Source organism: Mesorhizobium sp. M1312 (assembly GCF_040318115.1).
In the GTDB taxonomy this organism is placed as follows: Bacteria; Pseudomonadota; Alphaproteobacteria; order Rhizobiales; family Rhizobiaceae; genus Mesorhizobium.
This window is the reverse complement of the sequence record NZ_JAMYLQ010000031.1, coordinates 1-57,671: the sequence shown is the minus strand read 5'-3', so window position 1 is coordinate 57,671 and position 57,671 is coordinate 1. Positions and strand designations below refer to the sequence as shown.

Genomic DNA, 57,671 nt, shown 5'->3' with positions numbered 1-57,671 from the left:
GCCGATCCCGCACTGACCGCCTGTGCCGCATGTACGATGGCGTTGGTGTCTAGGCCGTGGTGACGGTAGAGGTCCGCAATCGTGCCGGTCTGACCAAAGTGCTCGACCCCAAGCGCCTTGACGCGATGCCCGTTCACGCCGCCGATCCACGCAAGCGTCGCCGGGTGACCATCAATTGCGGTAACGATCCCGCAATCTCGCGACAGCGGCGCCAGCATCCGCTCGACGTGGCTAAGGGCGCCGGTCGTTCCGCGCTGGCGGGCACGCTCCGCTGCCTGCCAGCCCGCGTTCAGCCGGTCCGCTGACGTGATTGCCATCAGCCCGACGTCGCGCCGGTCCTCTGCCAGAAGCCCCGTCGCTGCAATCGCCTCCGGCGCGACAACGCCTTGATAAGCGATCACCACGCTGGCGTTCGGCCCAGGCGGTCGCAGCCAATAGGCGCCATTGACGATATCCCGTGCCAGGTCCGGCCTCATGTCGCGCAGCGGCTGCTCGAGCGGCCGGGTGGACAAGCGCAGATAGACCGACCCTCCGGTCTGATCACGCAGCCATGTCGTCTCGTCCGGATCTCCTTCGCCGTTGCGCTGCATGTAATCGAACGCGAAGCGCATGATCACGGACAGCTCGTCGACGAAGGCCGGTTCGAAGGCGCAAAGCCCATCCTGCGCCATGCCGATCAGCGGGGTGCCTATCGATTGGTGCGCCCCGCCCTCCGGCGCCAGCGTCACGCCGGAGGGCGTGGCGACCAGCATGAAACGCGCGTCCTGGTAGCAGGCATAATTCAGTTGATCGGCGGAACGATAGATGAACGGGTGGTAGACCGTCCCGATCGGCAGCAGACGGACGCCGTTGATCGAATGCGATAGTCCGAGCGCCCCGAGCATGATCATCAGGTTTGACTCTGCGATCCCGAGTTCCAGGTGCTGCCCCTTCGGTCCGAACTCCCAACTGTAGGTGGAGGGGATGCGTTCGGCCTTGAAGGTGTCGGCCATGGTCTCGCGGCCAAAAAGGCCGCGCCGGTTGACCCAGCCACCGAGATTGGTCGAGACCGTCACATCGGGCGAGGTGGTGACGATGCGTTCGGCAAGCAGACTGCGCTCGCGTGCGATGTCGTTCAGGATCTGGCCGAAGCCCATCTGGGTCGACAGCGGCTTGCCGGGCTGTCCCGGCAACGGAAGGGTTGCGGGCACCGGCACCGACGGCGCCGACAACCGCCGACGCCCCTCACTGAAGAACGGCGCCTTGGCGAGGAGGTCGTCAAGCTCCGCTTCCGGCAGGGTGGCGGCGGCCCATTTGTCCCACTCCTCACCCGGCTTGACGCCCATTTGCCGGCGGAAACCTTCCATCTGCGCAGGCGTCATCTGTCCCGCATGGTTGTCCTTGTGTCCGGCAAGCGGCAGACCGTAGCCCTTGATGGTGTAGCAGATAAAGCAGACGGGTCGGTCATGCCTGGAAGCCGCTTCGAAGGCTTCGAGGAGGCTCGGCATGTCATGCCCGCCAAGGTTCGTCATGAGTGCCTGCAACGCGTCGTCGGAGCGGCGTTCAATCAGGGCGGCGACCGGCCCCTGATCTCCGATCTCGTCGAGGAGCCGCTTGCGCCAGGCCGCGCCTCCCTGGAAGGTCAGCACCGCATAGAGCTGGTTGGGACACCGCTCGATCCACTCGCGCAGCTTCTCGCCCCCCGGCTCAGTGAAGGCTGCCTCTTGCAGAGCACCATGGCGCAGGATCATCACATCCCAGCCGAAATTACGGAAAATCTGCTCGAACCGCTGCCAGAGGCCCTCCGGATCACGGCGTCGAGCGACTGGCGGTTGTAGTCCACGATCCACCAGCAGTTCCGTAGCCCGTGCTTCCAGCCCTCGATCAGGGCTTCGTAGATGTTGCCCTCGTCCATTTCGGCATCGCCGATCAGGCTGATCATCCGACCCTCGGGGCGGTCCTTCATCCAGCCATGGGCCAAGACGTAGTCCTGCACCAGCGAGGAAAACAGCGTCTGCGCGCGCCGAGACCCACCGACCCGGTCGAGAAATCGACATCGTCGATGTCTTTGGTCCGCGAAGGGTAGCTTTGGGCGCCCTTGTAGCCGCGAAAGTTCATGAGCTTTTCACGGGTCTGGTTGCCGGCGAGATACTGGAGTGCGTGGAAGATCGGCGCCGCGTGAGGTTTGACCGCCACCCGGTCCTGCGGGCGCAGCACCGATCCGTAGAGTGCAGTCATGATCGTGCTCAGGGAGGCGGAAGAAGCCTGATGGCCGCCGACCCTGATCTCATCTCCCCCGCGGACGTGGTTGGCGTGGTGGATCGTCCAGGCTGCGAGCCAAGAAGCGCAGCGCTCGATCTCGTTCAAACATGCAAGTTTCGTCATCATTCACTTCCCCGAAAATCAGCGGTCGGACCGATGCCTCCCAGAGTAGATCGTCAAAGATCGAGCTTCAGCACGCCCGTCGCGCGTGACACGCAGGGGATGAAGCGGTGGCCGCGTGCGTCTTTGGACAGGACGGAATCCCGATGGATCGGCTGTCCACTAAGGATAACGCATTCGCAGGTCCCGCAAACCCCGTTCTCGCATGAGGCCAGTAACGGCACCCCGGCGGCGCGCAGAGCCGCGAGCGCCGTGGTCTGCGCCGAAACCTCAACCATCCTGCCCTCACGGAGTTCTATGACGAATGGTTCCGGTGGTGCGCCATCAAAGTCGGGAGGCTGGAAAGTTTCGAAATGAACCGTGCCCTCGGGCCAGTGTTCAGCCGCCCGCCCCACGGCGGCCATGAATCCTGGCGGTCCGCAATAGTAAACCTGTGCCTCGGCCGAACGGTTCGCCAGCAGCGCGGCGATGTCCTGCCGGGTCGCCGTCTCGTCATCGAAATGGAGCCGAACATTGCCGCCAGGAAGATCGCCCTCGATCACCGGCAAGAGTGGCGTGAGCGCCCGGCTGCGGGTGAAATAGTGCAACTCGAAGGGCTTGGCCTGCCGGGTGAGCGCGCGCGCCATGGCCAGAACCGGGGTGACCCCGATCCCCCCTGCCAGCAGCAAAGTCGGCCCCTCGCCTGGCTTGAGCGCAAAATGGTTGCGTGGCGCGGAGACAGGCAGTGTGGAGCCGACGGCAATGGTTTCGTGGATCCACGCCGAGCCGCCACGGCCGTCATTCTCGCGCTTCACCGCGATGGTGTAGCGGCTGAGCTCGGTCGGGTCGCCGCAAAGAGAATACTGACGCACCTTCCCTTCAGGTAGATGAACATCGACGTGAGAACCCGCCTCGAACGGCGGCAGCACAGGTTTGCGCGGGTGTTTGAGGCCGATGACCAGTACTTCCCCCGGCTCCTTGCGGACAGCGGTCACGGTCAGCTTCATGATGATGCGCGGCGAGGCCATGGCGTTTCACTCGTCGATGGGCAAGATCAGATCACCGGGGCGGATCACGCCCCCGACCTCGATTGCGCAGTTGAGGCCTGAGCGGTTCAGAAGCCCCTCATAAAGACCCGGAAGCCCCAGCAACTCCTCGATATACTTGCACGGGACATTCATCCGGGCCGCTCTAAGGATCGTTTCCCCGACCCGGAAGCGTTTGCCGACAAGATGGCCTAGCGGAGCGCCTCGTGTCGTCAGATTGCGCCGGTGATCTTCGGGCGCAAGCTTGGCCTTGAAGCCCGGTATCCTGGGTTCGCCCTGCGCGATGGCTTCCAGAACTTCAGCTTCGATCAGCGTCACCTCGCGAACGTCGGGACGCGCCGAATAGGTCCCCGTCCCCAGGTAGTAGCGATCTCCGACAATGCCTTGGCCGGCAATAAGCTGCGCCTCCGCTAGCTCCTCCATTTCATAGGAGGCAGCAGGCGCGATATGGATATGAAGCAGCTTTCCTAGCCAGGTCATCATCGCTGTCGGAGCTTCGTCTCGTGGAAACCTGCTGCAAAACTGGCCTGATCAACAGCGCCAGTTGCATGGCGTTTTCCCAGTCCAGTTGGCTTTGCACGAAATGCGGTTCAGCCTAAGGGGTCGGTATCCTCGCCAGCACGCCACGTCCCCGCCGTTTTAGCCACCGTGTCCCGGCAACGCGTCTTGCACCTGCTTGACAACCGCTCGCAGGACCTCAACGCCCTTCTCGATCTGCCGAATGCTCAAAGCGGCATAGCCCATGACAAGCCCCACGCGATCGATGTGGCCTTCGTCCGACTGCCGCTCGTAAAGGGGCGAGATCAGGTGTAGCCCCAGGCCCGCGCCTCGGGCGGCTTCGACCAGGGTCGTTTCCCGCGATCGCGGCAGTTCGTCGAACCAAACGACGACGTGCAGACCGGCCTCTGCTCCCTGGACAGCGATGCGATCGCCGAAGCTGTGCCGCAAGGCGCCCAACAACGTCTCCCGACGCTCGCCGTTCAGCCTGCGCACACGCCGCACATGGCTTTCGTAGCCGCCACTTTCGATCAAACAGGCCAGAGCCTCCTGTTCAGCCACCGGCGAATGCCGGTCCGAGAATTGTTTGGCGGTTGCGAAGACCTCCTGCAATTCCGGCGGGACGACGAGGTAGCCTATGCGCAGCATCGGCGAGAGCGTTTTGGAGATCGTGCCGAGGTAGATGACAGCCCCGTCGTCCTGGAGGCTGTGCAGCGGAGGGACCGGATTGATGTCGTAGCGATATTCGCTGTCGTAGTCGTCCTCAATCACATAGGCGCTGTTGTGCCGCGCCCATTCCAGAAGCTGGTGGCGGCGTGTGATCGGCATGACGCCGCCCAGCGGAAACTGATGCGATGGCGTGACATAGGCCAGTCGTGCACCAATCCCCGCCAGCAACTCCGTCTTCATCCCGTCCTCGTCGACGGTGACCGGGATGGGCGAGGCGCCTGTGCTGGCAAAGACCTGACGCGCCATCCTGTAGCACGGGTCCTCGATGACAAAGCGGTCGGCGGGATCGACAAGCAGGCGCGCGCACAGGTCGAGGCCCTGCTGCGAACCGTTGACGATGATGATCTGCTCGAGGTCGCAGCTCAGGGTTCGGGCGCGCCAGAGATAGCCCTGGAGCGCCTGACGCAGCCGGCGCGAGCCGCGAGGGTCGTCATAGGCAAGACGCAACGGGCGCTGCGCCATTGCCTCGTTCATCGCGCGTTTCCAGATCAATGCAGGGAAATCTGACGGCGCCAAGTCGCCATAGCGGAAATCGACCTTTAGCGCATTCGGCAGATAATCTGGCCAGGGCGTTGTAGCGCGCAGTCGTCGCCCATAGGCGGACAGAAGAACCGGGCCGACCCGTTTCGCGGACATGCGGCGTGTCTCAGGGCCGATCAACGAAGATGCAACGCGAGGTCGCGCGCCTTGACGGGCTTCGATGAAACCTTCCGCAGCCAGTTGCTCATAGGCGACCGTCACCGTGGTTCGCGAAACGCCGAGGTCATTTGCCAGGGCCCGGGAGGATGGCAGCTGACTGCCGGTTTCGTAGACGCCGCCGAGGATTTGCTCGCGAAGGGCTTCGTATATCTGGCGTGCACCCATCGCGTGCGAGCGCGCTGCAAAACCGGCACTTGAAGACTGGACCATCTCTTTCATCGCCAACTGGATATCTCACATTGGCCAGTTTGCCGTCAATCTTTCGGAATCCAAGAAAGATCTCAGAGGCCGAATGACCCGCTCCCATCAATCCGAAACCGATGCTCCAACTGGGTCGCTCAACCATACCGGTCCCGGATTTGCCACCCGGGCGATCCATCATGGCTACGATCCGGCCCACTTTTCCAATGCCGTCCAGCCGCCAGTGTTCCTGACGTCAACCTATGGATTCGAAAGCGTGGCAGCAAACGAGGCGGCCGCCACCCTTGGTGGACGGCTCTATGCGCGCGAATACAATCCGACGACTGAGATCCTCGAGCAGCGGCTCGCCAATCTGGAAGGAGCCGAGGCGGGGCTGGTTGTTGCCTCGGGGATGGCGGCCTTCGGCACACTGATCCTGTCGCTCCTGTCCCAAGGCGATGAACTCATCGTCCACAAGACGCTTTATGCGAACACGCTTGCCATGGTCGAACAGGCGGTCCCCCGCTTCGGCATCAAGGTCGTCGCGGTCGATCTGTCCGATCCCCAAAATCTCGATGCCGCGATCACCCAGCGGACGCGGCTGGTTTTCTTCGAGACCCCGGTCAATCCGCTGAGCCGCATCCTCGACATCTCTGCCATTGCCGAGCGCGCCCACGCGCGCGGTGTAAAGGTTGCAGTCGACAGCACCTTCGCCTCCCCCGCGCTCCAGCGCCCACTCGAACATGGGGCCGACATCGTGCTCCACTCGCTGACCAAGTACATCAACGGTCATGGCGATGCCCTTGGGGGCGCGCTTCTGGGCGACGCGCCAACGCTCCGCACGCTGCACGAAACGGGCTTGCGCTACATCACCGGCGCAGCGCTCTCGCCCATGTCAGCCTTCCTGATCCTGCGCGGCCTGAAGACGCTCACGCTACGCATGGAACGGCACAGCGCCACAGCCCTTGCGGTGGCTCAGGCACTCGAGGCGCACCCGGCGGTGGCATTTGTGAGTTATCCCTTCCTCGACTCGCACCCTGATCAGGTGACGGCGCGAAAGCAGATGTCCAACGGGTCGGGCATGTTGGCCTTTGGCCTGCGCGCTGGATACGAAGGCGCGCGCCGGATGATGGACCGGCTCAAACTGATCACTCGCGCCGTCAGCCTCGGCGATGCCGACAGCCTCATCTATCATCCAGCAAGCCTCACACGTGCTCGGCAGCCGATCCGCAAGGATGCCCATTTGGCCGACGGAGTCGGCGAGGACCTCATGCGTCTCTCGGTGGGGCTTGAAGACGCCGATGACCTGATCGCTGATCTGCGGCGGGCTTTGGACGTCTTGTGATGACTTGGCGTGCGGCCACCTCTGCGCTCACACATAGATCTGGAGCCTTGCCATGGCATTCCTGAGCGGTCTTTCCGCGTTCCCCATCACCCCGAGCAATCGTGACGGCCGCGTCGATACCGTTGCCCTGCGCAGGTGATTGCTCGGCTTGGCACCGCTCAGGTCGATTCCATCGGTCTTCTCGGCAGCACCGGCACCTACATGTATCTGTCGCGCGAGGAACGGCGGCGGGCGCTCTCCGAGACCTTGGACGAAACCGCGGGGCGAATGCCGGTCGTGGTGGGTGTAGGCGGGCTGCGCACCGATGAAGCCGTGGGGCTCGCGCAAGACGCCAAGGCCCTTGGAACTGCCGCGGGGCTGCTTGCCGCCGCCTCCTACACCCCGCTTACTGATGACGAGGTGTTCGAACATTTCTCCACTGTGGCGGGCGAAAGTGGCCTGCCGATCGTCGTCTACGACAATCCAGGAACGACGCATTTCCATTTCAGTCCACCCCTTGTCAGCCGCCTGGCAAAGGTGGCTGGGATTGTCGCCATCAAGAATCCGACAGACAAAAGCGATGCGATCAAGAACCACCTGACCGCCCAGAGGCGCACTGTGCCGGAAGGGTTCTCGATCGGCTACAGCGGCGACTGGAACGCCGCAGAAGCCATGATCGCCGGCGCCGACACATGGTACAGCGTCCTCGCCGGCATCCTGCCCGAGGTCTGCGTGAAGATCGTCACGGCGGCGCAACACGGCGATGCGGCCGAAGCGCGACGGATCGATGCCACGCTTGCGCCGCTCTGGAGCCTTTTCAAGGAGTTCTCGAGCCTTCGCGTCGTCTATGCACTTGCCGAATTGCTCGACATTTGCCGTGCCGACCCCCCGCGTCCCATCCTGCCTCTACCCTCGGCAGCGAAGCGCCAGATCGCCGCCGCGTTGGAACGCTTGCCATCGGATGCCAGCCGGTGAACAGTGAACCCGGCGGCCAGTGAAAGGAACTGTCATGTAGAGCTCGCGCACGGACACGTTCGGCCGCCGCTCTTCGATCGCGATGCGTAGCTTCTTGGCCACGACCTTTTCGAGCGAGACCCGCCGACGCAACCCCTCGACGCTATCAATGCTCGCTACATGCAAAAAGGGACACGTCGTTCAATGCTTCGCTGGAAGATTAACTTGCTCGGTGATGGTTCTGTCGTCACTCGGGATGGTGAGTATTTGGGCACCTGGCAATCTGACGAGAATGACCCCCGAGCTCAAGCCGCATTACAGACGATGCGGAGGAATGTTGCGATTATGCAGGGCAGGCGAGACGCTATTCACCGAGTGCGACGATGCGATCCGCGTCAGCTCATACGTGATGCTGCAGGCCACGCTCCTAGGTCTCGATGACCGGAGCTGGCGGTGATCGATGCGCTACGGCACCGTCGTGGTTAGCTGGATCCGGTTTGCGCCCGCCACAAGCGTGCGTAAGCACCTTCAGTTGCCAGCAGATCAGCATGCCTCCCCTCCTCAATAAGCTGTCCCTTGTCGAAGACCACGATCTTGTCGGCCCTACGAATGGTGCTGAGTCGATGAGCGATGACGATTATGGTCTTACCGGCCCGGCGAAGATCTTCAATGATTCGCAGGACAAACCCCTCGGCTATCGAGTCGAGAGAGGAAGTCGCTTCGTCGAGGATCAGGATCTCCGGATCCCGGTACAGAGCCCGAGCCAACGCAAGCTGCTGCTTCTCGCCGCCGGAGAGGCGTACACCATTCTCGCCCAAATAGGTCTGGAGACCGCCGGGCCAGCGCTCGATCAGCTCTCGTAGCCCTATTTGATCGCAGATGTGCAGGATCTTCTCGATGTCCGGCTCGAACTCGCCAAGGGCGATGTTCCCGACCACCGAGCCCGAGAACACATCGACCGATTGCGGCACAGCAGCGATAGCCTTGCGCACGGACACTGTTGAGAGATCCTGGAGGGCAAAGGGACCGATCCGGATGCGTCCTCCCTCAAGCGGGTAGACATTCTGCAGCAGCGCCGCAAGGGTGCTCTTGCCCGAGCCGCTTTCCCCTACCACGGCCGTCATCTCGCCCCGGCGGAAGGTGACGCTGAGATCGTGGAAAAGCTCCGGCTGCGAACCATGGCGGAACGTGACGTTCTCCAGGCGAATATCACCAAGGTCGGACTTTGTGGCATCGATGCCGCCGCCGCTTGTCTCCTGCTCCAGGTCGAAGATCTCAAACAGGCGATCCGCTGCGATGAAGCCATCCTGAACGATCCGATTAGTCTGGATCAGATTGGCGACCGGCCGGATGACATAGCCGAGTAACGTATAACAGGACAGTAACTCGCCGGGCGTGACGGTTAGATCGAGGGCAAGCATCGTTCCGAACCACATCAGCACGATGGTGAATAGGGTCGAGAGGAAAGTCGAGGCATTATCCCCGAAGATCGAGATGAGACCGGAACTGTAGACGGAGTGCAGCATCTTGATGAAACGGATCTCCATCTTGAAGTTGGCGAAACTCTCCATGCCGGAGGTCTTGATTGTGGAGACAGCTCCGAGGGATTCCACCAGCTCCGCCTCCAGGTTGGCGGCATCCTCCATAATGGCGCGCTGGTGCTTCCTATTCAGCCGGTTGATGGTCCAATAGACCAAGAGGTACAGCGGAATGGAGACCGCCACGACCAAGGCGATCTTCCACGAGTAGATGCACATCAGACCGAACGAAAATAGAATCATTAGCACGTCAACGAATATGTTGATCGAGACGTCGTTCAGGAAGCTCCTGATCTTCACCGCGTCGTTCATGCGGGCGATGATTTCGCCCATGCGCATGCTGTCGAAGAACTTCTGGGGCAGGCTTAGGATGTGATTGTAGTAGCCGAGGATCAAGTGGACATCGATCTTCTGCCCCGTTTGCAGGATAAGCCGGTTCCCGAGGAGATTGATCAGGATCTGCGCCACCAGGATCACCAGCATGACGAGGCTCATCAGGTTGAGCAGGTTGCGGTTGCCCGCTGTGATCACATGATCGACGATCTTCTGGACGTAGATTGCCGTCGAGAGCCCGAGGACCGTCGTCACGAGCGCCCCGGCGAGAGCCTGGGCCATCACCGCCCTTTGTGGCGCAAGCAGACGCGCGAAGCGGGCAAGCGGCGTAATGGTCTCGTCGCGGCGCTTGAAGGTGGCTGCCGGAACCAGGAGCACCAGGACGCCAGTCCATTGCGTCTTGAATTCCTCGTGCGGCAACTTGCGGATTTCGCCATAGGCTGGGTCCATGACGGTGACCCACCTCGCGTCGATCGCCTGGATGACGACGAAGTGGTGAAGGACGCCGTTGACGACGACGTGCGCGATAGCGGGCTTGGGGATCTTGTATAGGCTGTCGAAGCCACCCTTCACCGCCTTGGCAACAAAGCCCAGCTTCCGGGCCGCTTCCGTGAGGCCCAGTACGGTAGTGCCGGAGCGGTCGGTCGAGGCATACTGGCGGATGCGCGACAATGGCAGCTTGTGACCATAGAAGGCTGCGACAGAAGCAAGACTGGCAGCTCCACAATCGGTGACGTCGTGCTGCTTGAACTTGATGACCTTGCTCGACATGGGGCTCGCTGGCAGTTTGGACAAGGAAGGATTAGTGGCCCGCCAGGAGGGGATTGAGCCAATCGTCGACCTCATTGTAGAGGAGTTGCAGAAGAGTGCGTTCTGCCACGAGGAAGTGGGCCCGCACGGTCATGCCCTTCTTCAGATGACCGATGACCCCGTTCTTGAGTGCGAGATGGGTGCGAGAGAGTGCGCAGCGGACCTTGAAGACCGGGCTCATGTCGTGGAGGGTGAAGTCCTGCGCTACGCCGAGCACTGTCGCATCGATGAGACCCCATTGATTGTAGTTGAAGGCATCCACTTGGAGCCGCACCGACTGGCCCTCCCGCACGAAGCCGATGTCTTTGGGGGAGACGTAGATTTCCGCCACCAGTTCGTCGTCCGGCGAAACCCAAGCAACGGTTTGCCCGGCTTGGATGTAGCTGCCGGGGGTCAGGCCGGTGAATTGCTCAAGTGCGCCTGACACCGGGGCCCGAATGTGGGTGAGATCCCGTTCCTTCTCGAGCTGATGCTCGGTGGCCGTGAGTTCCTTGAGGCGCAGGTTAAGGTCGAAGAGCTGCTGGTTCCATTCGGCGGATTTGCGCCGGGCAAGGATCTCCCCCTGAACCTCAATGGTCTGGAGGGCGAAAGCCTTCTCGTCAACGGCTTTTGCGGGCGTTGCAGCAGCGGAGAGCAGTCGCTTAGCGCGGTCGAGTTCCGCCGCGGCCTTACTGCTGGCATATTGGTTCTCCCGCAGCAGGTTGAGAAAATGTGCCCACTCCGCCTTGGCGGACTCGGTCAGGAGGAGGATCGGGTCCTTGGGCTTCGTGCCGGAGGAGATCAGGGTTTCGAGGTCACGGGCAAGATCACTCTTAGCGCGAATATCGCCTTTATGCGCCCTGAGCTTTTCCTCAACCACCTCATCATCGAGGGCGAGAATCTCCTGCCCCTGGGCAACCAGATCATTCTCAACGGCAAGGATACGGGAGATGCGTCCGGAGACGGGTGCGACCAGGGGCGTCTTCTCGACGGTGGGGCGAATGATACCGGCACTTTGGACCGAGATCGCTATGGTGACGAGTGGCAGCGACACCAACGTCGCAACCACAGAGAGCAAAATCAGCCGATAGATGATCAAAGATCGTCCTGATCGTCGGGAGAGAATGCTCTCTGCAGTGTAGCTGGCAATTTCAGGAGAAAGGGTATTTAGCTTGCACACTAATGTTCTAACCGTGCCCCTTCCAGCGCACCGCCCCTCCCACTATAGTCGCAGCCGCAAGGCCTACTAGCCCCACCACCGCGAAAACTATTGCCCCAAATAAACCCCACCCGCCCGAAATTGTGGATGCTTCTTCTGGAGCCAATTCGGTCACACCATAGTCTGACATATCGACCTTCATTGCTGTCTCCTTTCCTAGAGATCAAATAAGATGAACCAGTCTGCCATTTAGCGGCTTTTGCCGCCGTACAACCAACATCAAGAGTCGTGCCAACTGCACAGGAAGCGGCCCAGAAAAACTGTTCTGCGTATTATTCAATGGCTTCACTGAGAGCGCGGCGGCACGCCAGCCAGACATCACCGTGTCGCGGACTCGACAAACCCGACAGTGGTAGGGGTCAGTGCGGGTAAGTCGGATACTTAGGGACAGAGTCGAATATAGGTCTCCTGAGGGAGCTCTGCCTGCATGGAGGATATATTTCGGCCAAGCATTCTGCCGAGAGAACCGGCCTGGTCAGGAACAGTAGCATCTGGAACGCGCTGAGCAGCTTGCGGCAGTGTGGTCTTGTGTAAGCGCCCGATTGTTACCGCAGAGATTTCGCTTTGATGCGTGCGATGATGTCTGGGTCTGAGACGAAGTCTTCGAGGAAATCGTTTCCAGTCATTGGTCGAGCGGCGGGCATGGGCGTCCGTGCCGTCGTAAACGCTGATGAGACTGCCGTAGGACAGATTGTCGTCGTTACAGACGATCGGCTCCAGGAGTCCGGGCTCCTCTCCGAGCATTTTCGCGAAGTGATTGATGGTGAAGACGTAGGTTATCATCGCCATCAGGCGGCCTCGGCCCACGACGGATGCGAGAAACAGCAACGCCGTTGCGGATTCTGGCGACATCGCAATCCGTCTATGTCGACGATCATCAATTGCGCCATCGCATTCACCGACGTCATCACCGCCAAGTAGATGGGGAGACCAATAAGCACGATTCACAGGCCGTTGCAGCCAATGCCGCTGATCAGCGGCTCGTCCCCTCCTCGAAATAGACAGGCCGGCGTGGCTTGCCATTGGCCTGAAGCGCAACACATCGCAAGTGCTCTCGTAGGAGCTGGCCAATGTTTCGGCCTTTCAATCGCACCTATGAGAGCGCCGACCGTGCGCACCATGGCGAGAATACTAGCGACGTCACGCTGGTTAAAGCATGGATGGCGACGCCGTGGCGGATCAGTTCCGCGGCGATCTCGGCCTGCAGATCGGAAAACGTCAGGACAAGTCGGGGTCGAGCCCCAAGATCTGCGGGATGTCGGCGGAGGTTAAAAGCCGACACACGCGGCTTCTCGCGCCTGACCTGCCGCGGACGTACAGCATAGCCGGAGACGCCGACAATCCGGTCCTGCTCGCCGAGAAAGATACAGGGTCTCGATGTCTCTTCCGTCAGGCAAACGATGCGTTCGGGAGGAAACCGCCCCGCCATCAGGCGAAGGTGCCGCCGCGAACAGCCTCCCGCGGTGGAAGGAGGCCGACCGAGAGCGCAACCCGGTGCAACAGAGCCAGGCCAATGAGCGCCAGCACATTCAGCCAAAGGATTTGCATGATGACCTTCAGCGAGAACGCGTCGTCCCCTGACGGAGGGCCAGCAGTCGCCGCGAACAAGACTAGCTCGTAGACCAAAAAAGCGACTGCGAAGCCGGCGATGATTGCGACAAGGCGGGACCCGACCCGGTCGCACAGCACCAGCACCGCAAAAGGCGCAAGCAGGGCGGCGAGACCGATTGCCCCGCCCACGCGAAACTATCCCATGTCGTCGGATAGCCGAGTAGGCGGTAACCGACCGCCTGATTGGCGAGCCACGACACACCTGTTGCAGCAGGGCACCACGACGGGAGAGGTTTGCCCGGCCACCGTAGCGATGGCCGGGAATGGCGTGGCGCAAGCGAGCACAAGGCTGAACGCGACACTGAGGGCAGCGACAAGGGCCCCCTAAACAAACTGCCTTGCCGTTGCCGACGTGTCATATGCCTTGCTCGTGTTCATAAGCCGGGGTCATAGTGCTGTCGCCCCCGCGCTTCAATGACATGCGAGGCGAAAACGAGCGCGCACCAAGGGAGCGCTAGTGCGACAGGTCCATCGGGCGGGACTCATTCATTCGATCATTTCCAATTCGTGAATCTCGTCGGCACGTCCTACCAAGCGGCGCGGAGTGCGCCTGTTTTGAAGTCGCGCGATGCCGTCTGATAGTAGGCAATCGCCTCGTCACGCAGCTGTGCGTTCACTGGGGCGGGGCGTGAAGCGAGGGTGGTCGGATCCACGGCATAGCTCTCGACCACGCCCTTCGGACGCAGGACGGTCAATGTCCCGTTCTTCATGTACCCGAGCGACTGATAGTTGCTGATGAAGGCGCGCTCGTTGTCGGGCTTGGACCCGTCGATTGCCCTGCCGAAGAAGTGGCTTTCGCCACTCGCACCCAGTGCACGGAGGATCGTCGGCGGGAGATCGATCTGGCTGACAAGCGTACTGATATGCCCGGGCTTAACCAGGCCCGGTCCATAGAAGAACATCGGGATATGATAGCCGCCCACGGGAAGTTCAGTCTTGCCGGCTGCAGAAGCGCAATGATCAGCGGTGATGATGAACAGCGTGTCCGCGAACCAGGGCTTGGTCGCCGCCTGCTGCAAGAAACGCCCAATCGCATAGTCCGTGTACTTGACCGCGCCATCGCGTCCGCCAGGTGAGGCGATATCGATGCGGCCATCAGGATAGGTGTATGGGCGATGGTTTGACGTCGTCATCACATGCATGAAGAAGGGCTTCTTCCCGGCTGTCTGCTTGTCTAGTTGGCTCGTGACATTATCCAACAGGCTTTCGTCAGCGACGCCCCAGGCGTTCTCGAACGCGATCGCGTCAGGCGGAAAATCGCCCTGGTCGAGGACGGCATAGTCGTTGCCGCTGAAATAGGCTTCCATATTGTCGAAGAACGCATTGCCACCGTATGCGAATCCTGTGTCGAAACCATCGCGATGGAGGATTTCGCCCAGCGTTGTCAGATGGTCGCTTTGAGGCCGCCTGACGATGGCCTGCCCGGGGACAGGCGGCGTGCCTAGCGAGGTTGCCTCCAACCCGCGCACCGTGCGCGTTCCGGTGGCGAATAGCCTGTCGAACATCAGCCCCTGTGAGGCGATGCGGTCGAGATTTGGCGTAAGACCCTTTGTGCTACCATAGCTTCCGAGGAACTCGGCCGACAGGCTTTCAACCGTCATGAGAACGACATTCTTCGGTCGGCGGACGAGATAGGAAGGCATGGAAGCCGTCGGGCCGCCAGGCTCATCCTGTTTGGCCCGAGAAACTTTGAGATCGACTAGAATCCTGTTCGCCTTGTCTGCCGGAATGGTCACGTAGAACCGATCATAGTCGAGCTCATTCAAGAAGAAGGCCGAAACGAGACTGAACAGGCCGTTTCCAGAAAGCTCATCAGCATAGGCGTTACCCGAGCCGCGCATCTGATCGATGTTAGTGAGAAGTGAAAGACAAGGGCCAATGACGGCCAAGGCCAGCATGATCAGCCGCGTTCTGCCGCTGTACGGCGTAGTCTCAACGGCCGTGAACCAACGTCGCAAAGCCCAGATGAATCCTGCCGCAACAAGGCCGATGCCGATGAGGAGAGGCGTAACCGGATAGGACTGGGTGATGTTTGCGATAACTTCCTGCGTGTAGACGAGGTAGTCGACGGCAATGAAGTTGTAGCGCGTTGCGAACTCTTCCCAGAAGAAGAATTCGCCGATGGCGGAGAACAACAGCAAGCACACGACGAACCAGACCACTGCCTTGCTCAGCCAGGCAAAACCACGGCTTTGGCGCAATCGATTCGGGAGAACGGCGTTGACGAGGAGGAACGGCGATAGAAGGGCGCCGATGGTGACAAGATCGAACCAGACGCCTCGGCCAAACACGTGTGGCAGGACCGGCATCCCGATGTCGCGGGCGCTGTAGATTGTCAGGCCGAGCCTTGTCGCCATGAAAATGGCCAGCGCACAAGCGGCAAGGATTGCCGGATAAGTCAACAGAACCGCGGGCAACCTGAGCGAACGAAATCCCAGGTCATGCCTGGCGGTCGAGCGAAGCACTGTCAAAACGGACGCCTTTTCAAAATTTCTGGGAGCTACTGCTTGACCGAAGTGCTTACCGACAGGAATCGGACACGAAATCGATCACGGATTGCGCCACGCATGCTGGGGTTCTGTCATGCGCTCTGACCTGGCCGAACGACGCCAGCAGGACGACGGCGATTACCAATGGGCCAAGAAGGCAACCAACATGAACCCAACTGATACTCGATTTCATGCAACATACCTTGGTCTAGGACTTGGGGATTTCATGCGGCTGTCCGACAGGCGCGAGCGTTTGGGGATTGAACGTGGCGACGACGACGTGGCCGGCATTGTCCGTGCCGGTTGCTTCGTAGCAGCCGCTCTTTCCGGAGATGGACATTATGCTCCAGCCTGCGGACTCCAGTTGTGATTTCAGGGTCTCGCGCGGTTGCCAGTCGACCACCGGCACATCGCAGGCGTCTGCGGCCAGGGCCGAGAATGTCGATGCGATTACCAGCGCGGCTACGTGCAGGACTGTCACGTCAACTCCGGACACGAACTTCAAGTCACCGCTTCATGACACGCGAACCTGACACCAGCCTGAAAGCCACCGGTTCTGGAAGCCATCAGGTGCTATAGTGTGTCGGGCAATTCATGATTGGGATTGGCTTTGCGCATATTGCTCGTTGAAGACGACAAAAGGATTGGAAGTGCTGTGCGGGACCACATCGCCGCAGACGGCCATGCCGCCGATTGGGCGCAGTCACTCCTGCAAGCGCGCGAATTCGCCGACGTCGCCCGGTACGGACTGACGTTGCTCGATCTCCAGCTACCTGATGGATCTGGCGTGGAATATCTCCGTGCGATGCGGGCGCGTGAAGATCGTACGCCGGTGATTGTCTTGACTGCTCGCGACCAGATCTCTGACAGGATTGAGGGGCTCAATGCGGGCGCGGACGACTACCTTGTGAAACCTTTCGACCTCGGAGAGTTGTCAGCGCGAATCCACGCTGTGGCGCGCCGTGCTGGCGCCGCTCCGTCAGGTCCTTCCATCAAGTTTGGAGGGGTCGAGATAGTCTCCGCGGACAGGATTGCGAAAGTAGACGGCGTGATCGTAGAACTGACCGGCCGCGAGTGGGCAGTTCTGGACGCTCTCTCCAGTCGACCCGGAGCCACCGTCCCGAAGAATGCGATCGAAGACGCGCTCTACGAATTCGGGGCGGAAGTGGAGAGCAACACTGTCGAGGTCTATGTAAGCCGCCTTCGGAAGAAGCTGGGAGCCAAAAAAATATCGACTTTGCGCGGGGTCGGTTACAGGCTTGCGGTATGACTCGATCAATCAGCATCACGCGTCGGCTCATAATCTGGATGACGGTCGCCACCGTTCTTTTCTGGATCGCCGCCGTAGCTGTCAGCGCCTTTGTTATCCGTGAAGAGCTGGACGAAATCTTCGACAGCGCGTTGCAAGAAACCGCCGACCGGCTGTTGCCATTGGTCGTGGAGGGCCAGCTTTCTCAGGATTCAGGATCGTCACCACGGCGCATGCGCGCGAGTACGGTCGCAGGTGAAAGCTACCTGACCTACCAGCTGCGCGATCGAGATGGTCGCGTGCTGATATATTCACACGACGTCCAGCCTCAGCCATTCGACGCGCCTCTGCAGAAGGGCTTCTTCGATTCGCCGACACATCGCATCTACAGCACGGACGCTGTGAGCGGATCGCTGTTTCTTCAGGTCGCCGATCCGCTTGACCATCGTCAGGAGGCAATGGCCGAAAGCGCCACAGCCTTGTTCCTGCCGCTGCTGCTTCTTGTTCCACTCAGCATAGGTGGCATCTGGTGGATTGTGCGGCGGATGCTTGCGCCGCTGGATGATCTGCGGGCCGAGATCGGCGCCCGGGACGGCGGCAACCTGGCTCCAATCTCTACAGTTGGAATGCCGATTGAACTGCAATCCATCCGGACGTCCGTAGATCGATTGCTCGACCGCCTGCGCACGGCACTGGAGAGCGAGCGCGAGTTTGCCGCCAACAGCGCGCACGAACTGCGTACGCCCATTGCCGGCGCGCTGGCGCAGACCCAACGGCTGGTGCGCGAACTGCCGAATGGGGCCAGCAGGAAACGTGCGAGGGAGATTGAAGGCTCACTTACCAATCTCAGCCGTTTGACAGAAAAGCTGCTTCAAATGGCCCGCGCAGACGCTGGCATCGGGCTGTCGGACACAGAGACCGACCTTGTTCCGGTCGTTCGGCTGGTCGCGGACGAGTTTCAGCGAACCCGGGAGTATTCAGGCCGTCTGACGGTTGATGCACCGCCCACGTTCTCGATGGTAAGACGGATAGATGTCGACGCGTTCGGCATCGTGTTGCGCAATCTGATCGAGAACGCCCTTATCCATGGCAGCGACGACAGACCCGTCACGATTGCCCTGTCAGACCCTGGCATCGTGACGGTTACCAATGCCGGACCCGTTGTGGCGGCGGCCAACCTCGACGACCTCACCACGCGTTGCAAGCGAGGACGTACAGAGGCGAGCGGATCTGGCCTTGGCCTGTCTATCGCGACCTCACTGGTGGAAAGAATGGGGGGTACTATCCAGTTCAAGTCTCCGGCAACCAGACAGTCAGACGGCTTTGAGGCCGTGATGAACCTTCCCTAGTAGTTGTCCCCCGGCCAAGGGACAATCGCTTCAACGGTAAGCGATCAGGATTGCACCGGTGGCGACCAGCAGGATCCCGAGCCAGTTGTAGGGCGTGTCCTCAGTTGAGGAGGAAAGTTATAGCGACGAGTTGAACGGCGGCGAGGAAATTACGCGCGGTCTTGTCATAGCGGGTGGCGATGGCGCGGAAGTGCTTGAGCCTGTTGAAGAACCGCTCGACGAGATTGCGCTCGCGGTAGAGCGCGAAATCGGTCTGGCGCGGCGTGACGCGGTTGGCCTTGGGTGGGATGACCGGCGTGATTCGTCGGTCCTCAAGGGTTCGGATGAGGGCCTCGGCGTCGTAGGCCTTGTCCGCAAGAAGGGCTTGCGGGTCGACTTGGTCGAGCAACGGCTCAGCCTGGCCAAGATCGGAGGCTTGGCCAGGGGTCAGAGAGAAGCCGACGGGGTTGCCCAAGGCGTCGACCATGGCGTGGATCTTGGTGGTCAGTCCGCCTCGGGAGCGTCCGATGGCTTGGTCTTCGCCCGCTTTTTTTGGGCGCCGGCGCTGTGTTGGTGAGCCCGCACGATGGTCGCGTCCAGCGACATGTACTCGTTGTCGTGGTCACTGGCCAAAGTCTTGAAGATACGGTCAAAAACGCCGCTCTTGGCCCACCGGTCAAAGCGTTGCCAGACAATCTTCCAGTCCCCGAAACGCGGCGGCAGGTCGCGCCAGGGAATGCCTGCCCGGTAGCGGTAGAGCACCGCTTCGACAAACAGCCGGTTGTCCTGCGCCGTCCCACCTACATGGCCTTCCCGGCCGGGCAGGAAATCCTTGATCCGATCCCATTGGTCGTCGCGAAGTCCATATCGCCGCATCGGTCGGTTCCCCAAATCAAACCGACCGCCTATGAATCACTCAAAGACTGATTTGGGAATCCCCTAACTGAGGACACGCCCTAGCCGGACAGGCGCTCGCCCAACAAAATTACCGCAAAAATGGCGACCATGACAACGCTGAGCTTGTCGACAGGCGCAAGCCGCGCTGCGTCACCAAGCTTCAGCGCGCGGAAATAGCAGAGCCATGACGCACCCGTGGCAAGGCCCGATAAAATGAGGAATGTCCAGCTGCGAGGCGTGACACTAGAGGGCGCTGCCACTGTCCCGAAAGGTGACCAGTACGCCAGCGGCGCCCAAGATGACGATCGTCCGGATAAATCAACTTTGTTGAGGCTCAGCGGTTTTACCATGCCCTGAAGATCGGTCAGGCGAAGATCGATCGAGAGATCGATCCGGGTTCGGCCAAGTCTCTTTTCTTACACCTCAAGGTCATTGAAGGCTTCCCAAGCAATCCAGACTTCTGGGAATAAGGGAACATTCAAACTTCATTTGGAGAGTGCATCCTCTGGCGAGGGTCAGGTGCGTTAAAACGGCTGACAGGTTCCACGCTGCCAATTATGCGACTTTCGAATGTAGCAGCTAAGTTAAAATGTCCGGATCTGGCAAAGTAGGAATGTCGCCCCTGCATTTGCCTTGCCAATCTCCCCGCCTTCGAGCGCACAGGAGATTGCAGGTTGGGGACTGGTTCTGATGAGCGAACGCGAGCTGCAGCGGATTGAGGTTCTGTCGAGGGTTAGTGAGCGAAGAATGACCAGCGCCACGGCTGCGGGTTTGCTCGGCGTCTCGGCCAGGCAAGTCCAGCGGCTAATGAAGACGTTTCAGTCTGAAGGCGCGCCGGCTCTTCGCCACAAGGCGGGTGGCCGTCCCTCCAACAACCGCATTCTTGATGGCGTTCGCGACTTTGCGCTGGAGCTGATTCGGGAGCATTACGGCGATTTCGGTCCAACGCTGGCGCGCGAGAAGCTGTTTGAGCGGCACCAGCTTGCGGTAAGCAAGGAGACGTTGCGCAAATGGATGACGGAGGCGGGCATCTGGACATTGCGCCGTGAGCGCAAGCGCCGGCTGCACCAGCCGCGCGGCCGGCGCGACTGTCTCGGCGAGATGGTGCAAATCGACGGCTCGCATCACTGGTGGTTCGAGGAGCGCGGGCCCAAATGCGCCCTGCTCGTCTTCATCGACGACGCGACCGGCCGGCTCCTACATCTGCGCTTTGCCGGGTCGGAGAACACGTTTGACTACTTTCACGCGGCGAAGTCCTATCTGCAGGCATGGGGCAAGCCGTTGGCCTTCTACAGCGACAAGCACGGTATCTTCCGGACGACGCATGGTTCCAAGTTGGACCGCGGCAGCGGCCTGACGCAGTTCGGCCGGGCGCTCTACGAGCTCAACATAGACATCATCTGCGCCAACTCCCCACAGGCGAAGGGCCGCGTCGAGCGCGCCAACCAGACGCTGCAGGACCGGCTTGTGAAGGAGCTGCGCCTGCGCGGCATCAGCACGATCGAGGCGGCCAACGCTATGCGGCTGAGTTCATGGCGGACTTCAATGCGCGCTTTGCCAAGGAGCCACGCAACCCGAAGGACATGCACCGTCCCTTCGCCGATCACGAGAACCTGGACGGGGCCTTGTGCCGCAAGGAGGTCCGCACGCTGACGCAGGCTCTGACGCTGCGTTACGACAAGGTGATGTTCATTCTGCACCCGACCGAATTGGCGAAGAAGCTTGCCTGCAAGAAGGTGGTCGTCTGCGACTATCCTGATGGCCGTCTCGATATCATGCATGAGGGTGTCGCCCTGCCCTACAGAGCCTTCGATGAGCTGCGCTCGGTTCACCGTTCGGCGATCGTCGAGAACAAGCGGCTGGACGCCGCCCTGGAGATGGTTGCCGAGATGCAGGTCGGCCGCGATCTGCAGCGCAGCCAACGCGGGCCGCGCCGCACCGGCCAGACCGACCACATGTTCGGAATCCCTGATGGCGTTGAGAGCAACGGTTATGTGAAACGCGGTCGCAAGCCCGGCAGGCCGCCTGGTTACCGGCGTGAGCAAGCGCCCACTGAGGCGCCCGTACCGGAAGTCGGGCGCGCATCCGTCGAGGTCGATCTGCGGCTGACGGAGAGTGACAAGAATCGTATCGCCGATGTCGTCACGATGCTGAGCGAGTATCGGATCCCGAGCGGTCGACGCCGGCCAACGAAGCTAGTCCGTAGCGGCGGCTCTCTAATCTAGCCGAGGGGTGCCTGACTGAACCGCACCCGATCGGGCTGCGCAATCCCGACCAGCTGACGCCCGATCCGGCGCTCTCGTTGTGGCCGCCCCACCGCCATGCGACATTTCTACTTTGCTGGCGCCGCGACATTCGAACTTGGTTGCAACATCGAAGCACGTAGCGTGAACATCGAGGCTGAAAAAACCGTCTTTGCTCTCCGGGCCATAAGTCATTTCTGCCGAAGGACCGCGATCAGATTGCGGCACTGAAGGTCTGGGGTTGGGCCGGTGTGGAAGGTCGGCTTTCGGTTCACCACTGCAAGAAACCGCTATTCGGCTCACGACCCTATTGGACGCATCACCCTTTTGCGATTCCCAAAACCAGACTTTCGACGCCAGAACGTGAGCGACCACATCGCGGAGGAAGTCGACTAATGGGTTAGAGGCTGCGGATACCGTTGACGCTACGATTATTCCGGTTTAGAACATATAGAGAACATCGCTATTGGGACTTGATGCGCCAATTGGTTGGAGAGCCGGTGATCGTTTGTTAGCGTGCTTTCTCCTTAGCAACAGGTTCTGCCAATTGACGAATCGTAGCACCGAGCCGATACCGGAGCGAAGATAAGGGCGACGGACATTGGCTGACCTAAATTGGGAAAAGTTGCTCAATGCGCAGCGGCGCAAGGATAAGGCCAAGGGCAAGGCCGCCGAGCGCTCCGCCAAAACCACCGAACACCGGACCGAGCTTGAGCGCGATCATGACCGCATTCTATTCTCGACGCCTGTTAGACGCATGCAAGACAAAACGCAGGTTTTTCCACTGGACCCCCACGACAGCGTGCGGACGCGCCTGACCCATAGCCATGAAGTAGCGAATATGGCACGCAGCTTCGGTACCGCGCTGGTCCACGTCTATCCCGACAAGTTCAATTTGCCCGAAGCCGTAAACGCTGGGCGTAACGTCCCTGCCCTACTCGAAGCGATCGGGCTGGCCCACGACCTCGGCAATCCGCCCTTCGGTCACCAAGGTGAGGATGCGATCCAATCCTGGGTGAAGTCCAAAGGGCCAGAGATCTTTGAGGGTCTGGATGGCGCCGCATTGCGCGAAGACTTCCTTCGGTTCGAAGGAAACGCTCAAGCATTCAGGCTGCTGACCCGTTTGCAGATCGTCAACGATGACTTCGGACTGAACATGAGCTACGCGTTCCTCGCAGCTCTAATGAAATACCCCAGTCCTTCAGACAAGGTGAACAAGTCGGTCCTGGCTCGCAAGAAGTTCAACTTCTTCCAGTCTGAAGCCAACATCGCAAGGGAAGTCTGGGCTGAAACCGGGCTTGCCGAAGGCATTCGCCACCCGCTCACCTTCGTCATGGAAGCCTGTGACGACATCGCCTACTCCGTCGTAGATGTCGAAGATGCCGCGAAGAAAGGGCTCGTCAATTTCGACCGTCTCGTCGGCTACCTGTTGCACAAGGCAGAGGAGGACGAGGCCGTTCTCAAGGTAGTCGAGAAGGCCAAGGAGCAGCACCAAGAATTTCGCGAGAAATCCCTGTCGGCGGCAGAGCTTGACGACATCACAATGCAGATGTTTCGGGTCAACGCGATTGGTGTGATGATCGTCGCGGCGACAGATGCTTTCGTGGCAAACCTGGACACCATTATGGCCGGCACGTTCGACAAGGAGCTGATGGCGGCGTCCAAAGCGGCGCGCCTATGGCGTTTGCTTAAGGAATTCGCCGGCAAGCACATCTACCCTCACCGCCAGGTGCTCGAGGTGGAACTGACCGGCCATCAGACGATTCACGGACTCATGGACATCTTCTGGGCAGCCATCACCAACCGGAAAGATCCGCTTGATATCGCCTCGAAGCGAACGTCCCCCCTTCACAGCTATGTCTATTCCCGAATTTCGGAGAATTACCGCCGCGTCGCTGAAGCTCCGGACAACCGCATGCCTATCCGCTACCGTGAACTGCAGCTGATGACGGACATGGTGTCGGGCATGACAGACGGTTTCGCGATTTCGCTGCTGAAAGACCTGCGGGCACGGGGTGCGGCGTGACTACTTCCCAGCATGTGCTGGACCACGGTCTCAGCTCGGACATCGCCGACTTCATCCGAGGCCCACAAGGGCACGATATCGGCGATCTTATCGACCGTCTGAGCCCGGTCGGGGATTGTGCGATCTTCGGCGGACTGCCCCGCGATTTCGCCCGCGAAGGCCGCAATTCCTTCCGGTCGGATGTTGATGTCGTGGTCGCCGCCGCCCCCGGAGCATTGGACGCGCTACTCGCGCAATTGGGCGGTGAGCGTAACCGGTTCGGTGGGTATCGCTTGAAGTACGGCCGCTTCGACTTCGACGTCTGGGCCTTGCAGACGACATGGGCGGCCAGCAATGACTACGTAGCGGTCCACTCACTGAATGACCTAGTCAAAACCACGTTCTTCGATTGCGATGCAGTCCTGTTCCATTGCCGCACGCTGGAGATCACCCGGTCCGAGCGGTTCTGGGCGAGCATCGAGCATGGCATCGTCGATATCAATCTCGAGGCCAACCCCCACTACATCGGCACGCTCGCGCGCACCTTGCGTATCCTGTTCGATTGGCAACAGCGGCTAACGCCGCGGCTTGCGAACTATCTGGCAGAGGGCATCGCGCGTAGCCGCAACGAGATCCTGGATTACGCCACGCGTAGTGGCGCCGGTCTTGGCCTAGCGTCTGGAACGGACCTCGATGCCGCGATTTCGGCGCTCTGCGAGCACCGTGTCGGAAAGATCCTCCTCGAGCGCAAGTCGGTATCGGCCCCGCTTCTACCGATCCCAGGCGAGCCGCCCCGCGGGTCCGCTTTGCAGACGAGTGCCGAGGTCGCCGGGCGGTCGGATGGGCCAATTGCTGCACGGCAGTATTGGGCCGACTGTGAACGGTCGGCTTTCGAGATTCCAGATACTAACTCATGACCTCGTCGGTGCTAGAGATTTGGATCGACTAGGCGGCAACCCTCCTTATCGGGATGATGTCGCCGCGATCAATGTCACGGTTTTCCCCAAAACTGTAGATGCGGTGGATCTGAGTGCCGTCCCACCGAAACCGATAGTGGGCGCCCTGGACACCCTTATCGGGGAGCGCATCCGACGTGAAGATGCTTAAGAAATCGTGGCCGGGCAGTTCTGTCATGCCAAAGACCACACCCTGCGCGCCCTCCTCATAGAGATGCCGGCCGAGCTTCTGACGCGCTGACCCAGGCGTGTCCGGCGGCAATCCGCGCAGGTCAACGAATGTTCCCAGGACACGGTTCGTGATCATTCTCATGTCAACACCGCAGGCTGGTTCTTCCGTACGGGCGAGGAATTCCTCGCGACGAACGATAGCGCGCGCAAGCGCGCCCCGTTCGTCGCCGGCAAGTTCCATCACTGAGTATGGTGCCGGAAGCATGTATGTGCCTTCCGGCATAGGATAGGCGAACGGGGCGTGATTCCAGTTCTGAAGCCGCGACGATCCGGAATCAGCTGAGGTATCACCCCCCGTCAGACGCGACTTGGCTGCGAGCCGGGGGTTGGTCACCTTCTCGAGTTCGGCCGCGAATGCCCGCATTTCAGGGGATCCGAACCGCTCATAGATGTCGATGGTCGGGTATTTCGACGGTATTAACCGCCGATATTGCCCATGAACTGCGATCTGCGGGTACACCTTTACTTAGCCTCCGCGTTGGGCATCGACGTAATGCCTGACCCTGATGATGTCCGTCAAAGTTCCATTTAGCAGGATGTCCAGTGCGGACGCTCCCTCGAAGTATCTATTTGGCTTTTTCAGCCATTTTACGGCCGAGTCCGGCGTATCGAGCAGAATCATGAGCGCCTTATAGATTGAACCAAGGTGGGATATTCTCTCCAGTACGTCTGTCGAAACCTCTCCTCCGTCCTTGCGCCACCGGAAGTATGTTGAGCGAGCCGGTGATCCCAGCAGTTTTATTTGTTGGTCGGTGTTCAGGTCCCAGATTTCAGCGAGGTCGAAGAAGAAGGTCAGCGGGTTCGGCGGGTTTGAGTGCGTCGTTCGGGGATGGTCGGGGGAGGTTGTGTGTTCATGGGTTTTCATCTGTCTCCTCAAAATCCCAAATCGGACTTGAAATTCGAAAACAGTCCGATTAGATACAGTCTCACAACGGACTGAATCGGGACTATCTGTTCCTTTTGGGATTTCGTCAAGGCTTGGGGCGTGGATCCGCGCGTCCCGCATGGAGAGTTGTTATGGAAACTCTGGTGGACAATGACAGCGGGTGCCATTCCGGCCCTACCGCGTTCGAGGTCGAAATCGGTGACCGCAATTTTGAGTTTGAAAGGGTTGAGGTTGATGATGCCGTCGTGACCGGTGCCCAGGTTGCAATGGCAGCGGGGAAGCTCCCGGTGGAAGACTTCGTGGTGCTTAAGCACCTGAAGTCGGGGGAACTCGAGTCGCTGCGGCCAACTGAAAGCGCCGAACTAAGCCGGAAGGACACGAACCGCTTCTTCGTCATAAAGGGCGGCGACGTGAACCGGTTCTTCGTCGAAGGCTTGTCGATGGAATGGCCGCGCGCCAAGCTCCTTGCGTGGCAGATCAAGTTCCTCGCCGGCGCCGGCGAGGACAAGTCGCTGGTCTTGGAACGCGATGGCGTTGATCAGGTCTTCGATGATGCCGATGAAGTTGATCTCGGCGGCAACGGGACCGAGCGCTTCAAGCTCCGGAAGCGCAGGAAAACCGTCACCGTAATCTACGGCGGCGACATCGAGTTTGAACTCGAGCGTCGTGCCTACACCACCGCCGAATTGATTGCGGTGTTCGGCGTTCCTGAGGGCTATCGCCTCGATCTTATCGGCGCCGATGGCGTCTTTCGCGAGATGGCCCCGGACGAAAGCCTGAAGATCCGGGACGGCATGGAGTTCGGCTCTCATCCGCCAATCGGGCAGTCTTCATGACACCCGAGCTGGGGTTGGCTTCCATCCGCCGGATCAACCGGCGCGCCGAACTGTGGGAGGATGTGGGCGGGGCCCTCGTCTTCCTGCCCGCCATGAAGATCGTCCACAACGGAGATACAGTAGTAGTCGATGGCCTGCTCTCGCCGCGCAGCCACTCAAGCTACACCACACGCCTGTTTCTCTCCAGGCCGTTTCCTAATCGCGGCCAGAATTGGACTGTTCACCAGATCATGGGTCGGGAATGGCATGCCATGTCCTTCAACGACGTCCCGGCAACGCTGCCCTGGACTGACATCCTCGCCAATCATCTGGGACCGCTACGGTGAAGGTTACGCTCAAGATCAACGGTTTTCTGCTGGATGGAGTCCGGCACGACCTGGAAAGACCGCATCGCTTCGCACACGAACGCGTCGGCTTCCTGACAGCTGGCGTTGCGGCCATGCGGGACGGACTCATGCTGATGGTGCGCAACTACATGCCCGTTGCGGACGATGACTATGAAATGGCACATGATGTCGGCGCCCGTATCGGGTCGAACGCAATGCGTAAGGCTGTGCAAAATGCTTATCGGCCCGCCTCGACCCTACTGCATATCCATTCACATGGTGGGCGAGGAAGGCCCGGGTTCAGCGGCACCGATTTGGAGAGTGCTGACGAGTTTGTCCCGGGGTTTTTCCAGTCCGTCCCCAAGATGCCGCACGGATTGCTCGTGCTGAGCAACAACGCTGCCACGGGGATTCTGTGGTTGAAAGCCGCCGCGCGGCCAGTGGCGATCGAGCGCTTTGTACGCGTCGACCGACCGGTCACCGAACAATGGAGTGGACACCATGAATTGGCTTGACCGGCAGTCTTTCCTCGGCCGTGACAGTGGAAGGCGGCTAGATGAGGTCACAGTCGGACTCGTTGGCGTCGGGGGCGGAAACTCGCACGTCGCGCAGCAACTAGCCCATGCGGGATTGGGAGGGTTTGTGCTGGTCGACAGCGATCAGATCTCGTTGACGAACTTGAATCGGCTGATCGGAGGAACTTGGCGCTACGTTAGGGACTCTACGCCCAAGGTCGAAATCATGCGAAACATGATCCTTGCGATCAACCCGAATGCACGTATTGAAATCCACCGGAGGCAATGGCAGGAGGTCGGAGACGCCCTGAAAGACTGTGATATCGTGGTCGGCGGGCTTGATAGCGTGCGTGCTAAGGACGAGCTCGACGCATTCTGCCGCCGGTTCCTCATTCCCTATGTGGACCAAGGCATGGACGTCCACCGGCTGGGAGCAGGGAAGGGCCACCTGGTGGCCGGACAGGTCGTGCTATCGCAGCCGGGAAGCCCCTGCCTTCGTTGCCTCGGTATTGTCACCGAGGATGCGTTGGCCGAAGAATCACGCAACTACGGCGCCGCAGGCGGACAGCCTCAAGTCGTATGGTCGAACGGTGTGCTAGCATCGCTTGCCGTGGGTTTTGTGATGCAGCTCATCACCCCGTGGCACCGGCAAATACGGGTTGGCGCCTTTCTCGCTTATGACGGCAATTCGGGACTGGTAACGGAGTCCGCCCGGTACAAGCGCTTGTCCGAAAACCCGTGCTCGCACTATCCGCCATCGGCGGTGGGAGACATGGGTTTCGACGTCCGAAGCGTTGGTAGGACAGATCCGGAAACTATTGAGCAAAAACTTTCATGGACGCGCAGACTCTTGCGCTGGCTGTTGGCCTAAACAACGGCGGACCACAGTCGACAGGCGTGTGGTGTTGACGCGCGCGTAGCTGATCCAGATACCTATCGTCCCTTGCGAACGGCCACTAGGCTGCGACGGCTGCCGACCTGCGCCCTTGGCGGTGAGACCTATCGCGTTCGTCATCTTCGGGCGGGCAAGCGGGACAAGCCACCGATGCGTCGCCAATGGCTTTTGCCGCTACCATCGACAACTTTGGCCTACCTTCCAAAAGAGAGACAATCTGCTTGGCGAAGGAGCGGCCGTCTACGGCGTACATACCGCCCCGTGCGCCCTCAAATCCGCAGTTCCATGCCGCAAGCGCCTGACCGTATCGAAGGGCTTGGTGAATCGAGACTCCGGTACCATCCCGTAAGCCTATTTGTCCGTGAGCGGCGACTTTCGTCAGAAGCCCTGCGGTACACCAATCTCCCGATCCGCATGTATCAACCATGTTCGGTGCATTGATTGCACTCAGATGCGCCCATTCCGAAATGCCCGCTCCAAGACGATGACGGTATCTCAACCCATCAGAGCCGAGCGTCTGCACCTCAAGGAGAGTGGCACTTTCGGCCTGCATTGTGCCGCCGGCTGTTGCGAGGCGCTGATCGGAGTATTTCACGATGTGAGCCAATTGGATCGCCTCTGCAAAGAGCTTCTCATCCGACCTAGCCGAAGGTTCATAGACGATGACGGCACCCTGGGCTGACGCCGCGGACGCCAGCGAGAGCGCGGCGCGCGAAAGGCGATCCATGAAAAATACGGCTGCTCCAGGAAGGTTCGCAGCGACGGTTTCGATAGCGTCCTGGGTGACAGGTCGGTAGCTGGGTAAGCGTTGACCGCAGCGCGGACATGACCATAAAAACCGATGGGTTGGAGAGCCGTGGCGGTCCCGACGAATCTGCTGGATGATAATCGGCGTGTGGCTGGTCGGCGCACAATCCGTGAAGTCGAGAGCCACACCCCATCGCTTGAGATCAGCGCGGACGCGATGGGACGCCGGATCCCCGTTCATCCTTGCGATGGGGAAGGAGTTCCAGCCGAGGTATGCCAGGATAGCCATGACGTTGCCACAGGTGCCGCCCGCCCAGGATTGAACGGGCGATCTGGCGTCCGCGCCCATGACCAGATCGAGAGCGATCAATCCGGTGCCGAACGCTTTGGGCCGGGGGTCTTTTGTCTTCATGAGGCACTCCTCCCTTCACGGTGAAGCACTGGCCGAGGCTGTGTATACACGTCGCCTTCCAACCAGATGTGTACAAGATTTGGCGTCGAGCTTGTAAGCGGAACTGACCCGTCAAGATCGTAGCTTATCGATTCGAGGTATGCGACCGGTAAATCTCGTTCCAATGCGGCCATCAGCGCTCCCAATGCCATGACCTTGCTGCCGAGCGGCGACAAGACCAGTAGCGAGCCTCCGACCTCGCGGAAGACCGGCTTTCGCAAGTCGTCAAGCCGCAGAATGGTTCTGTAGAGATCGAGGGGATCCGCCTCGTCCGCATAGAGGATGTTGCGGGTGTCAACTGACCATCCGCTCTCCATCTCAGTCAGGAATTCTTCCGCCAGCTTGTCGCCAAGTCTCGGATCACTGGCAGGGAAAGGCAGGATTGGGCACGTGTCATGCGGCCCGACGAACTCATGAAGTCTGCCGAGTGCGCCACGGCGTCCGGTCGCAAGTTGGGGCAGCCATAGCTTTGCCGCTGCCGCTGAACCGTCCAGCGTAGATCCACCCTTAAACCCATGGACATAACCTGGTGCATCGCTTGGCACCGATTGAATAGCTGCATCCAGCGTTGGGTCATAAGCGACGAAGACGTGCAGGTTAGCTGGGCCCTTGCCGCGCTCGATCCGCTCCACGAGATAGCGAATAATCGGGAAGCTGGTGCCCACTGACAGTGCACTGGCGTCGACGACGACATCGGTAATGTCCTCGAACTTTTCCTTGCCAAGGCTACTGGCTATATTTCTGCCGCCGACAACAGCCCCGTCCGTTCCGAAAATTTCGACAGGAATGACGACATGGTTGCCGACGGCTGTGGTCAGTGATCCCGCGTTTGATGTGGCTCGGTTTATGAGGTCCTGCGCCGGCTTAGGCCGGTTTTCTTGAAACAGGATCGCGCGCACGGATGCCCCGGCAGCTTTCAGCCGTTCGGCGACGGCGGTCGAGCGCGGATCGAAGCCAGCGCCGGCAATCAGTAAGACTTTCCGGCCGACGCCTCCGAAATACTCGACGATAAATCCGTCAACTTCCGCACCTCGATGTGAGACACACGGATCCCAGCGCCGCTCGCGTCCCATGTCAGACCTCGCCCAGAAGCCGAACGAGATGGTCGGCGTGGCGCTCGAGGAAGCCGCCGCGTTTCAGAGTGAGACCATGGTGCAGCAACAGGACACCGCCGAGCTCGACCAGGCACCATAGGCGCTTCTTCGTTCCATAGTTGGGAACCAACATGAACGCGTTGTATGCGACGCCGAACTGCAGAACGCGCGCCAGGTCAGGATAGGTTGACGGGATCGTGTCAAATTCCTCCTGGGGAATCCCGAATGCTGATGCCCCTCCACCTAGAGAGGCATTGCCTTCAAGGCTCTTGGCTAGGCATTCGGAGGCGATCCTCTCGGCGAGACGGCGGACGAGCTGATGCTGGGGAAAGTCCCATTCTCGTACCATTTCGGAGGCGCGCTCGCGCAATAGCTGGTGTTGTACGCCACTGGTCAGCGTCGCCGGCTTCGATCGGATCAGTTGGGTTTCCGACTGCGACACCAGCCTGGCGGCGAGCTGCAGAAATTGCTCTGCATTCTCGGAGCTGGCGTCGCAGAGCGGGTCGATGCCAAAATAATATGGCCGATCATATCGGTGGAGCAGATGGACCCGCGCGCCATCCGCTACGCCGGCATCGGCAGTCAGCGGGCGGCTTGGCTCGGTGTCTTCTGCGTTTTCCTCAAAGAGGCCGCGCTGAGGGACCCGTTTGGCATAACGCTCGAGCAGAATTGCGAGCATAGCTAACCGAAGATCCTCACCGTCTTCGTCGGCACCCTCCAAATAGTCGGCAACCTCCTGTTCAAGTCCGCTTCGGCGCTCGGCCGAAACGGCATAGCGACGTTGAAGCGTCTCAACCTGCTTGGCGAGTTTCTCTCGCTTCGATTGCGCAATCGTCTCCGACTGAGTCGAGAGAAGATCGCCAAGGTTGTGGAGCCGCCGGCGATTGAAAACCTCCATCTGGACGAGATAGCGGCCAGCCATGTCCTTCGCCATCTTGCGAAACGCCCGGCGCTGGTTGGCTCGGTCTTCCCCGCTTTGCATCCAGATGCTGGTGATTTCCCTGGCGCGCTTGAAGCCCGGCTCATCGGCCGTCGCGGCGGACCCGTCGTCGAGCAGCACATCGGACGGAGTGAGCGCGTCAAGCCGTGTGAGTATCCAACGTGACACCTTCAATTCGCGTCGGCTGAGCCAGCGCTGTAGGGCGATGAGCTGTGTCGGATGAAGGCTGTGCGCGTCATCGAAAATCACGAGCGGTCGAAGATCGAAGGTCTCCTCGCCCGCAGCGATGTGAAATGCCTCGATAACATCGAACGGTCTGTAGGCGGCGGCTGCCTCGCTGTCGATTTCGTCGATCTCCGGAGGAACCAGGGCTGCCGAAATTCGATAGATGGCAAGCTCCACCTCCCGCGCGCGAGCATGCAGTGCCGGCCCTGTCGTTCCGCCGATAGCAGTGAGGGCTGCCACAGCGTCGGCACGCGGAACAATCTCGACCTGATCCAGGCCGATGCCAGCGGCCTGGACGTTCCGCAGCCAGGCAAGCACCGTCCGCGCTTGAAGGAGCGCGATCATCAGCCCTGTCTTCAATTCGTCGGGATAGGGGAATTCCCAAAACTCGCGATATTCGGCTTCAAGCGGGATCCGGCCGCCAATCAACGTCGGCCGTTGATCGGCAATTGCCCCACAGGCGCTGAGAGTATCAATCAGCGGCTTATAAGAGTTCATCGTGCGGTTGCGCAACAGCGTGCGCAATGTCGAGAATTGGAAAAGGCGCGCGAGGGTCGTCTTGCCGCTGCCCGGCGTCCCGATGATCATAGCCAGTCTATCGTAGAGCCGCCCCTCTTCCGCCGGCTTCTGGAAAAATGTCGCTAGCGGCTCAGGCGTGACAACGGCAAGAAAGGCTTCGTCGTCACGTAGATATTCAGTCGCACGCTTCTCGAATGGGTTTGCCATGTGTGACCTATGCGTGCCTTTGCCGACGGCGGAAAAGCGGCCGCATCGCTGGGGCGATCACGCCATCACGATTGCCTCCATCTGTTTCCGCCCATATCAACGCAACCGAGTTGTTCGGCGTGTTATGCTCAAGCACGAGCGGAAGCGCGCAGCCGCCATAGCCGAGCCCTAGATGCGTCACGCCGCCAACATCGGTATGCCGTGTTCTGATGATTGGATCGTAGTAGGTTTTGGTAAGCTCCAGGAATTCGTCGTGACGACCAGAAACGGCATCGATCGATAGGTCGTCGGGGAGAACCATACCAAAGGTGAAATGTACGCCGGTTGCCCACCCCTCGCCTTTCAGCGCCTCGCTTGCCTCAGCCCATCGACTTTGGACGGCCTTGGCCGCAGCTGAAGTCCCGATATAGTGGTGGATACAGAGCTGCCAGTCGGCGGCAAGAACGTGATCGCCCTCCAGGGCTTTCACCGCATTGTCGACGGATTCCTTGAACTTCAACAGCTTGCCGGACCACTTTTTCTTCTCGGAATTGTAGCGAAGGAACGAGGTCCCTGTGCCTATGAAATCGTCGATGAGATAAACGAGCCGAAATCGAGCGTCCTTGTCCTTGAGGTCCTCGCGCAGGTTCGCAACCAAATCCTGCCATTTTTCCTTGTCCACCTGCGTCGCGAGCACCAGCTGTTCGTTCGTCAACAGACCAACGTTGCTATGGCGAACGATATCGATCCGCGCGCCATCGCTCAGTCCCATGAACAAGGTCTGGCGCCGAAGCCGCTCGGCGGCAGCACGCGCTTCAAGATCAGCGAGCACGCGGTAGGTAGGCAAGCCACGCTCCGCGGCAATCGTTGCGATCACACGATCCCGTACGGTTCGCGGATAGAATTGTTCGACAAGCCGCTGCATTTCGCTGGGGCCAACGTAAATGAGTGTGTGTCGAACGAATGCGTATGCGGTTTCGCGCTCTGCTGGCGTGAATTGCTGGAGCCAAGTCGCGAGGCTTTCGATGAATCGCATTCCCGCTTGGAAATCCCTATAGCCGTCATATTTCAGTCGAGCTACGAGGCGCAGCCACTGAAATTCCCGCCTGGCCCGGTCGTCGTCCCAGCCCATAATCTCGCCAAGTATTTTCAGGCCGAGGTCCTGGTTCACTGAAGCGCTCCCGACCTCAACCGGACGCCGCCTGGATGAGCCTCGAGTGAGCGAAGATAGTCGAGAGTTACAGCGACCCCGCGCTGACCGCATTTTCCAAGATTCCAGCAGGTATCCGGATCCACGCTTATCTCGTCGACGCTCAGCGCAAAGGGTTCCTTCAGCAACGCATAGTCGTTACCAGGCCATCGACCGCGATCTCCAATTGAGAGGATTGAGCCATCGCCGACGCGCTCTCGCAGTTGCGTCAGCACATTCAGCTTCGAGACTCCAGACGCGACGATATCGATGGAGTGGCTCGACCGTGTAACCGTCATGTTCGCTCCACCGCTGAGCAGGATCACCTGGTGCGCGAGATCCCAAAGGCGATTCTCGGGCATGGCCCGTCTGCCTTGCAGCGTAATTTGAAACCGCCGGTCCGTCTGTTGGGCCGACTCGGCAAGCTCAGGCTGGACACGTAACGCGGCTGCGAGCGGCGCTAACGCTTCACATGTCCCTTCCTTGCCGTCGGGCGCTTGATCATCATCCAATGTCGCGACCTCAGCGCCGTTGTAGTATCCGACGACAACGCGTGGCCACAGATCTGCGGACAAGCGAGCCCTGAGATCCTTTCGAACCGAAACACCACGACCTGTGGCGATCGCCAAGTGGCAGCCGAATCCCAGGATCCGAGCGAGTTCGGATGTCACGTCTTGGCGCGCCAGGTCGAAACGATTGCGGGTATCGACGATTGTGCCATCGTAGTCCAACACGACGGCGCCGAAGATGGCGCTCTGCAGGCGAGCACGGAATAGATTGAGCGCCGTTCTCCAGTGTTGCAGTTCGCCCAAAGCGTCAAGACGTGCAGGCGTTACGCCAGCCTTGCGCGCTATGGCAGCCGCGTCGCGATCCGTGAGACTGCGATGCACGTTCGACGGCAAAGGTTTGGGAAGCGGGAGGCTGTACAGCTTGCGTCCGAAGTCAGGGACGCCCGGCCGACCCGGATCAATCCCGCGTGCGGCACCTGCCCATCCGGCGATTCGGAGCGCAGCCACCAGGGAGGCGAGACCGGCTGCCGATGCTGAACCTGCAAGATCTAGTTGTGCGCGCGGGATTTCAGCCGGAATGAGCTTGAGCGTCCGATCTGCCAGCGCACGGTCATGCTCCGACACGAAGGCCAGGACTGCGCTCGTCTCCCCGCGTTTGGCGAGCCAGTGGTGTCGCCCGTGACCAAAATTCCGGTAGTCCGCAAGTTGAAGGTTACCAAGCGCAGCCTCGGTAAATTTCGACTCAAGGTCGATAGCACCGATTCGAGTTGACGGACCGTAGAGAACGAGCGTCGTTTGCCGGGACCAGAGCGGCATAGTGGTGGCCTGCCAGGCGTCGCGCGTATCGGAGCGCTCCGCGAGCAGCGGCCAAGTCGTTTCCCTGATCGCGTCCCAATCAGCGTCGCGTCCGAACTCGGTCACGTAGGCCCGCGTCAAAAGCGCGGTGAAGCCCAGAAGGGAGTTGGTCGCGAGGAACCCGTCCTTGCCCGCAGGCGGCGCGTAGATAAGCAGGTCGACGTAGTCATGTCGCCGGCAGAGATCGGCGAGGGGGCTGTCCTCGCGCCCGCATAGAATGCCGACTTGGCGTGGTTCGCGGGCGATAAGGGCTTTCGTGGCAGCCAGAATATCGACGTTGCCACCTCCCGCACTGAGCAGCCACGGCGCAACGCTGGCTTCCAGTGGATCGGCAACTGCGTCGAGCGGTGTAGCCACCGCGGCAATTCGACCGGTGAACCGCTGGTGGAGTCCAGCCAGCGCATGGGCGACGGTCAGCGATCCCCCAGATCCGATGGCAAGAAGGGAGGAAAGGCCGGCCGTGCGCACGGCTTTGCGAAGCGGGGCAATATCGACTGCGGCCGACCAAGCAAAGGTCTCGGCGAGTTTTTCCATTTCCGCGGCATAAGGCTTTGCCATCTTGGGTTCCCGGCTCTCGTCAAGAGCCTCTAGTATTCCATTTTGCCTGCGGATTTACAAGAACAGATCAAGAACATGCGCGGCAGCGTTTCGTTAATGCGCCATAACAGGTCCTGTCCGAAAAACGTAGCATCGTTCTGACAAGGCCTGTTAACAGTCTAAAAAATGTTCCAGATTTCGGACATGTCCACGGACTCGTCAACAAGCGGCGATTTGCGTTTTCGCCTCCTCGCGCGCATTCAGTCCGAGCCGGACCGCGTCTGGCAGGCAGACCTGCAATGCGTCTTGTTCAGGCCCTGCACTGGCTTCAGGATAGTGCTTGGCCAGGATGAAGAGCGTCGTACAGCCGCGACTTTGCGACGACTATTTGACGGTCCCAAGCAGGGTGCAGCGATCCGGCGGATCTGGTCGACGGGTTTTCGTCCCTACCGATCTGGATGCAAGAGTTCCTCCGAAACCTGATGGCGCCTGCAAAGTCGGACATTCCAGATGCCAAATAAGGTATGTCGGTAATTCGGGTCGTCAATCTGCAAGCCAAAAGCCGATAATGGCCTCATTAATGCCAGCTTGGGCGATTAGCCGTCCTGGGAAGTTGTTATCGCTTCCTCGTACTCGTGGGTGCCACACTCTCCAAGTGACCCGTGTCGCGATGGCGACCGGGCAGCTAGCCCTGCCGCCGGCGGCGCCATCAAGGTGACATTAGTTACCTTCTCTTTTCCGGCGCTTTTCCCTCCCGCGGATTGCTTTTTCACGCCGAGATCTTGGCTGTGGCTCACGACGCGCTTTCAAACGCTGCGCCATTTCCTCGATTTCAGTCTCAGCAAGCGCAATCGCGCCGGCAGGAAGGAAGTGGCCGGTTATCCATCCGTTGATGTAGTCTTTGATGGGCTGGGCGCTTCCTCTTATGATGAACGCAAGCGTTAGCGCCCACCCATTGGCGCGATGCCTGATCATGCGTTCGAGCAGAATGCTGGTCGCCTGCTGGGATCTCAGATCATAGCGCCCTAACCCACTCCAAAGCTTGTTGAGAAATTCAATGGATACTTTGAGATGGGACCTCATGTCGGCGTTCGCAGTGCCCATAAAATTCGATAGGGCGCGGAAGTTTGCTAGATCGCCAGTCTGATCCTCTCGGAGAGCCGTGAGCATCACGTCGGCTTCCAAGGAAAGATGCCCATGGCGACGCCACGCCAGCTTAACGACGAGATCGACGTACCGTGATCGATCGATCGCTCCAACGTCCTGGGCAAACGAAAAAACGGTCTGTAGCCAAACACCCCTGGTCGAGCACGCAGCTTCACCGTACTGGCGGAAATGCATGTCCTCCGAAACAAGCACATGCTCCGTTCCCGCCAAATTGGCGGCGTCGAGCACATGACTACCGAAGGATTGGTGGATCATCGTCGCCAGTTCGGACGGATTGTCGGCGACAATAACGGGGCGGACCTCGCAGGCCGTCTCGATTCTAGAAAGCTGCTCTTGGATATAGGCGCGCCGTGCAGCGGCGTCCTTGGCGGTGTGCTCCTGTTTGATGTATTCGCCGTTATGCCAAGCGACGGTCATCGAGCGTTCGGCCGTGAGATCCTGCTCGTCTCTCAGCGTTCGCAGCTCATCAACGACGGATTGTGCGACGATGACCGATCCGAATATCGATTTCAGAACATCGAAGGCATCCATCGTCGAGACGGTCCAAGCGGTGTAGGTATCGAGGACCGCGCCAGAACTTCCATGCCGCTCGATGATCTGGCGGGCGGCGACGCGCTCGGCGTCCGTGCCGACGCAGGTTCGGATGTCGAAATCGAGCGAGCGAACGTACTCGACAAACCGGATGGTATCGCCGCCGCGTTTGGAGACGACCAGGCTGAGCGGGCAATTGTTCCGGAGGTAGAGATCGGCGAGCTTGCGATTGCTCTCAGACACGCGCCTCACCTGATCCAGCGCAGGCTGAATATCCCCCTCTTCCATTGTGATTTTGTAGAAGCCCTCCGCGTCGGGGAACCTTTTTTCGAAGTTCTCCATCATGTCGTGAAGAGCATGCAGATATTTGTGCTTGATCTCGGCGACCCGCCATTTGCGAACCTCGCCGAAGACCGCCGGCATTTCGAATACATCTCCGACGCTCAAGCCCAGAGCTGCGGCCGCGGTCGCATGTTTCGGGCTTAAAACATCCTCCGCAGGCCGGTCCTCCCCCTCTTCGATGAGAAAGGCGTGCACCTCACGACGATCGCTCTCCAGACGGACCCAGGTATCGACGGCCACGGTTTCCGCAGACGGAACAAAGCCGTCCTCCGGATCCATCATGATCAGGCCGAAATAGCGGAGAGCCGCCTCGTGATCGTTCCTGGCGGATTGAAGAACGGCGTAGGCGTATTCGAGCGCCTTGGCTCCCTCCCCCACCTTGCGCATAACCTGTGCCAAAGACACCTTCTGGCCAGGCGTCCCCATCACTTCATCGAGATCAATTCCCTCGATGACCGCCTTCACCTCGGCGCCTCGGTCGAGACGATGCAGGACCGAGAACAACGCCAGGTAGGTGTCGAGCTCCGGTTGCGTCGCGATGGCTTTCCTCAGCGCCGCTTCCGCCTCGGGAAGCGCACCGCGGTTGAAATGCAGCAGGCCCTCGGCATGGAGGAAGAATGGAAGCCCCCGCACCTCCGCAGGAAGGCGCTCGAAGAGGGACAGCGCTCGTTGCCGGATGGGGCTGTCATTGACAAAGGCGCGAGCCAGCACCCGCAACTCGTTGTTGTCGTGATCTTCAGCGACGTGGCCATCCAACAAATCCGCAACGATCGAAGAATCGCCACGGCGAGCTGCATGATGCGCGACCATCAGCCTGTCTGCAGCGTGACTTCCAATTGCGATATGGCCTAGGGCGGCTTTGAAGGCGCCGTCTGCGATTTCTTCGAAACCTTCCCGGCGGGCAAAATCGGCGACAACGACGCTTGCGCGCGGGTTGCTGGCCGCCTCCACCGCGACAGCGGAAATCTCCCGCCGACGCGCTTCCTCGTCACTGCCGCCGATCTTGATCGCCGCCAGCTTGCCGGTCGTCGAAATGATCGGCGCTTCCACCGGCGGGATCAAAGAGGCATCTTCCTCAACGAGACGTGCGACCTCGCCCCAATCGGCCCGGGATGCGTGGAAGCGGAACTTCAGGACGGTCGCATCGGAGTTCCGGGGCAGTTTGGCGAGGAGCTCGTGCGCCAACGCCTCATCATCGGCGTCTAGAGCGACAACGGCCGCTCGGGTGATAATTTCGACATCATCGGGCGCAAGCGAAAGACCGTGGCGCGCGACCTCGAGCGCCTTGGACAGATCGCCGAGCGCATGCAGTCCAACTAGGACATTGCCACACAGCGCGGCATCCTCAGGCCGTAACGCGCCCTCCGTCACCCTTTCGCGATCCCATTGCGATACCAGCGTTGCCGTAGCGGCTTCCAGTCTGGCCCGCTCCGCAGGCGACAAAAGACGCGTGCACTGAAAGCTCTCACTCGTTAGAATCTGGTCGAGCTCGGCCTCCGCCGCAAACTGGACCGCGTGGGGTTCGGACGGGTGTGCTTCGAGTACCTCTTTGGCGACGAGCCACCACTCGCCCGGCTGTCCACGGCGCCGGATAAAATCTACCCGACCGATTTGCACAGGCGCAGTGTGATGAAGCTGCTCGGGAATGATGCTGAGCGGATCGCTGACGGAGGAATCGAACCGGGCGGCCTGAACCAGATAGCCCGCAAGGCCCTCGTTTCCCGGATCCGCGTCAAGCTTCGCTCCGCCAAAGGCGAGAAGTTCCTGCCATTCTCCTCGCAACAGCAGCCCAAAAGCCTTGTTGGCGACGGCTTTCGGTTCGTCCGGCGCATGGTCATAGGACGACAGCAGCATGGCGGAGGCTTCGTCGTCCTTAGCGAGCGCAAGAAGGCAATGGCCAATATTCGCCTTGACGCGAAAGAGAATGCGGCCAGAGGCCGTGCTCCGGACGCGCTCGAGCAGCTTTTCCAGAAGCGGTAACGCCGTCAGCGTCTTTCCGCTGTTGTTGAGCTCCCGGTACTCGTCGATCTCCGCGTCGAGATGCGCCTCGAACGTGCTCAAAGCCACCGTTGCGTCACTTGGCGGAACAGCCAACCGCGCGCTCACCTCCGTGAGCATCGCTTCCATGCGAGAGAAACCAGCACCCATTTCGCCACGGGTCTCGGTCTGGGCGATGGTGATCTGGCGGGTTTCGTCGAGAATATGCTCGCTGAACGGGCCGTAGGTCGGATCGAACGCCTTGCGGGCCCCCGCGTCCTCGCTGATTTTTTCCTCTAGCGTGTTCCATCCCCAGACGAACACGCGGAGCTTACGTCCCGTTTTCGCCAGCTCGACCGTGATCCCGCGTGCAAGCTCCTGCATCGCGACGTCGTCCGGCGCAGTGGTCGTGACGTAGTATTCCTTGAGAGGCGGCTTGAACGTCAGGGCCTTTCGGACTTCCTCCCGAACCTCATCCTCGGTGAGGAAATGCCCTTCGCTCTTCAGCTTGCATTGAATGCCAACGTGCCAATCCGCGTCATCGTCACGGATCCCGAAAAGATCAACGCCGTTCTGCCGTTGGCCGCGCCGACCATTCCGCTGCACCGACCGATCATTGAGCAAGCCTCGCCACAGCACGACAGAGGCGCGCTCGAAGGCTTGCTCGTCGGCAGGCTTTGGAATCTGGGTGGCGGCGAGAAGCGACATAAAAAGCGGTCACCCCTCGATGCCCAACTCGCCGAGTAGGCGAGAAAGGCTATCGTTCACCGCGCGCTGCCGCAGCGACCGCTGTTCGCGAATATCGGCGTCTTCATCATCGCCTTCGATTTCGAACCGCGCGACCGCTACCGGTCCTTCACGAAGGTAGCCTTCGTCAGGCTTCGGGTCGCAAAAGCGCTTCAAAAGGATCGCCAGCGCTTCGCCGATGATTCCGGCGTGTTTGCCAGTCAGGGCATCCTTGAATTTGGCAATGGCGCCATCCAGCTCACCCTCGCCATGCTCAAGGCAATAGACAAGGTCATGGGCGTCCTTCCCCTCGCGACGGTGGTCGAAGGCGAACGCCTTCAGGCAGGTGAACGATACGATATTCGCGTAAGGTATCGTTTCGGTCGCTCGCCCTTTTTGTCCAAGGAGATCGGCTGTCACCTCCATATGGTCGTGGAGGTCGAAAACGAGCGATGCGTGAGGAATGTTGACGGCCGAGATGTTTCCCTCGGTCGGCAGCTCTTGCAGCGCACCGCCTTTCACCTTCGGGTCGTCGGCCAGGAATTCAAGAATAACCGTGACCCCGTGCTCGGTCTTGGTCTTCCAGCGCCAATTGACCTTCACGCCTTTGTCGTTTTCCGCGCGCTCGAACCCCATCCGCTTGAGGTTCTCCTCGAGCGTGCGATAGGCTTCGGTGTCCGCGAGAACGGCGAGGTCGACGACGATGTCAATATCACCCGTGCCGGCATGAGCCGGAACGGCTGGCGGCCGCGCCGTCACCAGATAGCGCGGCGTCAATCCGCCGACCAAGAACACCGAATTCCGCCACGGTCCGAGGCCGCTGAATAGCGTAACAAGCACACGCTCGCAGTCCCGCGTGACGTCTTGACTGTAGTCGACGAGAAACTGCGGCTTGGACATCATTCCTCCAGTTTCTCGGCACGAAGATGCTGCGCCAATTCCTTGGCCCGCCCCCCCGCTTGCAGCAGGTCAAGGTAAGTTTGGAGCGGATCGGCGACCCACAGGTCATCGATCCTCTGGCGAAATCGCAGCTCGTCGTCGGACTTCAACTCGTGAACGCCAAGATTCCAGCCGTCCCGGACGGGCCGCGCCTCGATAGCGTCTAGGGCGGCATGCATGGCCCGGCCAACAGGAATGCGACAGGAAACCTGGGAAGTGCTCGACAGATAAGGAGCATGGATTTGCCCAGCTGAGACGCCGGTGAGCTCGTATGGGATGCCTTCGATCTGGCATTCATGATCAAGCCGCCGTTGCAAATCCGGAGGCGTCGTCGAGCGCACATAGTAATGCCGCACGGCCTTCGGTTTGACTGAGCCTTGATAGGTCGACCAGGCATCGAGCAGAGCGCGCGGATTGATCAAGCGGCGCTCTTTCGAGGGGCCAGCGCCGCGAACCTCGACCCACTCCCGGCGCTCGACTGCGATCAAGGTTTCCGACGCCGTCGCGGGCGACACCCCTGCCCGCTCCGCAATCTCGTGGACGCCGAACCAATCCGATTTGGCGACCCAGACAGCGTGCAGGACCTGGGCACGACGGCCAGCGAACAGGTTGTTCACGGAGCGGGATTGTTTCCGCGATGCCGGCTTGTCGACGTGGAGGTAGAGTCCCCTCGCCGCAATGAACAGGCTCCCGCTGGAGTCGAAATAGCCAATCCGTTCATCGCGGAGCAATTGCCGGGCACCAGGCGAAATGGTCTCGGCCATGAGCACTGGCACGACTGGATAAGCGCCGACTTTCTGTTGGGCGAGATAGTTTCTGAACTGCCAGATTGCCTCGCGGGCATCGCGAGGAAAGAGCGAAGGCTTGGCCTCGACGATGAGCCGATAGGGCTCACCGTCCGAGCTCATTTCCATCACGAAATCCGGTCGATATGAGCCTCGCGCCCCCTCCGGCTCGCGTATAACATGGGGCGCGGCGCCAGCGATTGCGGTCAGGGCCTCGGCAAAATTCTCAATGAGTGCTTCTACAGCTTGGTCTTCCATCGTCATTTTCTGCGCAGTGAATAACCGCTGACTAGCGTATATTCGATGTCAGGTCAATATTTTCTGCGCAGTGAAACTGTAGCCGGAAAGGGCCCAGAAGGGTTCGAGGCGTGCCAGATCGCGAGCGGCATCGGGTCGGGATTGCCACATAGGATCTCGATGACATAGCCGTTCGTAACAAAGCCGTGCCTAACCGCCGTCCAGCGAGCCGCCATCGGGATCGTTTTCCGCGTTGTTGGCAAAAGTTGTCGGCATCCGTCCGGCTAACAGCTTCTCCTTAGAGAGCAGGCCGGCATCCTCGAGCGCCTCGAAATCCGGCAGGTCGCGCAGCGTGTCGAGGCCGAACTCCAGCAGGAATTCCTTTGTCGTGACATAGGTGTAGGGCGCGCCGGGCGTCGGGCTGCGCGGTCCCGAGGCGATCAGGCCAGCGCCGCGTAGATGACCAATAAAATCGCGACTGATCTCCTTGCCGAAGAAAGACGACAGCTCGGCGCGGGTGATGGGCTGGAAATAGGCCACACACATCAGCACCAGCACTTCGGACTGCGTGAGATCACCCGTGCGTTCATTACCGCCAACGGCCGCACGGATGGCGTCGGCATAGGCCGGCCGGGTGAGATGTTTCCAGCCGCCGGCGACCGCGACCAGGTCATAGGGCCGACCACGCAGCTCGTCGCGAATATCGTCGATAAGCAGCTCAATGCTGCAGCTCTTTCCCACAATGCGACCAAGCGTTTCGCGAGTGACAGGCTCGCTGGCTGCGAAAATCGTGGCCTCGACGCGGTTCATCCACTCGCGCCAACGCGCTTCCGGCGGCAGGTGATCCAGCTCGCGGTCAAACAGCTGATCAGCTGCTCGGCGGTCGTCTGATCGCCCCCCCTCGCCTGCGCGCTGCCTCCGCCATGGTCGTCACAGCCCGTAGATGCGGAAGGTGGGGCGGCCGGACAATTCACGCACAGCACCGAGCTCGACCAGCCGGTCGAAAAGGCGGCGCAGGCCGCGGTCGCTCATGCCGGCGATATTTTCCGAAGCGACGATCGCGTCGTCGGACAGAAGCCTTTCGACAACAAGATCCGATGCCCGGGCGCGCAACTTCGGCGCAACGGCAAGTAGCCGATCCGCGCGGCGCCCGAGCTCGGCGGACAGATCGATGGCACGCAGCGCAGCGCGCACCTGTGCGGCAAGCAGACCTTTCGCACGCTCAGAATTTGTCCCAATGCTTGTCGACACAGAACCGGCTGCCGACCGGCGCGAGCCGGCGCTTGTGCCCAAGGCTGCCTCGGCGCCCAGCAACGGCACCGCATGGCCCCAGCCCAGGCGCTGCGCCAGCAGGGCGTCGGCGAGCCAGCCTCCGAGGGCGCGCCCCAGGCCATGGCGCTCGGCGCTCGCGATGACTCCGGTCATCATTCCCACCGTCCCCTCATTGGAGGCTAGCTCGCCAAGATCCTCCGTTAGGTCGCGCACACTTCCCCTCGTCACGCGCGAAACCGAGGTCATCCAGCACCGCGCCGATGTTTTTTCCCGTCAGCAAATCCTCAGTGGGCCGAATGGCCAGCCTGCGCCAGCCCAAAAACATCCGGCCGGCCGGACCAACGTCGTCGCCGGGCCGCGTAAGCAGCACCGCGTCGCGCAGCGCGCTTTCATCCTCGACGCGCCCTGTCTGCCGTGCCGTGACCGCGGCCGCCGAAAGCGCCAGGCGCTGCCGCCAGGCGCCGGCCCACCGCTCCTGCCGGCGGACCACCGCATCGAGCGCGCAGATGGCGGCGCCGGCAGCGACTGCAATGTCCTCGACCTGTTTCCCCGCAAGGCTTTGTGCATCCGGGATGGCGCGACGCAGCCAGGCCGGCACCGTTGCCATCGGCGCGGTTGAAGGGGAACCGGCAAGCGTGACGTAATGGCGCGGAGAGGGCTTGGGACGCAGAATCATCGAAAGCACGATGAATCATGACGGCGCTTATTCCAATGATTATCGGATAAAAGCGCCGGGCATGTCGACATTATAAAACGAATGATAATGTTGCATTAACGTTCGTATTTGACGAGGCTGGAGGACTCTGGTAGAAATTGCCAGAAAGGTAGATTTTGGGAGACTCTCGTGTCCTTGAACATCAAGAATCCGGCCACCGTCGCTCTCGCCGATGAACTGGCACGCCGCCAGGGTATCAGTAAGACAGCAGCCATTCATCAGGCCCTTAGCGAGCGCTTGCATCGCTTGGGCTTTGGAGAGACCGCTCACGAGCGTCTGCTGGCAGAACTGCGCGCCATCCGAGAAAGAGTGGCACGATTGCCTGAACTGGATAGTCGCAGCGACGAGGAGATCATCGGGTATGACGAGCATGGAATCCCTAACTGATGGTGATCGATACCTCAGCCGTTATAGCGATCCTTCGGAGCGAGCCTGAGGCAGCAAGGCTGGAACGAGCGCTGGTCTCCGACCCAATCCGTCTGCTCCCGGCAACCTGCGTGCTCGAGGCACGCATGGTGCTGGTCAGCAGGCGCGGCGAACACGCGTTGGCCGAGATCGATCTTTGGCTGCGCAAAATCGAGGCCGACATCATTCCTGTCGACTCCGAATTGGTTGATCTGGCGACCCACGGTTGGCTGACCTACGGCAAGGGCCACCACCCGGCGGCGCTGAATTTTGCCGATTGCCTGTCTTATGCTTTGGCAAAGCGTGCGGACGAACCGCTGCTTTTCGTCGGCAAGGACTTCTCTCAAACGGATATCGAAGCGGCATGAGCATGACTGACGACGCTCCAAGATCATCGGCTGCTTCCGGCGAGGACGACATGCCCGATATCGTCCACGTCATCATGGAGATGGGCGATGCCAACTACGGCTCGCCCCCTCCCCCTCCAGCCATCGCCGATCCCAGTGTTCCTGCGCATCTCGAGTCGCTCGCCGGACGCGCCCGCGATTACGTCGAGGCCGCGAGTTCCGCCAACACGCGGCGCGCCTACGCCGCCGACTGGAAGCATTTTTGCGCTTGCGCGCGCCGCCAGGGACTGGAGGTGTTTCCGGCCGAACCACAAACCGTCGGCCTCTACATCACCGCCTGCGCCTCCGGAAAGGTAACAGGGGAGAAAAAACCAAACTCTGTGGCGACGATCGAGCGTCGCCTTTCGTCACTGTCCTGGAACTTTTCGCAGCGCGGCGAACCGCTGGACCGCAAGGACCGCCACATCGCAACGGTCATGGCCGGCATCCGCAACACCCACGCCTCCCCTCCCCGGCAGAAGGAAGCGATCCTGCCCGAGGATCTGATCGCCATGCTCGAGACCCTCGACCGCGGCACGCTGCGGGGTCTGCGCGACCGCGCCATGCTGCTTCTGGGTTTTGCCGGTGGGCTGCGGCGCTCGGAAATCGTCGGGCTCGACATTGGTCGCGACCAGACCGAGGATTCTTCGGGCTGGATTGAGTTTTTTCCTGACAAGGGCGTGCTGGTGACCCTGCGCGGCAAAACCGGCTGGCGCGAGGTCGAGATCGGCCGCGGCTCCTCCGACGCCACCTGCCCGGTGGTCGCGCTGCAAACCTGGCTGAAGCTGGCGCGGATCGGCCATGGCCCTTTGTTCCGAAGGGTAATAGGGCAAGGCAAAAGAGTCGGCGCCGATCGGCTTAACGACCAGGAAGTTGCGCGGCTGGTCAAGCGCACGGCGCTCGCAGCCGGCGTGCGCGGCGATCTGTCGGAGGGCGAACGCGGTCAAAAGTTTGCTGGCCATTCGCTGCGCGCCGGCCTCGCGTCCTCGGCCGAGGTCGACGAGCGCTATGTGCAAAAGCAGCTCGGTCACGCCTCGGCCGAGATGACCCGAAAGTATCAGCGCCGGCGCGATCGTTTCCGCGTCAATCTCACCAAGGCGTCCGGGCTCTGAAAAGCCCCCCTCCCCTGCCCCGTTTTGTCCGCTGGGATGAGGCGGTCATCAGGCGATAACAATACCTCATCGAGCACAGCGAGCGCTGTATCCAGACTACCGGCGGCCGACGCTTCCGTCAGGCATGATCATCAACTGCGTTATGGCACGGCCCACAAATTCCGGGTTTAGCTTTTCCAACCGATCCTTGGTCCGGGAGACCTGTTCCGGGAATGCGCGAAGATTGAAGCGAACAAATGACGAGGTCTCTTATCCCCGACACGAATAGCTCGCGATCTCATCGGGATTTCCCTTACCGTCATAGGCAGCTTGAGTGGGATAAGCGCAGATCGGCTGGTGCTTGCCAGGGAATGCCTTGCTGCCAGCCGCGAGAGAGTCCGGAGCCTTGTCTTGGTTTATCCAGCCCTCGATGGCGGCCAAAGGATCAAAGTCGTCGAAGGCTTGGCCATCGCCGCAGTGGGTCATCCCCGGGATTATGAACATGCGCACGAAACGGCGAGTCGCTTCCAAATCGCCGCCGCCTGTGACCTCGACGACTTGCTTGTACCAGCGCACCAGATCGTTGGCCGAGAAGACCGGATCGGAAAGTCCCTGAAACAAGAGCAGCTTTCCACCGTGGGCAGCGAAGCTGGCGAGATACGTGCCGGTCGCATCATTGAGCTTGGCCGTATCCGCAACGCGTGCCGGATCCTTGTCGAAGTCGAACTTCAGGGGGTCAAAATTCGGCGCCGGGGGCGTCATGAAGTAGTATTGAAGCGAGCGGGCTCCCAGAACGATGTTGTTTGCATCCGACTGGGAAGTGGGGGAATTGCCCAGCTTCCACATTCTCCAGCCCGGGCCCGCAACGCCCGTATCATATGGCCAATCGCTGTAAAGCTTTTCGCCATCGGAGCTTTCCGGACCCGCGAACGCGCGGCTCATGGCCTGCACTTGACCAGCCGTGAGGCAGCTGTCCGTCTTATCGCCTTGGCAGGACAGGACCTTTGGGTCGAACCGGCACTGCTGCCAGGCGTTGATGACGCCATCCTCAATGCCATCGCGGGCATCACAGGCAGCGAGAACCGCGTTGGCGACGAGGTTCAGATCCTGCTGGGAGAAGGCGCGGGATAGAATGGGATGGCCGGCCTCATCCTTGGGAGCGATGCTCATGTACTCGCGAGTATCCCAGGCTTGGGCAATGTTGGCGGCACTGAGACGAAAACCCGGGCTACCTGCAACAATCCCGTCGAACTCGAGCGGATATCGCTGAGCCGCTATCAACGCCTCACGACCGCCATTCGAGCATCCCATGAACACCGACTTTTTCGGAGCCGCCCCATAGAACTTGGCCACCACCTGCTTCGAGACCGAAGTGACTTTGCCAATGGAGGCGTACGCAAAATCAATGCGTGCGGCTTGATCGACCCCGAAAGCCGGATCGGGGCTTGGGTGCCCGCCATCCATGCTTACAACAGCGTAGCCGCGCAAGAGCCCGGGAGCCGCGGTCGAGTTCCGGCAAGGAATGGTCCCGACGGCCGGCGCCAGGAAGCCATCAACTGCGCCGCCGCCCTGGAAAAGGAACATGTCGTTCCAGGTCGTCGGAAGACGCACCTCAAACCGGGTGCCATATGATTGACCATCGACCCCCTGGCGTTTCCCGATAACACCTCGGACAAGGCAGTGCCCGCCCACTTTTACCGCCTGAGGCGAGGCGCCGGTGAATGCAGTGAAGGGATCTGCGGGGATCTCCTGCGGCTTTTGAAGGCTAGCCTCGGTAAAGATCACGCTTGGAATTGTGAGCTTGGCGATGGACCGGCACGCCTGATCCGACGCGTTTGCCGCCAGTGCAGGCGCACATACACATATGATCGCCAAAATCAGTGCCAGGGTGCACCCGCGGTCCCGCAGCTTGAGCCCGTCAGCCAAGAACATACCCATCCTCCCTGGATGCCCCGATAGCCCGAAAGCTGATCGCATTGGTAGCTAGTTGTGAGCTTTCAGAAGGTTATCCATCCGGTCCGAACCGGGAAAGCTGAGGTTGTCGAAGCTTCAGTGATTCCAGGGGGGAGCGGATGAACATCCATAAGAATACCCGTCTGACGCCGCTCGGTCGAGAGCGAATTGTAATGCAGGTCGAGAGCGGACAGACGCCTGAGGCCGTCGCCAAAGCCGCAGGCGTCTGCCCGCGGACGGTTCGCAAATGGCTCGACCGGTATCGCGCCGAGGAAATGCCAGGATTGCGGGATCGCTCATCTCGCCCTCATCGGCTGCGCCGGCCGACGCCTCAGGCGGTTAATGAGACGATCGAGCGGCGCGGTACCCGTGATCTGCGGGATTGGCTTTTCGATCAGGCTGAAGATGCCAGATCGAACGAGGACCTTGCTCAGCGTTTTGTCGCGCGGTGGAGGGAGACTTTGACTATCTTGCCAGCCCTGTCGACAATCGAGCGCTTGTGCGCGGACGCCCTGGTCGACGCCGAGCGCCGGATCGAAACGCGGATTGCGGAAAAGCTGGATGCTGGTGCGCGCGAGCGGTTGGATGGGCTTCTGACCGAAATGTTGGCCGGTAACATCAGCCGCTTCATCTTGCTTCGCAAGTTCGAGCTCGGCAACAATTCCGCGGCGGCGAACCGGCTGCTTGACCGACTGGAGTTCCTGCGCGGTGGGTCTTGATCCGCAAGTGCTCGCCGGCATCCCGCAACACCGCATCGCTCGCCTGCGTCGGCAGGGTGAGCGCTACTTCACCGATGGCTTGCGCGATATCAGCTCGGATCGACGCTGGGCGATCCTTGCCGTTTGCGCCGTGGAATGGGAGGCGGCGGTCGCCGATGCCGTGGTCGAGACCCATGACCGGATCGTAGGGAAGACCTGGCGAGAGACTAAGGAGGAAACGGGCTTGACGCTGCAGAGGCTCTATTCGGCCGACATATGCGAGCAATCTATGAAGCCGACCGCGACGCCATTAGCCTCCTGCCGGTTTTCGTGGGTTTCGCGGGGTCGACAGAGACGGTGCGACTGAATGCCGAACACAACGAATTTCAGTGGGTCCCCTTCGATCAAGCGGTCAACATGGTTCCGTTTGCCGGGCAGCGGAACGTGCTCAGGTACGTCCAGAAAGAGTTCGTCGAGCAAGAGCCAAATCGCTGGCTGTTAATTCATCCGCCACGCTAGGCAGCCGGGACGACGCGAGCGGCCGAGTCCCACCCCTCCGGGCCGTCAGGGAAGGTGGAAAATCGACCCAAAGCGTCCTCCAAGCGGCGAATTTCGAAGTAAGTTTTTCCGCCTTGCTGGAACCCTGCACCTTCATAGAAGCGCAGAGTGGACTCCCTCCGAGATCCAGTCGCCAACAGAACCTTGTAGCAATCGGCGTTCCATGCTTTGTCGAGCGCGGCATGAAGGACGGCGCGGCCCAGCCCAGTAGCCCAGTCCGGCGATGGTTGGCATCTGTCACTACGTTTTCGATTACCCCGTAAAGACGGGCTCCCCGGGACAAGTTGGGAACGATCGCGAGTGTGCAGGACGACACGAGCAGCCCTGCCATATCGACCACGAAGACAGTGATCCGATTCGTATGATTGGAAAGTGGATAGTGACAGACCCTCAGCCTTCAAACCAACAACACACGAGCATGGGCGGGTAACCGCTGCATGTCGGTTGTCCACCCTACTGAGACAGATGGGAACCGGACAGCTCGCGACCCTTTTCGGACCTTGGTTCGAGAAAGCTCTACCGGAAGCAAGATGTTCGTTCGTGACAAAATGGACCGATCTCTGCTCTGTGGCGTGTGCGTTCAAGCCGCTCGGGGCGATACCCGCAGAAACCAGCGAGCTTACCATCGAACACCTGCTAAGCTCATTAGCAATGAAGCAACGAAGGTGGAGGCTAGGTGTTTAGTCCCGGCATTTGATGGGTGGGATCGAGTCGGAACCGTTCGGGCTCTTTTGCCCAGATTTTGCAGATGAACTCGTAGGGTGTGAGGCCCTTGAGGGTCTTAAGCCGGCGCGCGAAATTGTAAGCTAAGATGAAGTCGGCGAGATGCCGGCGCAGTTGATCGTGATCGTCATAGTGGAAGCGCTTGACGGTGGCGTCCTTGATGGTCCGATTCATCAGCGCAGGTCGACAAGGAAAATGCGGTCGCCGCCAATGCCGATCACATCAAAGGAAACGGCCCACCCATTGCCGCATGGAAGCGTGACAATGCTCACTGCTCGACCTCCTACATGTTAATGATATAGTAGCCAAGCACCCACCTGGCCAGTTTGCTGCCTTTGCCCGGCTCTAACTACCCCCTGAGGAATGTCTCTCGACATTCCTCAAGAACTCGACGCGAATGTCTGAAATATCCGCTAAGCGGGCAGAATTTCTGCGACAGCATTTGCTGAAACCCTACTTTACAACAGTGTGGCGCTTCCGGCCGAGCGAAAGCCGGATCGGGAGGTCTTGGGACGATATCATCGTACCAACCTCGACGACGTTGCTGTTGATCCGCACACCTCGTCCCGAGATCGCCCTTCGCGCTTCCCCTTTGGAGGAGGTCAATCCGGCGCGTACCAGCAAATCCACAAGGGCTACTCCGGCCAAGCCCTCGGCGTCATTGAGATGAAGCGTCGGTAGCCCCTCTGCGGCTTCGCCATGCCCGAATGCTTGGCTAGCCGTGGCCTCCGCCTGTTTGGCGGCGTTAGTTCCATGTGCCAGGGCCGTAGCTTCGTTGGCGAGACGTTCTTTGACGGCGTTTAGCTCGGTTCCTTCAGCCTGTCCAAATCGCTCGATCTCGTCCATCGGCAGATCGGTGAAAAGCTTCAGGAACCGAACGACATCAGCGTCTTCCGTGTTACGCCAGAATTGCCAGTAATCGTATGGCGAAAGGCGATCTTGGTTGAGCCACACAGCTCCGGCAGCCGTCTTACCCATCTTGACACCTGAAGAAGTCGTCAGAAGCGGCGTAGTCACTCCGAAGACTTCCTTTCCATCCGTCCGCCGTATCAAGTCGATGCCATTGATGATGTTCCCCCACTGGTCGGCTCCACCCATCTGCAAACGGCAACCGGTCCGGCGGGATAGCTCAAGGAAGTCGAACGCTTGGAGGATCATGTAGTTGAATTCTAAGAAGCTCAGATTCTCCTGCTTTTCCAGCCGCGACTTCACACTGTCGAAAGAGAGCATCCGATTGACGGAGAAATGCCTGCCGACGTCTCTCAGCATGTCGATCCAACGAATGCTGTCCAGCCAGTCGGCATTGTTCACCATCACGGCATCCGTCGGGCCGTCTCCGAAGACAAGGAGACGGTCAAAGACCTTTCTGATCCCTTCAATGTTGGCGGCGATCCGCTCGTCCGTCAGCATCGGCCGCGCCTCCGAACGGAAGCTGGGATCGCCGATGCGGGTGGTCCCACCCCCAATGAGAACGATGGGTTTATGGCCAGTCTGCTGAAGATGACGAAGCGCCATGATCAGAAGAAGATGGCCGACATGAAGACTGTCAGCCGTCGCATCAAAACCAGCGTAAGCGGGTACGACGCCTGCTTCAAAGGCGGCATCGACACCCGGCAGGTCGGTCCCTTGATTTACATAGCCGCGCTCAATGAGCGTCTTCAAAGCCGCCGAACATGGTTCGGAATGACCGGTTGATAAATCGGGAAGTGCCATAGGGAATCCTCCTGGTATTGCCGCCAGGGGGTCCTCTCAATGAACAAAGCCGCCTGACGGCGGCTTGTTTCAAGGCATGATCGAAACGCGCCGCTCCTTATGGAAGCGTCGCATAATAGATTGCAGCGATGGGCGCGGACTTGATCATGTGCCGATGCATAAAGGACTTTATCCGCACCTGCAAGCAATCTGAAATGGCTACTTCGGGGAGCTGCCGAGCCTTTGTCGCGACGATTTTGCAACTGACTTTTGCACCGTCGCAGAACTCAACTTTTGCGACAACATCTCACCAAGGCGTCCGGGCTCTAGAAAAAAGTCCCCCGGGCATTTTTATATAGTCACCGTAGTCACCGTAGTCACAATGGTCACGGAGGCCAGAATGCAGTCTGCTCCAAAAGAGGATGCCGACTGGACCGTCGCTCGGGCCAAGGCGCGGCTGTCGGAAGTCATCGAGCGTGCGCAGGCGGCGCCGCAAACGATCACGCGCAACGGTAGGGCAAGCGTCGTTGTCGTCTCCGCCGAGGAATGGCAACGCGAGACGGTGCGCAAGGCTACGGTTGCGGAGTTTCTGCTGGAGTCGCCGCTACGCGGCGCGGAACTCGACCTTGAGCGCGCTGAGGCAGGTCTCGGGCAAGCCATTCGGCCAGCGCCTCACGCTTCCGACCCTCGTCCATGAGAGCAATGCCGCGCCGGATTTCGGCGATCGACACCACGCTGATGAACGAGCGATCCTCGTCGAGCCTGTCCAGCCATTCCAGAACGCGTGCGTCCGGCGCCGGCCTTGTCACCTCGGACAGGACATCGTGTCCAGCAGTAGCCTCACAGCGGCAGATCACGCGGTTCGTCGCGTTGACGTTTCGAGCAGAGAGTCCTCCCCGTCGACGAGCCGGTTGCTCTGGCCCTGGGGGCGACTGATGGGTTTTGCGAAGCGCCGCGGCCGCGGGCTGACGTCAATTGGACGCATTGATCGCAGCCACAGCGATTGCCCAGGAGCTCACTCTCGCAACGCGTAATATGAAGGATTTCGAAGGCTTCGGCATAGAGCTCTTCGATCCGTGGACTGCGTGAATCGCCCAGCACATCATCCCGAATGCTCGAAGCGACTTTCGAAAAAAACGTGTGGGTTTGCTCTCATACCCTTTGCTGAAAAAGTTTTGATAGAGCGCATGGAATGCCACGCGCTTCAAATCGGAGTTGCCATCCGGGAAGCCCGAAGCCCTTTCAAGCGCATGTCCGGCAGCTATTCATATCGTGGATGACTTTGATCGAAACAAACGATTTCATAACTCTTCGGAAATCTTGCATGGACAAAAGCACGTCACGCACCGATCACCCATCCAAAGGAGAAAATATTCCATGCGCCCTGACGTGCAGTGGAGGTCGTGCCGAGAAGTGAGTTGCAACTGGCCGACCATGTCGGCGGTTCGACGCTAGTCGTCCTCCAATGTTCCTCAGCTGCGAAGTCTTGCCGGCGAGCCAGCTGCCCAGCGCGTTTCTGCGTGTGGCGGGCTTATTGCCGCAGGAAGATCCGGTCGGCTCGTCTGGGCAGCGGATTGGAGACCCGGCCGGCAGCGCTGCCATACAACATCCGCGCTTTACATGTACGGCGTATTGCCGTGCTTCCAGTCGGTGCCATGTTTGGCCGACGCATGACGCGATGCGGCCTCCTGCACGGCGAAGGCGTTATCGGATGTGCGACCGGGAAGCAGGCGGACAGTGCAGCACGTGTCACTCGCCTGTGCGCCGGTCTTTCGGGGAATGAAATCGGGCCAGTTCACGGCGCGGTACTATTATTCGTCAACAGCCGCCCTTCGCAAGGTACTGGCACCCCGCGTCCACAAGTTCGTGCTGCAGATGAAAACGGCATCGCCGGCATGCAAGTCAGCAGCCGCTCAAAATTCGATGATCCAGCCAAGCTCTCGGCGTCATGAAACGGCAGGCGCCACGATCGAGCATCTCATGTTGATTTAGGCGGACCCTTATGAGGCGTTCTTTGATGCCGGTGATGCCTGACAGGCGGTTGCAGCTGCAAGCGACAACGCGGCCTATTTAGTTGGAAACGGTCTGAGGCAGGCCAATTTGGCTTGCCCGTCACTATATGGAGAAAGAAATGCTGTGTCTAGGAATTAGCGGCGGACTTGACCAAGTCCATGAAAACCGATTCGAGCTTCGGAACGCCTTCATGCACGATGGCGCCGCGGTGCTCGTCCGAGACGGACGGGTGATAGCAGCCGTCGAAGAGGAACGCCTCAATCGGATGAAACACTCCAACAAGCTCCCAACTCGTTCGATTCAATACTGTCTGTCAGCGGCGGGGGTTCAGCTCAATGAGATTGATCGTATCGCGCTCTACGCCAGCGAGCCCTATGCCAACGCCATGCTTGAAGGTATGTCCGCATCCGACCCGGACATTCTCTCCATTCCGTTGGGTGCTAAAACGTTGGTGCAGGATCTGTTAACGCGTGAGTTCGGCACTAAGTTGGACAGTTCGCGTATTTCATTCGTAAGTCATCATCAGGCGCACGCCGTGAGCGCCTTTGCAATGTCGGGCTTCGAACAAAGTCTCATTCTAGCGATTGATGGCTCTGGTGATTTCCTATCGGGCCTCTTGGCGGTAGGGTCTGGCACAGAAATTACGCAACTCGAGGCTTTCCCCGAGAACAATTCTCTTGGGCTGTTTTATCTCGAGACGATCCGCTATCTCGGCTACGGCTTGTTCGACGAGTATAAGGTAATGGGACTCGCGCCCTACGGCGACCCCGCTCCCTATCGCGAGCTCTTCGAGCAGTTCTACGAGCTCTCCGCCAACGGCGGTGGCTACCGTGTTCACCTCGACCGCATCGGTCCGGCGTTGCTCCGCAACATCGAGGTCAGGCGAAAGGGAATGCCTTTCACCCAGCAGCATCGAGATGTGAGTGCGTCACTGCAGGAAGCGCTTGAGCGGATCGTGTTCCACATTCTCCGGCATCACCGTGAGGCCACCGGCATGAAGCGGTTGTGCCTGGCGGGGGGGGTAGCCCACAACTGCACGATGAACGGTAAGCTGCTGTATTCAGGGCTTTTCGAAGACATCTTCGTGCAACCCGCGTCTCACGACGCTGGCTGCGCATTGGGAGCTGCGCTGATAGTCTCTAACGAGATGGGCCGCCCCGCGCCGTGTGAGCGACTGCAGGAGGTCTATTGGGGTCCTGATCTCGGGAGCGAGCGCGCCGTGCAACAGGAACTGAATGCATGGGCCGGACATCTCGAGGTTGAACGCTCTGATGACGTGGCAAGCAGTGCAGCCGACTGGATCGCCAACGGCGCCGTGATCGGCTGGGTGCAGGGTCGTTCGGAGTTTGGGCCACGTGCGCTGGGCAACCGCAGCATTCTTGCCGACCCTCGGCCCGCCGCAAACAAGGACCGGATCAATGCGATGGTCAAGAAGCGCGAAGGCTATCGGCCCTTCGCGCCATCTGTGCTGGAGGAGAATGCGAGCGAATTTTTCGACCTCCCGGACGGTAGGCACGAATTTCCATTCATGAATTTCGTCGTTCGCGTGCGTGACTCAAAGCGCGCCTTGCTGGGTGCCATCACGCACGTCGACGGTACCGCTCGCCTGCAAACAGTATCGCGCAACGCCAATCCCGCGTACTGGGAGGTCATCAATGCGTTCAAGAAGCGCACAGGCACTCCAATTCTGCTCAATACGTCCTTTAACAACAATGCCGAACCGATCGTGGATTCGGTTGCAGACGCGATTGCTACCTTTCTGACGACAGAGCTGGATGGACTTGTAGTCGGGCCCTTCCTGGTAAAAAAGCGGGCTGCAACGCTGCAGGATTGGACTGCGCTTGCGGTTTCGTTGCCGCCCTATGTGTCCCTCCATCAAACCCGCGCTTACAAAGCGCCAGATCGTCGGGAGACTCACTGCGAGATCAGCACGACCCACTTCAGCAGTGACAGTGTGCGAATTTCGCACGACTTGTTTAATCTGCTGATGCGGATTGAGGGCGAAGCCATGTTGGGAGATCTCCTCAATACAATTGCGCCGGATCAGGCTAAGCGTGACGCTGTGATGGAGGGCCTGCGACGACTGTGGGAGCAGCGCCTCGTTCGGTTGCATCCCTCACAAGCTGCTCGCATGGATCAAGACTGCGATCAAACGCTGGACCAGCAATAGCACTTCCGCCGGCCTATTTTTGTGGAGTTCAATTGTGGTTCGGCCAAGGGCGCTTTGGGCGCCGGACCGGCCCCGTGTAAACCTCATTAAAGAGAGAGAGAGACCTGCCATGGAAGAATTCTTATCGCGCATCGCCACTGGTGCCGGCATCGGCCCGGCTCTCGCAGAGAAGGCCGTTGGGTTAATGCTGGGTTTCCTGCAACGCCACGCGGCCGACGGTCCCGTTGCGCGCATGATCGAGGCCATTCCCGGAGCTTCGGAATTAGTGGCGAAGTATCATGGCGACGACCCAGAGGGCGGAGGCGGCCTCATGGGGCTCGGCCAGCAATTGATGAGTGAGGGTCTCAGCATGGCAAAGATCGCCGGCCTCGCCAACGAGACGATCGCCTTCGCCAAGGAACATGCCGGCGACGAACTCGTGGACGAGGTCCTCAATTCCGTTCCTGGCCTTCCCCAGTTCGTCTGATCAGCGGCAGCCGGGGGCGCATGACCTCGTGCGCCCCTGCCGGCCCGTCTGCGCAGTAGGCATTCTCCGCCGATCCGTACCGATCTCGCCAGACCACCAACCGCCGGGCACGCGAAGCGAGCGTTGGAGTACTTCATTCGTCTATTCCAAAATCGACCTCAGGCGAATCGATGTGTATAATTTCTGGCGGTAAGGGTTTATCCTGAACGCTTTCGATGAAGCCCGCGAGATAAGCAAACGTATTGTATTTCTCAAGAACCAACCGCTTCGCCTCTTGTATTGCGCCGCGACGCTCCTTCCAGAGGTCCGAGTTGATGATTTCTTGAATTTTTTGGATTACATTCTTGTCCTCTGGGTCAATCAGAACCATTGAGTCCGAAGGGAAGAACCTCGTGATTGCCGGGCTGCCGTAATAGATCGGCATTGTTTCAGCAACGAAGCAGTCCATAAGCTTCTCTGTAAAATAGTAATCAGCACGAGTATTCTCGAAAGCTATACTGTAACGGTAAGGTGCGAGTGCGTTCCATTTATCTCCAATCAGCCGAAAACCTCGGCCGAACAGGTCAAAATCGAGCTCCTCTCTCAGCCGTTCCAGAAACGCCAGCCGATATCGATGCCCTTTAAGCAGGGCGATGTTACTGGTAATCCATGAGAGCCGAAGCGGCTTGTCCACGACTTCGCTGACCAGAAGTTGGTCATATGTCTTGTTTACAGACCAAGACCGAGTGATAGGTGGAGCCAAAACGAATCGGCGCCCTGCATTCTGCCGAGCAGCCAGCTCTGCGTCAGACGTCAGGACGATAGTATTTTTCCCCTGCCCTTCATGAAATGCGCGATGAGCTTTCGTCGGCGGTTCGCCGATTGCAAAAATTGTCCTGTTTGGGCTCGCCTCGATATCAACAGGGAGCCCAAAAAGAGAAGCAGAGTTAAAGACGATATGCCAATCGGGCGCGAAGGATGTCGCGCGTACAAAAGCGACATTGTTCCAGATTCCACTGCCCTTTGGAGTGAGATGGTGGATTGCATCATCCAAAACGCCCCAAGAATCCAGACATCTAGCAACAATGGGCGCCGGACGTTCGGTCAACAATTTGGCCGACAAAGCAGTTCCACCCCATTCACTTCCGTTGGACCGGGAGCAACTTCTGCATCGGGCGCAAGACCTCTCTGCGCCTGAAATAGCTCGCGATCCTGATCGATATCAAACACACGATTCTGTGCGACTTCGCGCCATTCGACAACTCATCTCTAAGACCGCGGGAATCCCTTCACCGTGAAGGTACTCAATCGCCATTCCGGATTGCGGTAACATTGGGCAGCATAAACCTGCCGGGACCCGCCGTCGAGGCAATTGTCGCTTTGCACTTAACCAGGTTCTTCCTCACTTTGTGTGGTGATCAGGCCGGTTGAGTGGCAGCATGCGTGCCCTAAGGAGTTCGGAGCCCGCTCTGCCGTAC

General features: G+C 59.9%; 38 protein-coding genes and 12 pseudogenes (1 of these 50 running past the window's edge). 21 read left to right on the top strand and 29 right to left on the bottom strand.

Features of this window, described 5'->3' with window-relative positions:
* The 4 genes and pseudogenes from NKH36_RS27870 to pdxR all read right to left on the bottom strand — a co-directional run.
* Positions 1–2,367: pseudogene (locus NKH36_RS27870) on the bottom strand (transketolase); it reaches 28 nt to the left of the window's first position.
* Between the two features lie 50 nt (positions 2,368–2,417).
* Positions 2,418–3,368, bottom strand: a complete 951-nt coding sequence (locus tag NKH36_RS27865; protein WP_352965276.1) for a PDR/VanB family oxidoreductase — start codon at positions 3,366–3,368, stop codon at positions 2,418–2,420.
* Positions 3,369–3,374: 6 nt separating this feature from the next.
* A complete protein-coding gene (locus tag NKH36_RS27860) occupies positions 3,375–3,866 on the bottom strand; it encodes an MOSC domain-containing protein (RefSeq protein WP_352965274.1) in 492 nt (163 codons plus the stop codon).
* 159 nt (positions 3,867–4,025) lie between these two features.
* Positions 4,026–5,522 (bottom strand): MocR-like pyridoxine biosynthesis transcription factor PdxR, encoded by a 1,497-nt coding sequence (gene pdxR / locus NKH36_RS27855; RefSeq protein ID WP_502912125.1) that lies wholly within the window; start codon positions 5,520–5,522, stop codon positions 4,026–4,028.
* Between the two features lie 82 nt (positions 5,523–5,604).
* Here pdxR and NKH36_RS27850 point away from each other — a divergent pair, with 82 nt between their 5' ends.
* Both NKH36_RS27850 and NKH36_RS27845 read left to right on the top strand, forming a co-directional pair.
* A complete protein-coding gene (locus NKH36_RS27850) occupies positions 5,605–6,837 on the top strand; it encodes a trans-sulfuration enzyme family protein (protein WP_352965272.1) in 1,233 nt (410 codons plus the stop codon).
* A 52-nt stretch (positions 6,838–6,889) separates the two neighbouring features.
* Positions 6,890–7,791: pseudogene (locus NKH36_RS27845) on the top strand (dihydrodipicolinate synthase family protein).
* Positions 7,792–8,252: 461 nt separating this feature from the next.
* Here NKH36_RS27845 and NKH36_RS27840 read toward each other — a convergent pair.
* Both NKH36_RS27840 and NKH36_RS27835 read right to left on the bottom strand, forming a co-directional pair.
* Positions 8,253–10,412, bottom strand: coding sequence for a peptidase domain-containing ABC transporter (locus tag NKH36_RS27840; RefSeq protein ID WP_352962824.1), 2,160 nt, complete (start codon positions 10,410–10,412; stop codon positions 8,253–8,255).
* A gap of 31 nt (positions 10,413–10,443) precedes the next feature.
* The gene (locus NKH36_RS27835) at positions 10,444–11,529 is read right to left on the bottom strand and encodes an HlyD family secretion protein (RefSeq protein WP_352962826.1); all 1,086 of its coding nucleotides are present in this window, start codon (positions 11,527–11,529) and stop codon (positions 10,444–10,446) included.
* Between the two features lie 762 nt (positions 11,530–12,291).
* On the opposite strand from NKH36_RS27835, the gene NKH36_RS34925 reads away from it, so the two are divergent.
* A complete protein-coding gene (locus NKH36_RS34925) occupies positions 12,292–12,570 on the top strand; it encodes a hypothetical protein (protein ID WP_502912124.1) in 279 nt (92 codons plus the stop codon).
* Positions 12,571–12,727: 157 nt separating this feature from the next.
* On the opposite strand, the pseudogene NKH36_RS27825 reads toward NKH36_RS34925, so the two are convergent.
* The 4 genes and pseudogenes from NKH36_RS27825 to NKH36_RS27810 form a co-directional block, all read right to left on the bottom strand.
* A pseudogene (locus NKH36_RS27825) lies at positions 12,728–13,078 on the bottom strand (ABC transporter substrate-binding protein); the annotation flags it as partial.
* A complete protein-coding gene (locus NKH36_RS27820; protein ID WP_352962827.1) occupies positions 13,078–13,389 on the bottom strand; it encodes a hypothetical protein in 312 nt (103 codons plus the stop codon). The gene NKH36_RS27820 and the pseudogene NKH36_RS27825, both read right to left, overlap by 1 nt.
* Positions 13,390–13,787: 398 nt before the next feature.
* On the bottom strand, positions 13,788–15,422 hold the full coding sequence (locus NKH36_RS27815; protein ID WP_352962829.1) for an LTA synthase family protein: 1,635 nt from the start codon (positions 15,420–15,422) through the stop codon (positions 13,788–13,790).
* Between the two features lie 535 nt (positions 15,423–15,957).
* Positions 15,958–16,245, bottom strand: coding sequence for a PepSY domain-containing protein (locus NKH36_RS27810; RefSeq protein WP_352962895.1), 288 nt, complete (start codon positions 16,243–16,245; stop codon positions 15,958–15,960).
* 114 nt (positions 16,246–16,359) lie between these two features.
* Between NKH36_RS27810 and NKH36_RS27805 the strand changes: the two genes are divergently transcribed.
* Positions 16,360–17,019, top strand: a complete 660-nt coding sequence (locus NKH36_RS27805; RefSeq protein ID WP_352956274.1) for a response regulator transcription factor — start codon at positions 16,360–16,362, stop codon at positions 17,017–17,019.
* Between the two features lie 38 nt (positions 17,020–17,057).
* On the top strand, positions 17,058–18,347 hold the full coding sequence (locus tag NKH36_RS27800) for a sensor histidine kinase (protein WP_352962831.1): 1,290 nt from the start codon (positions 17,058–17,060) through the stop codon (positions 18,345–18,347).
* A 100-nt stretch (positions 18,348–18,447) separates the two neighbouring features.
* Here NKH36_RS27800 and NKH36_RS27795 read toward each other — a convergent pair.
* A pseudogene (locus tag NKH36_RS27795) lies at positions 18,448–19,202 on the bottom strand (IS5 family transposase).
* An 80-nt stretch (positions 19,203–19,282) separates the two neighbouring features.
* Positions 19,283–19,538, bottom strand: a pseudogene (locus NKH36_RS27790) (EamA family transporter); the annotation flags it as partial.
* Between the two features lie 375 nt (positions 19,539–19,913).
* Here NKH36_RS27790 and NKH36_RS27785 point away from each other — a divergent pair.
* From NKH36_RS27785 to NKH36_RS27775, 3 genes and pseudogenes are all read left to right on the top strand, one after another.
* Positions 19,914–21,295, top strand: a pseudogene (locus NKH36_RS27785) (ISNCY family transposase); the annotation flags it as partial.
* Positions 21,296–22,067: 772 nt separating this feature from the next.
* Positions 22,068–23,492, top strand: coding sequence for a dGTP triphosphohydrolase (gene dgt / locus NKH36_RS27780; RefSeq protein ID WP_352962835.1), 1,425 nt, complete (start codon positions 22,068–22,070; stop codon positions 23,490–23,492).
* Between the two features lie 14 nt (positions 23,493–23,506).
* Positions 23,507–24,388: a hypothetical protein gene (locus tag NKH36_RS27775; RefSeq protein ID WP_352962837.1), complete on the top strand. Its 882-nt coding sequence runs from the start codon at positions 23,507–23,509 to the stop codon at positions 24,386–24,388.
* Positions 24,389–24,416: 28 nt separating this feature from the next.
* Here NKH36_RS27775 and NKH36_RS27770 read toward each other — a convergent pair whose 3' ends face one another.
* Both NKH36_RS27770 and NKH36_RS27765 read right to left on the bottom strand, forming a co-directional pair.
* On the bottom strand, positions 24,417–25,118 hold the full coding sequence (locus NKH36_RS27770; protein WP_352962839.1) for an RES family NAD+ phosphorylase: 702 nt from the start codon (positions 25,116–25,118) through the stop codon (positions 24,417–24,419).
* 6 nt (positions 25,119–25,124) lie between these two features.
* Positions 25,125–25,523, bottom strand: a complete 399-nt coding sequence (locus NKH36_RS27765) for an antitoxin Xre/MbcA/ParS toxin-binding domain-containing protein (protein WP_352962841.1) — start codon at positions 25,521–25,523, stop codon at positions 25,125–25,127.
* Positions 25,524–25,675: 152 nt separating this feature from the next.
* On the opposite strand from NKH36_RS27765, the gene NKH36_RS27760 reads away from it, so the two are divergent.
* Genes NKH36_RS27760 through NKH36_RS27745 form a run of 4 tightly spaced genes read left to right on the top strand, consistent with a single transcriptional unit; the run spans position 25,676 to position 28,092 of the window.
* Positions 25,676–26,380: a multiubiquitin domain-containing protein gene (locus NKH36_RS27760; RefSeq protein ID WP_352965268.1), complete on the top strand. Its 705-nt coding sequence runs from the start codon at positions 25,676–25,678 to the stop codon at positions 26,378–26,380.
* Positions 26,377–26,706 (top strand): hypothetical protein, encoded by a 330-nt coding sequence (locus tag NKH36_RS27755; RefSeq protein ID WP_352962846.1) that lies wholly within the window; start codon positions 26,377–26,379, stop codon positions 26,704–26,706. The genes NKH36_RS27760 and NKH36_RS27755 overlap by 4 nt, the downstream gene beginning before the upstream one ends.
* Positions 26,703–27,221, top strand: a complete 519-nt coding sequence (locus NKH36_RS27750; protein WP_352962848.1) for a hypothetical protein — start codon at positions 26,703–26,705, stop codon at positions 27,219–27,221. The genes NKH36_RS27755 and NKH36_RS27750 overlap by 4 nt, the downstream gene beginning before the upstream one ends.
* Positions 27,208–28,092 carry a HesA/MoeB/ThiF family protein gene (locus NKH36_RS27745; protein WP_352962850.1) on the top strand — a complete coding sequence of 295 codons (885 nt, stop codon included), beginning with the start codon at positions 27,208–27,210 and terminating at the stop codon, positions 28,090–28,092. Before NKH36_RS27750 ends, NKH36_RS27745 begins: the two co-directional genes overlap by 14 nt.
* An 85-nt stretch (positions 28,093–28,177) precedes the next feature.
* Here NKH36_RS27745 and NKH36_RS27740 read toward each other — a convergent pair whose 3' ends face one another.
* The 10 genes and pseudogenes from NKH36_RS27740 to NKH36_RS27695 all read right to left on the bottom strand — a co-directional run bounded on the left by NKH36_RS27740 (position 28,178) and on the right by NKH36_RS27695 (position 43,951).
* Entirely contained in the window at positions 28,178–29,275 is a 1,098-nt protein-coding gene (locus NKH36_RS27740) for a PfkB family carbohydrate kinase (RefSeq protein WP_352962852.1), read from the bottom strand.
* Complete coding sequence (locus tag NKH36_RS27735; RefSeq protein ID WP_352962855.1) at positions 29,272–30,387, bottom strand: hypothetical protein; 1,116 nt, start codon at positions 30,385–30,387, stop codon at positions 29,272–29,274. The genes NKH36_RS27740 and NKH36_RS27735 overlap by 4 nt, the downstream gene beginning before the upstream one ends.
* Before the next feature lies 1 nt (position 30,388).
* Complete coding sequence (locus NKH36_RS27730; protein ID WP_352962857.1) at positions 30,389–32,299, bottom strand: hypothetical protein; 1,911 nt, start codon at positions 32,297–32,299, stop codon at positions 30,389–30,391.
* A gap of 7 nt (positions 32,300–32,306) precedes the next feature.
* Positions 32,307–33,449 carry a phosphoribosyltransferase-like protein gene (locus NKH36_RS27725; RefSeq protein WP_352962859.1) on the bottom strand — a complete coding sequence of 381 codons (1,143 nt, stop codon included), beginning with the start codon at positions 33,447–33,449 and terminating at the stop codon, positions 32,307–32,309.
* Positions 33,446–35,389 carry a sucrose-6-phosphate hydrolase gene (locus tag NKH36_RS27720; RefSeq protein ID WP_352962861.1) on the bottom strand — a complete coding sequence of 648 codons (1,944 nt, stop codon included), beginning with the start codon at positions 35,387–35,389 and terminating at the stop codon, positions 33,446–33,448. The genes NKH36_RS27725 and NKH36_RS27720 overlap by 4 nt, the downstream gene beginning before the upstream one ends.
* 699 nt (positions 35,390–36,088) lie before the next feature.
* Complete coding sequence (locus NKH36_RS27715) at positions 36,089–40,093, bottom strand: PIN domain-containing protein (RefSeq protein ID WP_352962863.1); 4,005 nt, start codon at positions 40,091–40,093, stop codon at positions 36,089–36,091.
* Between the two features lie 9 nt (positions 40,094–40,102).
* A complete protein-coding gene (locus NKH36_RS27710; RefSeq protein WP_352962866.1) occupies positions 40,103–40,870 on the bottom strand; it encodes an antitoxin in 768 nt (255 codons plus the stop codon).
* A gap of 140 nt (positions 40,871–41,010) precedes the next feature.
* Positions 41,011–41,814 carry a hypothetical protein gene (locus NKH36_RS27705; RefSeq protein WP_352962869.1) on the bottom strand — a complete coding sequence of 268 codons (804 nt, stop codon included), beginning with the start codon at positions 41,812–41,814 and terminating at the stop codon, positions 41,011–41,013.
* Positions 41,815–42,282: 468 nt separating this feature from the next.
* Positions 42,283–42,882 carry an SMC-Scp complex subunit ScpB gene (gene scpB / locus NKH36_RS27700; protein ID WP_352962872.1) on the bottom strand — a complete coding sequence of 200 codons (600 nt, stop codon included), beginning with the start codon at positions 42,880–42,882 and terminating at the stop codon, positions 42,283–42,285.
* Positions 42,883–43,002: 120 nt separating this feature from the next.
* Positions 43,003–43,951, bottom strand: a pseudogene (locus NKH36_RS27695) (DUF1403 family protein).
* Between the two features lie 237 nt (positions 43,952–44,188).
* Between NKH36_RS27695 and NKH36_RS27690 the strand changes: the two are divergent.
* The 3 genes from NKH36_RS27690 to NKH36_RS27680 are packed head-to-tail and all read left to right on the top strand — an operon-like array spanning position 44,189 to position 45,962.
* Entirely contained in the window at positions 44,189–44,446 is a 258-nt protein-coding gene (locus tag NKH36_RS27690; protein WP_352962873.1) for a type II toxin-antitoxin system VapB family antitoxin, read from the top strand.
* Positions 44,446–44,832 carry a type II toxin-antitoxin system VapC family toxin gene (locus NKH36_RS27685; protein ID WP_352962876.1) on the top strand — a complete coding sequence of 129 codons (387 nt, stop codon included), beginning with the start codon at positions 44,446–44,448 and terminating at the stop codon, positions 44,830–44,832. The genes NKH36_RS27690 and NKH36_RS27685 overlap by 1 nt, the downstream gene beginning before the upstream one ends.
* Positions 44,829–45,962: a site-specific integrase gene (locus NKH36_RS27680; RefSeq protein ID WP_352962878.1), complete on the top strand. Its 1,134-nt coding sequence runs from the start codon at positions 44,829–44,831 to the stop codon at positions 45,960–45,962. Before NKH36_RS27685 ends, NKH36_RS27680 begins: the two co-directional genes overlap by 4 nt.
* Positions 45,963–46,211: 249 nt before the next feature.
* Here the strand turns inward: NKH36_RS27680 and NKH36_RS27675 are convergent, their stop codons facing one another.
* The gene (locus NKH36_RS27675) at positions 46,212–47,873 is read right to left on the bottom strand and encodes a tannase/feruloyl esterase family alpha/beta hydrolase (RefSeq protein WP_352962881.1); all 1,662 of its coding nucleotides are present in this window, start codon (positions 47,871–47,873) and stop codon (positions 46,212–46,214) included.
* A 140-nt stretch (positions 47,874–48,013) separates the two neighbouring features.
* Between NKH36_RS27675 and NKH36_RS27670 the strand changes: the two are divergent.
* Both NKH36_RS27670 and NKH36_RS27665 read left to right on the top strand, forming a co-directional pair.
* Positions 48,014–48,253, top strand: a pseudogene (locus tag NKH36_RS27670) (leucine zipper domain-containing protein); the annotation flags it as partial.
* A pseudogene (locus tag NKH36_RS27665) lies at positions 48,254–48,863 on the top strand (Tn3 family transposase); the annotation flags it as partial. It lies immediately after the preceding pseudogene.
* A gap of 959 nt (positions 48,864–49,822) precedes the next feature.
* Here the strand turns inward: NKH36_RS27665 and NKH36_RS27660 are convergent.
* Both NKH36_RS27660 and tyrS read right to left on the bottom strand, forming a co-directional pair.
* Positions 49,823–50,047, bottom strand: a pseudogene (locus NKH36_RS27660) (IS3 family transposase); the annotation flags it as partial.
* 279 nt (positions 50,048–50,326) lie between these two features.
* Positions 50,327–51,586, bottom strand: coding sequence for a tyrosine--tRNA ligase (gene tyrS, locus NKH36_RS27655; RefSeq protein WP_352962884.1), 1,260 nt, complete (start codon positions 51,584–51,586; stop codon positions 50,327–50,329).
* 379 nt (positions 51,587–51,965) lie between these two features.
* Here tyrS and NKH36_RS27650 point away from each other — a divergent pair, with 379 nt between their 5' ends.
* Entirely contained in the window at positions 51,966–52,262 is a 297-nt protein-coding gene (locus NKH36_RS27650) for a type II toxin-antitoxin system prevent-host-death family antitoxin (RefSeq protein WP_352962886.1), read from the top strand.
* Here NKH36_RS27650 and NKH36_RS27645 read toward each other — a convergent pair.
* Positions 52,183–52,409, bottom strand: a pseudogene (locus NKH36_RS27645) (PIN domain-containing protein); the annotation flags it as partial. The gene NKH36_RS27650 and the pseudogene NKH36_RS27645 sit on opposite strands and share 80 nt — an antisense overlap.
* 30 nt (positions 52,410–52,439) lie before the next feature.
* On the opposite strand from NKH36_RS27645, the pseudogene NKH36_RS27640 reads away from it, so the two are divergent.
* The 3 genes and pseudogenes from NKH36_RS27640 to NKH36_RS27630 form a co-directional block, all read left to right on the top strand.
* A pseudogene (locus tag NKH36_RS27640) lies at positions 52,440–52,654 on the top strand (PIN domain-containing protein); the annotation flags it as partial.
* Between the two features lie 1,042 nt (positions 52,655–53,696).
* Complete coding sequence (locus tag NKH36_RS27635) at positions 53,697–55,748, top strand: carbamoyltransferase family protein (RefSeq protein ID WP_352962897.1); 2,052 nt, start codon at positions 53,697–53,699, stop codon at positions 55,746–55,748.
* Positions 55,749–55,857: 109 nt separating this feature from the next.
* Complete coding sequence (locus NKH36_RS27630; RefSeq protein WP_352962889.1) at positions 55,858–56,214, top strand: hypothetical protein; 357 nt, start codon at positions 55,858–55,860, stop codon at positions 56,212–56,214.
* A gap of 133 nt (positions 56,215–56,347) precedes the next feature.
* Here NKH36_RS27630 and NKH36_RS27625 read toward each other — a convergent pair whose 3' ends face one another.
* Complete coding sequence (locus tag NKH36_RS27625) at positions 56,348–57,301, bottom strand: glycosyltransferase family 10 domain-containing protein (protein WP_352962891.1); 954 nt, start codon at positions 57,299–57,301, stop codon at positions 56,348–56,350.
* Between the last annotated feature and the right edge of the window lie 370 nt (positions 57,302–57,671).

Coding starts and splice junctions, on each gene's coding strand:
- NKH36_RS27865 (WP_352965276.1), bottom strand. CDS start 3,368: ATGGCCTCGCCGCGCATCATCATGAAGCTGACCGTGACCGCTGTCCGC.
- NKH36_RS27860 (WP_352965274.1), bottom strand. CDS start 3,866: ATGACCTGGCTAGGAAAGCTGCTTCATATCCATATCGCGCCTGCTGCC.
- pdxR (WP_502912125.1), bottom strand. CDS start 5,522: ATGGTCCAGTCTTCAAGTGCCGGTTTTGCAGCGCGCTCGCACGCGATG.
- NKH36_RS27850 (WP_352965272.1), top strand. CDS start 5,605: ATGACCCGCTCCCATCAATCCGAAACCGATGCTCCAACTGGGTCGCTC.
- NKH36_RS27840 (WP_352962824.1), bottom strand. CDS start 10,412: ATGTCGAGCAAGGTCATCAAGTTCAAGCAGCACGACGTCACCGATTGT.
- NKH36_RS34925 (WP_502912124.1), top strand. CDS start 12,292: ATGGGCGTCCGTGCCGTCGTAAACGCTGATGAGACTGCCGTAGGACAG.
- NKH36_RS27800 (WP_352962831.1), top strand. CDS start 17,058: ATGACGGTCGCCACCGTTCTTTTCTGGATCGCCGCCGTAGCTGTCAGC.
- NKH36_RS27765 (WP_352962841.1), bottom strand. CDS start 25,523: ATGAAAACCCATGAACACACAACCTCCCCCGACCATCCCCGAACGACG.
- NKH36_RS27760 (WP_352965268.1), top strand. CDS start 25,676: ATGGAAACTCTGGTGGACAATGACAGCGGGTGCCATTCCGGCCCTACC.
- NKH36_RS27755 (WP_352962846.1), top strand. CDS start 26,377: ATGACACCCGAGCTGGGGTTGGCTTCCATCCGCCGGATCAACCGGCGC.
- NKH36_RS27745 (WP_352962850.1), top strand. CDS start 27,208: ATGAATTGGCTTGACCGGCAGTCTTTCCTCGGCCGTGACAGTGGAAGG.
- NKH36_RS27740 (WP_352962852.1), bottom strand. CDS start 29,275: ATGAAGACAAAAGACCCCCGGCCCAAAGCGTTCGGCACCGGATTGATC.
- NKH36_RS27735 (WP_352962855.1), bottom strand. CDS start 30,387: ATGGGACGCGAGCGGCGCTGGGATCCGTGTGTCTCACATCGAGGTGCG.
- NKH36_RS27730 (WP_352962857.1), bottom strand. CDS start 32,299: ATGGCAAACCCATTCGAGAAGCGTGCGACTGAATATCTACGTGACGAC.
- NKH36_RS27720 (WP_352962861.1), bottom strand. CDS start 35,389: ATGGCAAAGCCTTATGCCGCGGAAATGGAAAAACTCGCCGAGACCTTT.
- NKH36_RS27715 (WP_352962863.1), bottom strand. CDS start 40,093: ATGTCGCTTCTCGCCGCCACCCAGATTCCAAAGCCTGCCGACGAGCAA.
- NKH36_RS27705 (WP_352962869.1), bottom strand. CDS start 41,814: ATGGCCGAGACCATTTCGCCTGGTGCCCGGCAATTGCTCCGCGATGAA.
- scpB (WP_352962872.1), bottom strand. CDS start 42,882: ATGAACCGCGTCGAGGCCACGATTTTCGCAGCCAGCGAGCCTGTCACT.
- NKH36_RS27685 (WP_352962876.1), top strand. CDS start 44,446: ATGGTGATCGATACCTCAGCCGTTATAGCGATCCTTCGGAGCGAGCCT.
- NKH36_RS27680 (WP_352962878.1), top strand. CDS start 44,829: ATGAGCATGACTGACGACGCTCCAAGATCATCGGCTGCTTCCGGCGAG.
- NKH36_RS27675 (WP_352962881.1), bottom strand. CDS start 47,873: ATGTTCTTGGCTGACGGGCTCAAGCTGCGGGACCGCGGGTGCACCCTG.
- tyrS (WP_352962884.1), bottom strand. CDS start 51,586: ATGGCACTTCCCGATTTATCAACCGGTCATTCCGAACCATGTTCGGCG.
- NKH36_RS27650 (WP_352962886.1), top strand. CDS start 51,966: ATGCAGTCTGCTCCAAAAGAGGATGCCGACTGGACCGTCGCTCGGGCC.
- NKH36_RS27635 (WP_352962897.1), top strand. CDS start 53,697: ATGCTGTGTCTAGGAATTAGCGGCGGACTTGACCAAGTCCATGAAAAC.
- NKH36_RS27630 (WP_352962889.1), top strand. CDS start 55,858: ATGGAAGAATTCTTATCGCGCATCGCCACTGGTGCCGGCATCGGCCCG.